Below are 55,154 nucleotides of genomic sequence, written 5' to 3'. Positions count from 1 at the left end.
CCTTGACGAGTTCCGTCTGACCGTGGGCAGTCCCGTGCTGCCGATGCTCGCGCACAGCGCCGCGTCGGTCGCGGAAGGCATCGACAAGCTGGGGGCGTGCGCCGTCGAGGAGAAGCTCGACGGCATCCGCGTCCAGGTGCACCGGAGCGGGGACGACGTCCGCGTCTACACCCGCACCCTGGACGACATCACCGACCGGCTCCCCGAACTGACCGCCGCGGCGCTCGACCTGAAGGGGACCCACTTCATCCTGGACGGCGAGGTCATCGCGCTGGGCGAGGACGGCAGACCGCGGCCGTTCCAGGAGATCGCGGGGCGCGTCGGCTCGCGCCTCGACGTGTCCGCCGCGGCGGCCGGGCTGCCGCTGTCCCCCGTCTTCTTCGACGTCCTGTCCGTGGCAGGACGGGATCTGCTGGACCTGCCGTTCACCGAGCGGCACGCGGAGCTCCAGGCCCTGGTGCCCGAGCCGATGCGGGTGCGGCGCGCGCTCGTGAGCGATCCGGGCGACGAACGGCTGCGCGGCGAGGCGCAGGAGTTCTTCGAGGCGACGCTCGGGCGCGGCCACGAAGGGGTCGTCCTGAAGGGGCTCGACGCCCCCTACAAGGCGGGCCGCCGGGGCGCCTCCTGGCTGAAGGTCAAACCCGTCCACACCCTGGACCTGGTCGTCCTGGCCGCCGAGTGGGGGCACGGACGCCGCACCGGGAAGCTCTCCAACCTGCACCTGGGGGCGCGGCGGCCCGACGGCACGTTCGCCATGCTGGGCAAGACCTTCAAGGGGATGACGGACGCCATGCTCGCCTGGCAGACCGAGCGCCTCCAGGAGCTCGCGGTCGAGACCAGCGGTTACGTGGTGACGGTGCGGCCCGAGCTCGTGGTGGAGATCGCCTACGACGGTCTGCAGAAGTCCACCCGCTACCCGGCGGGCGTCACGCTCCGCTTCGCCCGTGTGGTGCGCTACCGGGAGGACAAGTCCCCCGATGAGGCGGACACGGTGGACACGGTGCTGCGCGCGGGCGACCGCGGCCCGGCCTCCTGACGTGTGACCGCGCGTAACCCGTGATCTTGTGCCGCGTTAGTCCGCGCGGGGTCGCGCGGACGCCGTACGGAGGCGCCGCGCCGGCCCGCAAGGCATCAACCGACAGGGTCCGCCGCCTGGGCGCGGGCCCGTGAAGAAGGCTTGAGGGTCGCTCGCCATGCATGACATCACCCATCGGATCGCCGCGGGAATCGGCGCCGTCGCCGCCGCGCTCGGCTGTCTCATCGCCACGGGTCCTTCGGCGGTCGCCGACGGCAAGTGGTGCAATCACTCGGTCTGCATCGAGACCTACGACTCGGGCACCTATCTGGGCCGGGTCGAGGTGTCCGTCATCAACGGCAACCAGCCGAGCCGCATCCGCGCGCGCGTGTGGACCACCAACGGCTGGAGCGCCAACACGAAGGTGGAGGACGTCGCGAAGTTCCGGACCTACCGGGACCAGGCGTACCCCCAGCGGCACTTCCCCGCGGGGACCCGCCTCTGCGCGGAGGGCTTCCGCGATTCCGACAGCGTCGGGCTCCCCTGCGTCACGCTGACCGACTGACGGCTCTCTCCCCCTCCCCCGGCCCTGCCGAGCCCGCGACCCCGTCGTGAGCGAATGGGATTTTGCCAATCCTTGGCCCCGATAGGGTGACAGCCGGGGGAGATCGTCTATTCACGCAAGGGGAGAACCTGTGCCCGCATCACGACTCAGCCGTACGCCGCTTCCCGGCATCGGCATCCGGTACGACCTGACGACCCGAGAACAGCAGCGCCTCTCGGTGGTCGCACACCGGGACGGTGCGCGGACAGTGAGCGCCTACCGCTCCGACGACCCGGACGCCTGCGCGCTGTCGATGCGCCTGAGCTCGGGCGAGGCGGACGCGCTGATCGACGCCCTGATGCCGTCGCACCACAGCCCCAACCTGCTGCACACCACCGACCTCGGCCTGGTCGCCGAGCGCATCCTGCTGTCGGCCACCTCGCACTGGAACGGCCGCCTCCTCGGCGAGACCCGGATGCGGACCGACACCGGCGTCTCGATCGTCGCGGTGCTCCGGCGGGCCGACGCCATCCCCTCGCCGGCGCCGGACTTCCGCCTTGCCGGGGGCGACACCCTCATCGTGATCGGTACGCGCGAAGGCGTGGAGACGGCCGCGACGATACTCGGGCGGGAGTGAGCGCATGCACTCCGCTGTCTTTCTGATCGAGTTCGGCGCGATCATCCTCGCGCTCGGGCTGCTCGGCCGGTTCGCGGGCCGCTTCCGCTTCTCGCCGATCCCGCTGTATCTGCTGGCCGGACTCGCGTTCGGCGAGGGCGGGCTGCTGCCGCTCGGGGCGAGCGAGGAGTTCGTCGCCATCGGCGCCGAGATCGGCGTCATCCTGCTGTTGCTGATGCTCGGCCTGGAGTACACGGCCAACGACCTCGTCAGCAATCTCAAGACGCAGTACCCCGCCGGACTCGTCGACTGCACGCTCAACGCCCTGCCGGGCGCCGCCGCCGCGCTGCTCATGGGGTGGGGTCCGGTCGCCGCCGTCGTCCTCGCCGGCGTCACCTGGATCTCGTCGTCCGGCGTCATCGCCAAGGTCCTCGGCGACCTCGGCCGGCTCGGCAACCGCGAGACCCCGGTCATCCTCAGCATCCTCGTCCTCGAAGACCTGGCGATGGCCGTCTATCTGCCCATCATCACCGCCCTGTTGGCCGGTGTCGGCTGGGCCGCGGGCAGCCTCACGCTCGCCATCGCGCTCGGCGCCGCGGGGCTCGTCCTCTTCGTCGCGGTGCGGTACGGGCGGGTCATCTCGCGGTTCGTCTCCAGCGACGACCCCGAGAAGCTGCTCCTGGTGGTGCTCGGTCTGACCATCCTGGTCGCCGGCATCGCACAGCAGTTGCAGGTCTCCGCGGCCGTGGGCGCCTTCCTGGTCGGCATCGCGCTCTCCGGTGAGGTCGCCGAAGGGGCACACTCGCTGCTCGCGCCGCTGCGGGACCTGTTCGCCGCCGTATTCTTCGTCTTCTTCGGACTGCACACCGACCCGTCGAGCATTCCGCCGGTGCTGCTGCCCGCGCTCGCGCTCGCGGTCGTCACCGCTCTGACGAAGATCGCGACGGGGTACTGGGCGGCCCGCCGCGCGGGCATCTCGGTCAAGGGCCGCTGGCGGGCGGGTGGCGCGCTGGTGGCGCGCGGCGAGTTCTCCATCGTCATCGCGGGGCTCGCGGTCACGGCGGGCATCGAGCCGTCGCTCGGCCCGCTGGCGACGGCGTACGTCCTGATCCTGGTCATCGTCGGCCCACTGACGGCCCGTTTCGCCCAGCCCATCGCGAGTTACGCGAGCGGCGTGCTGTCGCGGCGCGGCGGGACCGTCGGCCCCGGTCCCCAGGCCGCGCCGCAGGTTCCGGCGTCCCCGGAGGCGGCCGAGACGCTGGACGTGCAGGACGCGACCGAGCGCTCGTAGGGTCGTCGGCGGCGGCAACTGCCCGTCGGGCGGCACGTGGAAGTGGTCCTGCAACCGTCCGCCGGGCGGCACGCGGAAGGTGGTCCCGCGTGCCGTCCGACGGGATCGCCCCGCCGGGGCCATACCGGGAATATCCCGGCAGTTCGGTGCACTTCGGGCATCTCTTGGACTCGCCACCCCCTGCCCCGTCGTCGCCTGGCACGATGCTCCCCATGACCTCCGGGCCCGCGTTCCGCCTCGCACGAGCCGCGATGTTCGCGGCCGTCTGCGTGGTGACGACGGCCTTCGGTCACGCGCTCATGTCCGATGCCCCGCTGCCCTGGTGGGCGGTGGCGTACGCGTTCGGCGCCACGGCCGCCGCGGCCTGGTGGCTGACGGGCCGTGAGCGCGGCGTCGCGGCCGTCACGGCCGCCACCGTCGCGGCCCAGCTGTCCCTGCACGAACTGTTCGGCCTCGCCCAGCGGTTGGGCGCCGCGCCGGGTGCCGGCGGCCTGTCGTCGGCATCCACGGCGCCCCGCTCCGGCGGCGACGGCCTGAACCACATGAACCACCCGATGCCGATGTCCGGGTCGATGTCAAGGTCGATGTCCGGGTCGTCCTCCGGCGCCGGCGCCTCCGCGGTCTCGCCGCACTCCGTCGGCATGCCGGACGAAGGCGTCTCCCACTGGGTCATGTCCGTCTTCGGGCACAGCGGCTTCGGCATGCTCCTCGCCCACGTCGTCGCCGCGCTGCTCTGCGCGCTGTGGCTGTGGCGCGGCGAGGCCGCCGTCTTCCGCACCGGACGCGCCCTGGCCGCCGCGGTGTTCGTGCCGCTGCGGTTCGTCCTCGCGGTCCTGGTCGCCGCGCTTCCCCCGTCGCCGCCCCCGGTCGGCGCGCTCGTTCCCGTACCGCGGCTGCGCGGGGTCCTTCTCCAGCACGTCGTCTCCCGCAGAGGTCCACCGGTCCTTCCGGTCAGTTCCTGACAACCGCCCGCACCCCTCGGTGCCGGGCGGATCTTCGGCGTCCGCGCTCCCGGGGGCACAGCCCGCGCCGGGTGTGCCGCGGCGCTCTCCGAACTCCCTTCACCGAAGGACCTTCTGCGATGACACCTGCCCTTTTGCGGACGCGGCCCGGTACCGACCAGAGCCGTGACGACCGCATCACCGAGTGGGCGCTCGCCGCCCGTGACGGCGACCCCGCGGCGTTCGAACAGTTCGTGCAGGCCACCCGCCGCGACGTCTGGCGCTTCGTGGCCCACCTCAGCGGCGATCTGCACGGCGCCGACGACCTGACCCAGGAGACGTATCTGCGGGCCCTCACCTCGCTGCACGGGTACGCGGCGCGCGCCGGGGCCCGCACCTGGCTGCTCGCCATCGCACGGCGCACCGTCGCCGACCGTTTCCGTTCGGCGGCGGCCCGGCCGCGCATCGCCGACACCAGTGACTGGCAGGCGGCCGCCGAACGCGCCCAGCCACGCGGGCTGCCCGGCTTCGAGGAGGGCGTGGCCCTGCTCGACCTCCTGGAGTCGCTCGACGCGCCGCGCCGTGAGGCGTTCGTCCTGACCCAGCTCGCCGGGCTGCCGTACGCGGACGCGGCCGACGCGGTCGGCTGCCCGATCGGCACCGTGCGCTCACGGGTCGCGCGCGCCCGCGAGCGGGTGAGCGAGCTGCTGCTCGCCGCGGACCGGGCCTCGTAGCGCCCAGGGCCGTACCGGGGCCTCTCCCGCAGAGGCCCCGGCCGGCCCCGCCGGCTCCCGGTCGCGTCACCCGATCAGGGCGTTTAGCGTGGGGCGGGGGCGTCTGGAGGCCACCATGGACCGTGAAGCCACGTCCACGCCGGGGACCGTGCCGGGGCCTGATCCCGCACGCGAGGCCGACGCGTCGGCCACCGTGCTCAGCACGGGCGGCGGGCGTCACGAACACCGCTGGCTGATCCTCGCAGTGATCGGCATCGCCCAGCTGATGGTCGTGCTCGATGCGACGATCGTGAACATCGCGCTGCCCTCGGCCCAGAAGGATCTGGGGTTCAGCGACGGCAACCGCCAGTGGATCGTCACCGCGTACGCCCTCGCCTTCGGCTCCCTGCTGCTCTTCGGCGGCCGCATCGCCGACCTGGTGGGGCGGAAGATCGTGTTCCTGGCCGGTCTCGCCGGATTCGCGGTGGCCTCCGCGATCGGCGGCGCGGCGAACAGCTTCTCGATGCTGGTGGCGGCCCGCGCGCTCCAGGGCCTGTTCGGCGCGCTGCTCGCGCCCGCCGCCCTGTCGCTGCTCACCACCACGTTCACGGATCCGCGGGAGCGCGCCAAGGCGTTCGGCATCTACGGCGCCATCGCGGGCGCGGGCGGCGCGGTGGGCCTGCTGCTCGGCGGCGTGCTGACCGAGTATCTGAACTGGCGCTGGTGCCTCTACGTGAACCTCGCCTTCGCCGTCGTCGCGATGCTCGGCGGCGCGCGCCTGCTGCACCCCGGCGCTCCCCCGGACCGGCCCAAGCTGGACGTGCCCGGCACGTTCCTCGTGTCGGCCGGACTCTTCTGCATCGTCTACGGCTTCTCCAACGCCGAGACGCACGCCTGGAGTTCCGTGCTGACGTGGGGCTTCCTGGTCGTCGGGGTGGTGCTGGTCGCGGCGTTCGGATGGTGGCAGGCACGCGCCCCGCATCCGCTGCTGCCGCTCCGGGTCGTCCTGGACCGGGACCGCGGGGCGTCGTTCCTCGCGATGTTCATCTCCGGCGCCGGCATGTTCGGGGTGTTCCTGTTCCTGACGTACTACCTCCAGCAGATCCTGGAGTACTCGCCGGTCAAGACGGGCCTTGCGTTCCTGCCGATGGTCGCGGTGATGGTGGTGGGCTCGGTGGTGACCACCAACTTCCTGGTGCCGAGGGTGGGCGCCAAACCGATCGTGCCGCTGGGCATGGGGCTCGCGGCCGCCGGCATGGCCTGGCTCACCGCCCTCGACGTGACGAGCAGCTATCCGGCGCACGTGCTGCCGCCCCTGCTGGTCGCGGGGCTCGGCCTGGGTTTCGTCTTCGCCCCGGCGATGAGCATGGCGACGGCCGGTGTCGCCGCCCACGACGCGGGCGTCGCGTCGGCGATGGTCAACACCTGCCAGCAGGTGGGCGGTTCGATCGGCACCGCGTTGCTCAACACCCTGGCCACCACGGCCGCCTCGAACTACCTCGTCGGCAAGAAGCCGACGCCGCAGGTACGGGCCGACGCGGCGATGCAGTCGTACTCGACCGCGTACTGGTGGTCGGCGCTCTTCTTCGCGGTCGGCCTGATCGTTACCTTCGTCCTGTACCGCCGAGGAGCGCCCGTGCACCGGGAGTCGGGTGACGGCGCGGTGCACATGTAGGACGGGCGGGTAGGGCTGGCGCGTAGGGCGGAGGAGGGCGATGGCTTCAGGTCCGGCGGGGCGTCAGGGGCAGCCGGGACGTCCGGGACAGCCAGGGCGCCCGGGGTCTCAAGGGCGGGTGCCCGCCGGCGCCGGGCCGGACTCCGGTGTCGCGCTCGCCTCGGCCCGCGGGCGCTGGGTCCTGGCGTGCGCGGTGCTCGCGTCGGGCATGGCGCTGCTCGACGGGACCGTGGTCAACGTCGCCCTGCCGACGCTGGGCAGGGACCTCCACACCTCCCTCTCCTCCCTGCAGTGGGTCGTCAACGCCTACATGCTCACGCTGTCGGCGCTGCTCCTGCTCGGCGGCGCGCTCGGCGACCGCGTCGGGCGGCGGCGCACCCTCGTCGTCGGGGTGGTGTGGTTCGCGGCGGCGTCCGCGCTGTGCGGTGTCGCGCAGGACGCCGGGATGCTGATCGCGGCCCGCGCGCTGCAGGGCATCGGCGGCGCGCTGCTCACCCCGGGGTCGCTGGCGCTCGTCCGCGCCTCGTACCGGCCCGAGGACCAGGCACGCGCGGTGGGCGCGTGGTCGGGCCTCGGCGGTGTGGCCGGTGCCGTCGGCCCCTTCCTCGGCGGCTGGCTGATCGACGGGCCGGGCTGGCGGTGGATCTTCCTGATCAATGTGCCGCTGGCCGCGCTGGTCCTGGTCGCGGTGCGGCACGTGCCCGAGAGCCGCGACGAGACGGCGGCCCAGCAGCGTTTCGACGTGCCCGGCGCGTGTCTCGCCGCGCTGTTCCTCGCGGGCATCAGCTTCTCGCTGATCGGCGCGTCCGGTGACACGTCGGCGTCCGGCGTGGTCCTGCCCGGGGTGCTCGGCCTCGCCGCGGGCGCCGCGTTCCTCGTGGTCGAGCACCGCAGGCGCCATCCGATGCTGCCCCTCGAACTGTTCCGCTCCCGCCTGTTCACCGCGGCCAATGTGATGACGCTCTGCCTGTACTCGGCCATCGGCGGGATCCTGTTCATGCTGCCGGTGCAGTTGCAGACGACGCTCGGGTACGACGCGCTGCAGGCGGGCACGGCGACGCTGCCCATCACGATCCTGATGCTGCTGCTCTCCGCGTCCGCCGGTGATCTGGCGCGCCGCCTGGGGCCCCGACTGCCGCTCGTCGCCGGGCCGTTGGTGGCGGCCGCCGGGGTGCTGCTGTTGCTGCGGGTCCGGCCGGGCGCGGCGTACGTCACGGAGGTGCTGCCCGCGGTGGTGGTGCTCGGCCTCGGCATGAGCCTGTTCGTCGCGCCGCTCACGGCGACCGTGCTCGCCTCGGTGGACGCGGGCCGCGCCGGGCTCGCCAGCGGGGTCAACAACACGGCCGCCCGTATCGCGCAGCTGCTCGTCGTCGCGGGTCTGCCGCTCGCGGTCGGCCTGTCCGGGACGGCGTACGCGGATCCTGGCGCGCTCGACTCGGCCTTCGGCAAGGCGGCGTGGGGGTGCGCGGGGCTGTTCGTCCTCGCGGCGGCGGCGGCCGCGCTTTTCGTACGGCCGCGTCCCGCGGACTGGCACGGCGACCACGGCAATGCGCCGCAGTGCAAGACGTGCCTGGGGGTCGAGTCCCCGCCGCTGGAGCCGGGGGGCCGAGCCGGGGAGTGAGGGCCTGCCGGTCAGCGGGGCTCAATCGTGACGGTCACCCGGCGCCGAACTGTCACGGTCACCGGGGCTGAACTGTGCCGGTCAGCGGGGCAACTCGCGTACGAACAGGGTCACCGACACGCTCGCCTCGAAGCCGTTGCGCCGCATCAGGGCGGCCGACGCCGTGTTGCGGGACTCGACATCGGTGACGACGGCGCTGGCGCCCGCCTCCGTGAGCGTCGCGCAGCAGGCCTTCACGAGGCGGCTCGCGATGCCTTGTCCCTGGTACTCGGGGGCGCTAGCGATCCACTCCAGGTTGCCCCAGTCGGGCCGCTGGTCGAAGCCCATCGAGCCGAGCACGAACCCGGCAAGCCGGTCGCCGTCGTCCAGCGCGACCCAGCAGGCGGAGGCCTCGTTGTCCATGTGGCGGGCGATCGCCGACAGCGACCAGGAGGTGTACGGCTTCACGGACGTGTCGTAGACCCGGCGGCCCAGGGCGAGGACGTCGGCCAGATGGGTGGCCGTCATCGGCTCGGGGGTGATCGACGCCGGGCGCTCCGGCGCGGCAGGGCTGGACATGGGGCCTCCCGGAAGGCGGGCGCGGCGCCGGGCCGCGACTGCGTGCACCTCACGGTATGAGGCGGCCGGGGTACGCGCATGCCGAGGAGCCTCGGGGCGTACGGACACCGGGCTCCGACACAGGCCGGGCTTGGGGCGCACACGCCGCAGTCGGCCCTGGGGCGGACACCTTGCAGCCCGCCCCGGGACGGACACGCCGCGGCCGATGAGCCCCGACACGCCACCGGTACCGGTCAACTCACGCGCCCCTGCGGTCTTTTGATCAGGTGGACGCCTGTCCGAGGCACACCGCCGGAGCCCTTATCGTGGACCGCATGTCCGTTCCTGAGCTCATCCGCATCGTCTCCCGCTCCTCCCCCATGGCGCTCGCCCAGGTGGAGCGCGTCCGCGCCGAACTCGCCGCGCTGCACCCCGGCATCCGCACCGAGGTCGTGCCGGTCACCACCTCGGGGGACCGCTGGATGGGCGACCTGGCGGCGCTCGGCGGCAAGGGAGCGTTCACCAAGGAGGTCGATGCCGCGCTGCTCGCCGGTGACGCGGACCTCGCGGTGCACTGCGTCAAGGACGTCCCCGCGGACCGGCCGCTGCCGGCGGGCACGACGTTCGCCGCGTTCCTCAAGCGGGACGACATCCGCGACGCGCTCATCCACCCCGGCGGCCTCACCCTGGACGAACTGCCCGCGGGGACCCGCATCGGCACGTCATCGGTGCGCCGCGTGGCTCAACTCGCCGTCTCGCACCCGGAGTTGGAGTGCGTGCCGATGCGCGGCAACGCGGGCCGCCGGCTGGAGAAGCTCGCCGCGGGCGACGCGGACGCGCTGCTGCTCGCCCAGTCGGGCCTCGACCGCATCGGCCGCCCCGAGCTGGCCAGCGAGATCCTGTCGGTGGAGACGATGTGCCCGCCGATCGGCGCGGGCATCCTCGCTTTGCAGTGCCGCGAGGACGACACGGCGACCATCGACGCCGTGTCGGACCTCGGCGACACGGATGCCTGGCGGGAGGCGACCGCCGAGCGCATGTTCCTGCACGTGCTGCAGGGCCACTGCAATTCGCCGATCGCCGGGTACGCGCGTTCGGAGCGCGGCGGCGACCTGTCGCTGCGAGCCTGCGTGTTCACGCCCGACGGCAAGACGGTGCTCAACGCGCACGAGTGGGCGGGCCGGCTCGACCCCGCGACGCTGGGGACGTCGGTGGCCGTGGCACTGCTGCGCCAGGGCGCCAGGGAGCTGATCGACGGCATCGCGCACTGACGCGACGGCCCGCGGGCGCGTGGTCCGCTCGGGCAGGGTCTTCGGGGACCTTGATAGGCAAGTCGTCACTTGCCTATGGTGGGGGTCGTGACGGATGATGTCTTCAAGGCGCTGGCCGACCCCACCCGGCGGCGCATCCTCGACGAGCTGGTGGAGCGGGACGGCCAGACACTGTTCGAGATTTGCGCACGGCTGGTGACCAAGCACGACGTGGGACTCTCCCGCCAGGCGATCAGTCAGCACCTGGCCGTACTGGAATCAGCGGGCCTGGTCCGCTCGCGGCGCCAGGGCCGGTACAAATTCCACGACCTGACCACCGAACCCCTTGAGCACATGGTGACCCGCTGGCTCAAGCCCGGACCCGACGCACCGGAGGACACCCCGTGAAGATCCATTTGACCAGCGTCTTCGTCGACGACCAGGAGAAGGCCCTGCGCTTCTACACGGGCGTGCTGGGCTTCGCGAAGAAGCACGACGTCCCGCTGGGCGCGGACCGGTGGCTGACCGTGGTCTCGGCGGACGAGCCCGACGGGACCGAGCTGCTCCTGGAGCCGGACGGCCACCCCGCGGTGAAGCCGTACAAGACGGCCCTGGTCGAGGACGGCATTCCGGCCGCCTCCTTCGGCGTGGACGACGTACAGGCCGAGTTCGACCGGCTGCGCGGCGCGGGGGTGCGGTTCACCCAGGAGCCGCTGGCGATGGGCCCGGTCACGACCGCGGTCCTGGACGACACCTGCGGCAATCTGATTCAGATCATGCACAGCGAGTAGAGCGGCGCGGGCAAGGCGCCGGAGAGCCGACTGGCCCGGCCACCCGCCGCTCCCCCGAGACGGCCACCTAAGGCCTTTGGTCCCGGGTCACGCGGCGGATGCCGGGGCACCCGTCCTCTGCGGAACGGTTACTCCGGTCGCCGGACTCATCTGGCGCCACCCCGGCGTGTGCTCATGCTGAAGAGGGGTACCGGAGCGTCCGGTCGGCTGCGCGCTGCGACTTCGCTTCGACGCGGCACCGCACCAAACGCACAGCACCAGAGGAAGGCAACGTCATGGCTGACAACACACTGAACGGCCACCGCGTCCTGGCGATCGTCACCAACTACGGAGTCGAGCAGGACGAGCTCGTGGTGCCGGTGCAGCACCTGCGCGAGCGCGGCGCACACGTCGACGTGGCCGCCGTGTCGTCGGACGAGATCCGGTCCCTCGTCGGGGACAAGGACCCGGGCAAGAGCGTCCAGCCGGACCTGACGCTCGCCGACGCGGACGCGTCCTCGTACGACCTGCTGCTCATCCCGGGCGGCACGGTCAACGCCGACACCCTGAGGCTCGAGGAGACCGCCGTCTCGATGGTCCGTTCCTTCGTGAAGTCCGGCCGCAAGGTCGCGGCGATCTGCCACGGCCCGTGGCTCCTGGTGGAGGCCGACGTCCTGGAGGGCAAGACCCTCACGTCGTACGCCTCGGTGGCCACCGACATCCGTAACGCCAAGGGCACCTGGGTCGACAAGTCGGTGATGCACTGCGGCGCCAACGACTGGGACCTCATCACCTCCCGCAACCCCGGCGACCTCGACGACTTCCTCGGCGAGATCGACAAGACGCTCACTGCGGCGGGCTGACGGGACCGACCGGGGGGCGGACCCGTATCGCGCCACGCTCACCAACCCGAAGAGTCCCGAAAAGTGGTGGCCGGAAGCCTTGAGAGGGTCTTCCGGCCACCATTTTTGCGCTCAGAGCTCGCAACAGGATCTTGAACCACAGGCCCCGACGCCCCGCGCGGCCCCTGAAAAGAATCCTCGAAAAAATTCTGTCGGCGATGTCGAGAACCCGCGGCTTGCTCCGTCCCAGCAGTGCAAGCGACGACGAGCGGCCACAATGGCCGCACGAGCACCGAGGAGAACACCATGGCCAAGTACCTGCTTCTCAAGCACTACCGCGGAGCCCCGGCGGCGGCCAACTGCGTCCCGATGGAGCAGTGGACGCCGGAGGAGATCTCGGCCCACGTGAAGTACATGCAGGACTTCGCGGCCCGCCTGGAGGGGACCGGCGAGTTCGTCGACGGCCAGGCCCTCGCCCCCGAGGGGACCTGGGTCCGGTACGACGGCGAGGGGCGCCCGCCGGTCACCGACGGACCCTTCGCCGAGACGAAGGATCTCATCGCCGGCTGGATGGTGATCGACGTCGATACGTACGAGCGCGCCGTCGAGCTGGCCGGGGAGCTGTCCGCCGCCCCCGGCGCGGGCGGCGAGCCGATCCACGAGTGGCTGGAGCTGCGCCCCTTCCTCGCCGAGCCGCCCACCATCACGGAGTGACGTCACCGGTGAACGAGGCACTGCTGCGCAGCCTCACCCCGAGCGTCCTCGGAATCCTCGTCCGCCGCGGAGCCGACTTCGCGGCGGCCGAGGACGCCGTACAGGACGCGCTCGTCGAGGCGGTCCGCGTCTGGCCGGCCGACCTGCCACGCGACCCGAAGGGCTGGCTGGTCACCGTGGCCTGGCGCCGGTTCCTCGACGTGACCCGGGCCGACGTGTCCCGGCGCCGGCGCGAGGACCGGATCGACGACGAGCCCGCCCCCGGCCCCGTACCCGCCACGGACGACACGCTCCAGCTGTACTTTCTCTGCGCCCACCCCTCGCTGACGCCGTCCTCCGCCGTCGCGCTCACCCTGCGCGCCGTCGGCGGGCTCACCACGCGCCAGATCGCCCAGGCCTACCTCGTGCCCGAGGCGACCATGGCGCAGCGCATCAGCCGGGCCAAGCGCACGGTCTCCGGCGTCCGTTTCGACCGCCCCGGCGACGTCGCCACCGTCCTGCGCACGCTCTACCTCGTCTTCAACGAGGGCTACTCCGGCGACGTCGACCTCGCCGCCGAGGCCATCCGGCTCACCCGGCAGCTCGCGGCCGCCATCGACCATCCCGAGGTGGCCGGGCTGCTCGCCCTCATGCTGCTCCACCACGCCCGGCGCGCCGCAAGGACCGCGCCCGACGGGAGCCTGGTGCCGCTCGCCGAGCAGGACCGCGGCCGGTGGGACACCGGGGCGATCGCCGAGGGCATCGGCATCCTGCAGACGGCCCTCTCCCGCGACCGGCTCGGCGAGTTCCAGGCCCAGGCCGCCATCGCGGCCCTGCACGCGGACGCGCCGACCGCGGAGGAGACGGACTGGGTGCAGATCGTCGAGTGGTACGACGAGCTGGCGGCCCTCACCGAAAGCCCCGTCGTCCGGCTGAACCGGGCGGTGGCGGTCGGCGAGGCGGACGGGCCCCGCGCGGGACTTGCCGCGCTCGCGGCGCTGGACGATTCGTTGCCGCGCCACACCGCCGTGGCGGCGTACCTCCACGAACGTGACGGCGACCTGGCGGTCGCGGCGCGGCTCTACGCGGACGCGGCCCGGAAGGCCACGAACCTCGCGGAGCGCGCACACCTGACGCGCCAGGCCGCACGGCTCAACGGGAGTCCGGAGCTCCTCAGAAGCCGCGACGCGGACCCTCCGTGACCCGAAATGGAGATCAGCACCTTTAGCAGGTCAGCCGGATTTCCTTGCTCTCATAGGTGGCAATCTGGTAATCCAGCGTGACCGACGTCTTGTAGTTGAAAGTGCCTTGCCCGGCGCACTTGAACATGACCAGCTTGGATGTGCTGCCCGTGAGGCGAACACTCCCCACCACCTGCCAGCCCCACGCACGATGCCGCTGGAGCGTGATCTCCCCCGCCAAGCAGTTGGCCTTCTTTCCCGCCTTGCCGAAAATCTCGTTGATTCCCTTGTAGGGCTTCGAGATGGAGTAGCAGCTACGGCCGGATTCGGATGCGGCGGCCGGAGTGGCGGCGGTCAGCGGTCCGGCCACACAGGCCAGGGCCATGATGACAGCGGCCTTGCGGCTCATCTTGGGTACCCTCATTCGAAACTCCCCCTTACGAAAACGTGGCGCTCGGCGACCACATTGCATCAGACGCCGAATTGCGGAGATCCGGCGGCGAGATTTGCTGTCCCGAAGAAGATGGCCAAGGCATCTTCCTGGCGGGGCAGACACTAACCAATGAGTTCCCGGTGTTGCAAGATCACACCGGCACCCTCATGTCCACCAGGAGAAAACGGAACCAACGGACCAGACTGCCGCGTTGGCTCCGGCGACCCGCGCGACGTTGGGGGTCATGCGGTGTAGGCGGTGATGTCGTCGACGGTGGTGTTGCCGCCGCAGATCACCAGGCCGAGGTGTGTGTCGTTGCCCGTCTTGGCCAGGACGCGGCGGGCGGCCGGCAGGAGGCAGCCGGCGGCGGGCTCGGCCCATACCTTGGCGTGTTCGGCCAGTTCCCGTACGCCGGCGTAGGCCTCCGCCTCCGGCACGACCAGGACCTCGTCGACCATGTCGCGCACCATCGTGTACGTCAGCGGGGAGACCGTGGGCGCGCCGAGCGTGCTGATCCGTGAGTTCACGTCCACCTGGAGCGGCCCGCCGTGGGCCAGGGCCTGTGACATGGCGTCGGCTCCGGTCGTCTCCACACCCCATACCCGTACACCGGGCCGTCGCGCCTTGAGTGCCGCCGCCACGCCCGCGATCAGGCCCCCGCCGCCGATGGAGACCAGGACGTCCGTCAACTTGCCCGCGTCTTCGGCCAGTTCCAGCCCCACGGTGCCCTGTCCGGCGATGACCACCGGGTCGGCGAAGGGGTGCAGCAGGGTGAGTCCGTCGGCTTCCAGACGTTCCATGAGCGCGAAGGCCTCGGCCATGGTGGCGGTCAGGCGGACGTCGGCGCCGGCGTCCCTGGCGATCTCCACGGAGCGTGCCGGGGCGGTGCGGGGCATGACGACGGTGGCGCGTACGCCGAGGGCGGCTGAGGTCTCGGCCACGGCGACGCCATGGTTGCCGCCGGAGACGGCGACGACGCCGGCCTCGCGTTGGGCGTCGGTCAGGGTGAGGAGCTTGGCGACGGCGCCGCGCGCCTTGAAGGAGCCGCTGCGCTGGAGCAGTTCGAGTTTGACCGTGACCGGTACGCCGAGCAGTGCGCTCAGGCCCGGGCTCGGCAGTGTGGGCGTGCGCACCACATGGCCCGCGATGTGTGCCGCGGTGGCCTCCAACTCCTCGACACCGATCATGGCGCTCCTCCGGGATGTGCGGGTGGGTCGGTCGCGTGGCGTGTTCGGTCGCACGATACGTGTCGGTGCTGGGTGGTGGGGCGGAGAGGGGTGTTGGAGGCACACGCTCACCTGTCGTTGCTCCTGTCGTCACTGCCGCCCGCATCCCCTCCGTACGGGGAGAGATGGGGCAGGGCGAGGCGGTAGGCGACGGCGACCGTCTCGGCTTCCACGAACCCGGGGATCTCCGCGCAGCGTCGGGCCGACGCCCGTGCCCCGTGGTCGAATGCGCGCTCCCCACCGCTCGGCGGTGCGTCGTGGCGGAGGCTCCACAGGTCCATCAACAGAGCGCCGAACACCGCGAGGGGGCCCTGGACCGGCCCCACTCGCCGCGTCCATCGCTCCGCGATGGCACCGCTGACGGACGGGATCCGTTCGATGCCCTGCCAAAGGGGGTCCGGCGCCGCGTAGAAGACGGTGCCGACGTGCGCGTGGAGGAGGGCCCCGCTGCAGAGGAGGCACGGTTCGAGCGTGGTGAAGAGCTGATGGTCCTCGTACCGCCGCTCGGCGGTGAGTTGACCGAGGACGTTGACCTCCGCATGCGCGATGGCGGCACCGGCGAGCTGCCCGGGCGGGGCGGTGGCGGGGGCCTCCTGGCTGCCTTTCGTCCAGCGATTGTCGGTGGTGGCGTCCCTGCCGGTACGGCGACCCAGTGGTTTGCGAGGGCGAAAAGTGGTCAGGTACACCGCAGTTGACACGGGAGGCACGTGATGGTTTTCAATCCGGGACAGAACGGGCAATGGGTCCGCACGCGTACGGACGCGGACACGAAGGCGTTCATCGAGGAGAAGCGCGCCGAACAGGAACGTGCACAGGAGACCGGCACCGGCACGGTGATCCTGACGGGCGTCGTCGTCCTGCTCCTGATCGCCGCGGTCCTCTACGGCTGGCTCGGCTGACCCACCTGCCGCCGCGGCCACCGCTTCACCGAGAATCGTCCCGAGTGCGGCCCGCAGAGCAAGCGGGCCGCGACGGACACGGTGGGAGGGTGGAGAACGATGGTCGCGTACGTCGTCATCCCGGGGATCGACGGGTCGGACGAACAGCACTGGCAGAGCTTGTGGGAGACCCACTGGGAGACGCCGACGGTCGGCGCATCGGCGATCCACACGTCCGCGGTCCGGATCGCCCCGGCCTCGTGGAGCGCGCCGGATCTGTCGGACTGGGTGTCGTCCGTCCAGAGTGCTTACGAGACGGCCGCGCGCCGCGACAGCCGCGTGGTCCTGGTGGCCCACAGCCTCGGGTGCTGGGCCGCCGCGCAGTGGCTGGAACGAGTACGGCCGGAGAAGGTGGCCGCATTCCTGGTCGCGCCCCCGGACCCCGCCGCGGCGGCGTTCCCCCGTGCGGCGGCCGCCACGTTCCTTGACCTGACCGCCCGCCCCCTGCCGTGCCCCGGCACGGTGGTGGCCAGCGGTGACGATCCCTACTGCGACCCGGCGACAGCTGCCTCGTTCGCGCGGGCGTGGGGTGTGCGCTACCACCTCGTCGGCGACCACGGCCACCTCAACTCGGGGAGCGGCCTGGGCGCGTGGCAGGAGGGTGCGGAGCTGCTCCACGCTCTTGTGGAGTCGTCGGGTCCGTAAGGGAAGGGCTGCTGTTCAGCCATCCGGTGCGAGGTCGGGGCGCAGCCGGTGCCAGACCGGGTGGCGGAGCAGGCCGGCCCGGGTCAGCGCGGTGTAGCGGACCTCGGCGACCAGCCGGGGCAGGACCCACCGGGCACCGGGCACCGCCGGCACGGGGGTGAAGGGACACTCGTCCATCGCGGCGATACCCAAGAGGTGGGCGAGGTCGGCGCGTTCCCGCTCGTTCCACCCCGTGCCCACACTCCCCCGGTACGCCAGGACGCCGTCCTCGTACTGCCCGGCCAACACCGCGCCCGGTAGTCCGGTCAGGCGCCCGTGGCCCGGCAGCCAGCCGCCGATGACGACGTCGAGGGTGCGGACGTTGCGGATCTTGACCCAGTTCGGTGACCGCCTGCCGGGTTCGTACACCGAATCGAGCCGTTTCAGCACGATCCCTTCGAGGCCGTGTTCGCGGGCGAACTCCAGGGTCTCGCGGCTGTGGCCGGCGACCGCGCCCGGCACCGACCAGGTCGGGCCCGCGTCGACGAGCTGCTCCAGGACCTCGCGCCGCCGAACGTAGGGCAGTCCGGTCAGGTCCTGGCCCGCCGAGAACAGCACGTCGAAGAGGATCAGGTGCACGGGGGCGCGGGCGGCGAGCCGGGCCGCCTTCGCCGGGGAACCCGCAAGCCCCATGCGCGGCTGGAGCCGCTCGAAGTCCGGGCGGCCCGCCTCGTCGAGGACGACGATCTCCCCGTCGAAGACCCTCGGCACACCGCCCAGCGTGTCGGCCAAGGCGTGGAGTTCGGGGTACGCGGCGGTGATGTCGTCGCCGGAGCGCGAGCGGATGAGCAGGGTGTGGTCGCCGGGCAGGTAGATCAGCGCGCGCTGCCCGTCGTACTTGGTCTCCGCACTCCACAAATGCTCACTCCGTGAGGGCGGCAGCGAACCCGGGGTGGCGAGCATGGGGACGAGTCGGGGCAGGGGGGCCATGCTTGTCAGCCCTCGCCCCGCGCGGGTGCGTTCATGCGTGACGGCGGCTCATCTCGCTCGGTCGGCCCTGCGGCCGAGGCGCCGGGCGGGTTTGCTGCTGCCGTGCGCGGGCCCGGGCGCGGCAGCACGCGGGGCGGGTCCGGGCCCGGGCGCGGCAGCACGCAGGGCCGGGCCCGGGCGCGCTGCCCGTCAGCTGACGATCTGGTCCCCGTCGGGTACGTCCTCGACCGTGACCGCGCCGGCCGACAACCCGAGCCCCTGCGACACCGCGCGGGCGAGTCCGTCGGGGTCCGGGCCCGCGGGGACCGGGACCTGCTCCCCCTCGCCGTAACTCTCGATCGCCTTCGTGAAGTAGCCGGGGTGCCATGCGCCGACGGCGCCCCGGACCTCGACCGCGGTCACGGGCCGGGTCCCGACGAGGCGCCGGAGCGCGGGCAGGATCTCGTCGGACCGCAGCTCGCCGGGCACCTGGAACAGACTGGCGTGCGCGCCGACGAGGCCGCCGTCGCGGAGCCGCACAGTGACCGTGAGGCAGCTGGTCACGCTCGGATACGTGATCACTCCCCCGGACGCCACCTCCTTGACCTGCCCCTCCGTGACCGTTGCCTTGTCGGGTGCCTGGGCTCCGACCGGAACACGAACCTCCGCTGCGAGGTGATGTCGGGGCCCGACGGCCTGAGCCGCAGAGCCGAGCCCGACCTGTAGACCTATGAGCGCCACCGACAGAACCGTGACGCACAGGGCAGTACCCCTCCGCCCAGCCTCGCGTACGGGTCGTCGTACGGCGTGGTGGTCCGACTGGGGGTGCTGACGGGACGGGTGGTGCGCGGGCACGGATTCTCCTGATGACGAGCCGCCGAGCCGAGCCGATCGGCGAGGCGGGGCAAGGCGAGGCGAAGCGAAGCGAACGAACTGAACTGTTCGCCCATGATCTCGCACGGGCCGTCGGCGGACTACGCCTGAAGTCGCCGCTGGCTCGACGTGATTCGTGCGGCGGACGCCATGTCCGCGACGGATCCGTCTCCGGCCGTGAGGCCGAGGCCCGCCAGCTCCGCCGCTCCGGTGGCCGCGTAGGCGCCGCCCGCGAGGATCAGCGTGCGGGCCGCCTGGTACGGGGAGCCCGCCGCGGTGAACGCCTTCGCCGTGGCGAGTACGCGCGGGACGTCTCCGTCGAGCAGTGCCTCCGCGCGGGTCACCTGGGCAGAGGCGACCGGGTTGCCGGCGACCACGGCCTGGGCGGAGGCGATCCTGGTGCGGGCCTCCGGGTGGCCGGCCAGGACCGCGGCCTCCGCCCGGAGGGCCACGTACCAGTGCAGCCAGATCCAGCACACCCACTTCCACACCTGGTCCGGCTCCGGAGCGACCCGTTCCAGCGCGGCCTGTGCGCCCCCGTGGTGCAGCAGGACCGTGGCGTCGAAGACGGCACCGTAACCGTGCCGGTGCTCCGGCACCGTGTCCGCCTGCTCGACGATCGCGAGCCAGGTGGCCCGGGCCTCGTGGTCACCGCGCAGCCCGTGCGTCATCGCCACCGACGCGGCCGCGGCGCCCAGCGAGAGCGACCGCTGGCGGCCGCTCTGCTCCCAGGCGTCGTGGAAGCGCACGCTGCGGCCGAGCACCTCGTCGGCGTGGCCCGCGAACGCGTCCGCCGCCAGGATCCAGCACGTGGCGTGGTGACCAGCCTCCGCCAACAGCGGGTGGTCGGCGAGCAGTCCGCCCCACCGCCGCGCCTCGGGCAGCCCGCCCACCCCGAGTGCGGTGCCCGCGGCCATGGCGAGGGCGTCCGTCAGCTCGTGCGTGCCGGCGGGTGTGGGCGGTACGGACGTCAGTACGTCGATACGGCGTCGGGCCGCCGCCGCGACGGCGAACGCGTCACCCGCCCAACTCCGCGCGCCGGACAGCGCGTCGAGGGCGGCGGACTGTGCCACCGGGTCGGCCGCGAGCCGGGCGAGCTCGATGGCCCGCTCGGCTCGCCGCACCGTTTCGTCCACGGTGTTCCGCGCGTCTCCCTGGACCGCGCCGAACGCGTCCACTTCCACGGCCGCCTCGGCCAGCGCGACGGCCGCCGCGGCGGTGGGGGCCGCACCGGACAACTCCCGCGCCTCGTCCAGCAGATGCGTCACCTCGGCCACGGAAGGAATCCGCGCGAACGAGGTGGAGAAGCGGTACGCGACCGTGGCCGCCGCCGCCAAATCGCGCCCCGCGCCGGGGTTGTCCCCCGCCCGGCGTGCGGCCTCCGCGGCGGCCCGGTGCAGACGGAACATGTCGTCGCCCAGCCTCCGGCAGCCGGCCACCCCGGCGGCGTGCCGCAGCGCGTCCGCGCAGGCCGCGGGGTCCTCGGCGAGCCCCGCCGCCTGCTCGTACCGCTGTTGCGCCTCGCCCAACAGGTTGCGTGTGAAGGCCAGTTCGGCCAGGGCGAGGGCGAGGCGGTGGGCGTCCTGACGCCGTTCCGGCCGGTCGGCGGCCCAGGCGAGGGCGGCCCGCAGATCCTCCGCCAGCGCGTCGAACCGGACGCGCCAGTCGGCTCGGGCGCGCGCGTCGGTTCGGGCCAGCGCGTCGGCTGGGGCCAGCGCGTCGACTGGGGCCAGCGCGTCGGTTCGGGCCAGCGCGTCGGTTCGTACGTGCCCGCCGGTACCGCCCGAAGCGGAGGCACCCGAAGCGGTGACGGCGCCCGAAGCGGTGACGTCGCTCGAAACGGCGGTTGCCGTAAAGGCCGTGGCTGTCGTGAGAGCCGTGGCGCCAGCGAGGCACCACCTCAAGTGCCGGGCACGGACCTCCGCGACCTCGCCGGCCTCGGCCAGCCGCTCCGCCCCGTACTGACGGATGGTCTCCAGGGCCTGGTAGCACGTGCCGGACTCGGACGGCGTCACGGCGAGCAGGCTCTGCTCGGCCAGCCTCCCCAACCCGTCGGCGATCGCGGCGGCCGCCGACGCGACGTACCCCGGCACCTCGGCCGCTGCCCCTGTCCCCGCCTCGGCCGTCACCCCGGCCACGACCTCAGCCGCGTCCTCCGCGGTGAACGGTGCCATGAACACCGACAGGCGCCGCAGCAGTACCCGGTCGTCCGGTTCGAGCAGGTCGTGGCTCCAGTCGAGGACCGCGCGCACCGACCGGTGCCTGCCGTCGGCTCGGGGGCCGCCCGCGAGGATCCTGAGCTGGTCGGAGAGGCCGGCCAGCAGCCCGTCGAGGCCGAGCGTGGACCACCGCGCGGCCGCCAGTTCGATGGCGAGCGCCATGCCGTCGAGCCTTTCGCACAGCGCCGCGACCCGAGCGCGGTCCTGCGGAACCGGTGCCCCTCCGACCGCCGCCGCCCGCTCCAGGAAGAGAGCGACCGCCTCCGAACCGCCACCGCCGACCCGGGAGAGCGGCGGGACCGGGAAGACCCACTCGAAAGGCACCATCAGGCGGGCCCGGCTGGTCGCGAGCACCCGTATCCCGGGGCAGGCCCCGAGCAGCCGCTCCAGGAACGGCGCCACCCCGTCGAGCACGTGCTCGCAGTTGTCGAGGACCAGCAGCGCCTGGCGGTCCCCCAGCGCGGCCACCACCGCGTCGTCGATGCCTCGGCCGGGCTGTTCGCCCACACCGACCGCCGCCGCGACCGCCGCCCCCACCCGGCCCGGGTCGGTGACCGGGACCAGGTCGACGAACCACACGCCGTCCGCGAAGGCGCCGGCAGTCTCCGCCGCGACCGCCAGCGCGAGCCGCGTCTTGCCCACTCCGCCCAGGCCGACCGCGGTCACCAGCCGGCGTTCCGTCACCGCCGCGGCCAACTCGGCGCGCTCCCGCACCCGGCCGACGAAAGCCGTCAGCGGTGCCGGGAGCGCGGGCGCGGGGCGAGGCCGTCCGGTGGACGGGGCGGGGCGTGCCTGCGCGGCCGCCCGGCGGGACAGCGCCCGCCGGTCCGGCATCTCCAACTTCCGCAGCAGCGACGAGACATGCGACTCGACCGTCCGTACGGAGATGAAGAGCCGTGCGGCGATCTCCGCGTTGCTGAGGTGTTCCCCGAGGAGGGCGAGCACTTCGGCTTCCCGGGACGAGATCACTGGAGTGGACATCGGCTCATTATCCGTACAGGGCTCCGAATAGGTACCGATCTCCTACGTAGTCCCTCGGCAGTCCCTCCGTGGTCCTTTCCGTGGTGAGCACGGAGGCGCCCCCTGCCCCTGCCGGGGGAGGCTTCAACCACAAGGAACGAGCCCGCCAACGGCCGCCAAAACACCAGGAGTTACCGTGCCCAGCCCCCTCAGCCCCTCCTCCGACACCTCGGACATGCCGGACACCCCGGACCTCAGGACCTTGCTGCTCCCCGTGTCCGACCTCGCCCAGGCGAAGGCCGTCTACACCGCGCTGCTCGGTACCGCCCCGCAAATCGACGACCCCTACTACGTCGGCTTCGACACCGTCGGCCGGCACGACGGCCAGCACGTCGGTCTCCTGCCGGGCGGTGGGCCGCAGGGACTGACCTCGCCGTTGGCGTACTGGCACGTGCGGGACATCGAGGCCAAGGTCGCCGAGCTGACGGCCGCGGGCGCCACCGTGAAGGACGCTCCGGGCGACGTCGGCGGCGGCCGCCTGGTGGCCACCCTCATCGACCCCGACGGCAACCTGCTCGGCCTCCTGGAGGACCGGTGAGCGCGGCCCCCCGCTCCCCGGCCCAACGCCGTCGCGACACCGAGCAACGGCTGACCCACGACGTCGACGTCTGGGTGGCCACCGCCTCGGCTGACGGCGTGCCGTATCTGGTGCCGCTGTCCTTCGACTGGGACGGCGAGACGCTCCTCATGGCCACCCCCGCGGACAGCCCCACCGGCCGGAACCTGGCCGCGACCCGGACCGCCCGGCTCGCCCTCGGCGGCACCCGCGACGTCACCGTGATCGAGGGCGGCGTCGCATCCTTCGCCGTCGACGAGCTCCCGCGCCCCGTCACCGACCGCTTCGTCGCCCGCACGCACTTCGACCCGCGCGCCTTGACCACGTCGTACCGCTGGTTCCGCGTCACCCCCGTCCTCATCCAGGCCTGGCGAGAGGCGAACGAGCTGCGGGGCCGCGACCTGATGCGCGACGGCCGCTGGCTGTTCTGACACCACGACTTGGTCTGACACCACAACCCCCATCCCTAAGGAGCAACCCCGACATGACCAGCACCGGCATGACCAGCACCGACAGCGTCAAGCACGAAGGATTCACGGCCGAGGAGCGGGCCGCGATGAAGGACCACGCCCAGGAGCTCAAGAAGGCGGCCCGTCGCACCTCGGCCGCGGAGAAGGCGGCGGAGGCCGTACGGGACGTCCTCACAAAGATCGCCGCCATGCCGGAGCCGGACCGCGTCATGGCCGAGCGCGTCCACGCCGTCATCACGGCCAACGCCCCGGCCCTCGCGCCGAGGCTCTGGTACGGGATGCCCGCCTATGCCCTCGACGGCAAGGTCGTCTGCTTCTTCCAGAGCGCGGAGAAGTTCAAGGCGCGTTACGCGACCCTCGGCTTCAGCGATCTGGCGAAGCTGGACGACGGCCCCATGTGGGCGGCCGGTTACGCCCTCGCCGAGGTGACACCGGAGGTGGAGACGCGGATCGCCGAGCTCGTGCGCCGTGCGGCGGGCTGAGGCGTACGACCGGCCCCGGAGCGCTCCGGCCCCCGCTGGGGGCAGTGGGCCGGAGCGCGGCCCGTGGTCATGGACGCCGCCGCGCGGAGCAGACCGCACCGGCCACCCGCCGCGTCCAGAAGCATCCCGCCGCATCCAGAAGCTGAGGGTCACGAATTCTTCACGTTCTCCTCACTTTACCCAAGGGTGAAATCGAGCCACCCGCGCGGGAGGAATACCGCTACCAGGAGAAGACCGTCACCAGGACGCCGCAGCGTGCCGCCGCCCCCTGGGGGAAAACCCCCAGGACAGACGGAGGAAAGCTGCGTTCCGGGCGGCCCCCCGCCGACCTAGCGTGAGGCGTGAGGTGCAGTGAGCACGTCCGGGACACGGCAGGGAGTTGTGATGATCGAGGCCCAGAGTCTCACCAAGCGGTACGGGCCGAACGTTGCCGTCGACGCGGTGAGTTTCGGCGTACTGCCGGGAGCCGTGACCGGTTTCCTCGGCCCGAACGGGTCGGGAAAGTCGACCACCATGCGCATGATCATGGGCCTGGACCGGCCGGACGCCGGGCACGCCCACATCCACGGGGTGCCGTACGGCGAGCTGCGCTGGCCGGCACGCGAGGTCGGGGCGCTCCTGGAGGCTCGCACCTTCCACCCCGGGCGCACCGCGGTCCAGCATCTGACGATGCTCGCCGCCGCCGGCGGGGTGCCGCGCTCCCGCGTCGACGAGGTCCTCGGTCTCGTCGGCCTGGGCGATGTCGCGGGGCGCCGGGCGGGCACGTACTCGCTGGGGATGGCGCAGCGGCTCGGCATCGCCGGCGCGCTGCTCGGCGATCCGGAGGTGCTGCTCTTCGACGAGCCGGTCAACGGGCTCGACCCCGAAGGGGTGCGCTGGATCAGGGAGTTGATGAAGTCCCTGGCGGCCGAGGGCCGTACCGTCCTGCTCTCCAGCCATCTGATCGGCGAAATGGCGCTCACCGCCGACCACTTGCTGGTCATCGGGCAGGGCAGGCTGCTCGCCGACACCTCTGTACGCGAACTGACCTCCCGCGGGCAGTCCTTGGAGGAGTCCTTCTTCGCCCTGACCGCCGCGTCCGTGAGTCACTGCGCGAACGTCCCCCCGAGCTTCCCCGCGAGCTTCCCCGCGAAAGAGGTCTCCCGATGAGTACGGCCATGTCGTCCCCCACTTGGCGGCGCGACGCACGGATCCCGGGCGGGCACTACCGCTTCCGGCACGCCGCCCGCATGGAGTGGATCAAGCTCCGGAGTCTGCGGTCCACCCTTTGGTCGCTCCTGCTCGTGGTCGTCGCCATGGTCGCCGTCGGTGTGGTGACGATGGCCAACACCAAGGCGCCCAGCGCGGACAAGGCCGCCGCCTTCGACGCCACGAACAACGTCCTCGCCGGGGTGGCCGTCGGACAGCTCGTGATCGGCGTCCTCGGCGTCCTGGTCGTCACCGGCGAGTACGCCTCGGGCACGATCCGCGCCACGCTCGCCGCGATCCCCGACCGGCGTCTGGTCCTCGGGGCCAAGTCGGCGGTGTACGGCGGGATTTCGCTGGCCGTCGGCGAAGTGGTCAGCTTCGTGACGTTCCTCGCGGGCCGCGCCGCGCTCGGCTCCGGGGTGCCCCGACCCTCGCTCGGGGACGCGGAAGTACTGCGCGCGGTGCTGATGTCCGGCGCGTATCTGGCGATGATCGGGCTCATCGGCATCGGTGTCGGCGCCATCACCCGGCACACCGCGGGCGCCGTGGCCGTGCTCGTGGGGGTCACGTTCGTGCTGCCCGCGGTGATCGGCGGGGTCTCCGGGACGACGGTCGCGAAGTTCTTCCCGACCATCATCGCCGCCAACTCCCTCGCCGTCGCCAAGCCGGTGTCGGGGGTCTTCGCACCGTGGACGGGCTTCGCCCTGCTCTGCCTGTACACCGTCGCGGCACTCGTGGCGGGCGAGCGGCTGCTGGCCCGCAGGGATGCGTGAGGAACCCTGACAGGGACGCGTGAGAAACCCTGACACGGACGCGTGAAGGACACTGACACCATGCACGTGCAAGAGACCGACCGGCCGGACGGAAGCCCGGGACACCACCGGGGCCGCCGCCCGGGCGGCCGCTCGACGGACCACTCGGTCGCCCACCTGCACCGGGCCGCGACGGAGGTCGCCCGCGCCCCCTTCACCCGGCGAGCCTGGGCCGAGGCGGCGTACTGCCTGATCGGGTTCCCGCTCGGCCTCGCGGGCGGGGTCGTCCTCGCCGTGGTGCTGGCCCTCGGGGCCGGGCTCACCGTCTCCCTCGTGCTCGCCGTGGTGGGCGCCCTGTTCCTCGTCGCCGGGCTCCGGCTCGCCCGCGCGCTCGGCGGCGCCCACCGCGGGCTCGCCGCCGCGCTGCTCGGCGAGCGGGCCCCCACGCCACCGCCCGCGCCGTCGGGCAGCGGCTTCGTGGGCCGGCTCGACGCGCCGCTGCGGGACGGCGGCGGCTGGCGGGCGGCCGCCTACGTCCTCACGAAGCTGCCGGTGGGCGCCCTGGGCGCGTACGCCGTCCTGTGGTGGGTCACCGGCCTGGTCAACCTCACCGCGCCGCTGCGGTGGGGGGTCTTCGGCCAGCGGCCCACCGCCGGTGACCCGGAGGGCATGCCGGTGCTCACGCCGGTCCCCTTCGGCGGCCTCGACGCCGACACCTTCGCCGGGACGTGGCTCGCCGTCCTGATCGGCGTCGCCACCCTGGCGTGCGCGCCGTGGGTGACGCGCCTCGTCGTCGAGGGCGACCGCCGGCTCATCAGGGCGCTGCTCGGGCCCGAACGGCTGGCCGACCGCGTACGCGACCTGGAGGAGACCCGCGCCCTCGCCGTCGACGACTCGGTCGCCCTGCTGCGCCGGGTCGAGCGCGATCTGCACGACGGCGCCCAGGTCCGTCTGGTCGCCGTCGCCATGGGCCTGGACATGATCAGGGAGCGCCTCGACGCCGAGGCCGACGGGAAGCCGCTGGACACCGGCCGCCTACGGCAACTCGTCGCCGGCGCGCACCAGAACGCCACCGAGGCGCTCACCGAACTCCGCGACCTGGCGCGCGGCATCCACCCGCCCGCCCTCGACGAGGGCCTTCCCGACGCCCTCGCCACGCTCGCCGGCCGCAGCACGGTGCCGGTCGAGCTCTCGGCGGACGTGCCGCACCGCCCGACGCCGGCGATCGAGACCATCGCGTACTTCTGCGCCGCGGAACTGCTCACCAACGTCATCAAGCACAGCGGGGCGCGGCAAGCCACGATCGGCGTGACCCAGCGGGACGGGCTGCTGCTGCTCCGGGTCACGGACGACGGGCGCGGCGGGGCCGCCCTCGGGGCGGGCAGCGGTCTGACCGGGCTCGCGCAGCGCGTCCGTACGGTCGACGGGCGCCTCGACATCCGCAGCCCCGAGGGCGGCCCGACGGCGATCACCGTCGAGCTGCCGCTGCGCGCGTGAGAGGGTGCCGACATGCGTGTCGTGATCGCTGAGGACGCCGCCGTACTGCGGGAGTTGCTGGCCCAGATGCTCACCGAGCGGGGCCACGAGATCTGTGCCGCCGTCGGCGACGCGGACGCCCTGCGCGAGGCGGTCGCCGCGCACCGGCCGGACGTCACGGTGGTCGACATCCGGATGCCGCCGACCCACACCGACGAGGGCCTGCGCGCGGCCATCGACCTCCGCGCCGCGCACCCCGGCACCGGTGTGCTGCTCTTCTCCCAGTACGTCGAGACGAAGTACGCCACCCGGCTGCTCGCGGCCGGCTCCGCGGGCGTCGGGTATCTGCTCAAGGACCGGGTGGCGAACATCGCGGAGTTCACGGACGCACTCGAGCGGGTGGCGGCGGGCGGTACCGCGCTCGATCCGGAGGTGGTCACGCAGCTCGCAGGTGCGGGTCACCGCGCGGCCGAACGGGAGCCGCTCACCGAGCGCGAACGCGAGGTGCTCTCGCTCATGGCCGAGGGCCGGTCGAACGCGGCCATCGCCCGGGCGCTCTTCGTCTCGCCGGGAACGGTCGAGAAGCACGTCGCCGCCGTCTTCGGCAAGCTCGGTCTGCCCGCCTCGCACGACCACAACCGCCGTGTCCTCGCGGTCATCCGCCATCTGCGGTCCTGAGCGGCGGACGCGAACAAAGGCTCCGGTCAGCCGTACATCGCCACGCGGAAGAGAGCCGCGAGCGCGGCGTCGATGGGGTGGGGCTGCGGCCTGCCCGAGGAATCGAGCCTGCTCCACCGCTGCAGATTCACCGCGACCGCCATCTGCCGCCTGCCGTCGGCGCGGGTCATGGCCAGCGCTCCACCGCCCCAGACCGTGCCGCCATGGCCCCAGAAGACGCCCTCCCCGGGGCCCTCCATCGGGTGCAGGCCGAGGCCGTAGTCGATCGTCTTCCCCTCCTGGGAGACGACCCGGGTGGTGCGTTGCATCTGCTCCAGCGACGACGGCCCGACGATCTCTCCGGCGAGCAGCATGGCGTAGAAGCGGTTGAGGTCGGCGACGGTCGATATCAGCGCGGCCGACGGGCCCACGAACGACATGTCGTAGACGCTGTAGTCGCGCGGCGGGTCGATCATGCCGAACCATGACTCGTAGAGGCGCGAGTGCGGCCCGTCGACGTACGCCCCGGCGGGGAGTTCGGTGTCCCGGAGGCCGGCGCGCTCGATGACGTGCCGGGTGATGCACTGCTCGGCCGAGGCGCCGGTCACCTGTTCCAACAGCTGGCCCAGGAGCAGGTAGTTGGTGTTGGAGTACACCCCCGGAGCGCCGCCCGGGACGCCGACGGCCGGCGCGGTGACGCCCATCTCGATCAGCTCGACGGGGTCGAACCGGGTGTGCCGGTGGTCGTCCAGGCTCTGCGGCCGGGTGCCCGCGGGGTCGGGGAACGTCTTCAGGGAGGGGTACGCGTACGGGAGGTACTCGGCGAGGCCGCTCGTGTGGTTGATGAGCATCCGGACCGTGATCGCGGCACCGCGTTCGCCGGGGACAAGCTGCGGGAGGTACCGACCGATCGGCGCGTCGAGCCCGATCAGACCGCTCTCGACCTGCTGCAGAACCGCCGCGGCGGTGAACGTTTTGGTGATGCTGCCGACCCGGTGCCGAAGGTCGGCGGTGACCGGGCGGCCGGTGCCGAGATCGGCGACTCCGACGGCGCCTCGCCAGACCTCGTCGTCGGCCCGCACCTCGGCGAACAGGCCCGGCATTCCGGCGCGGTGGACGTCTTCCATGGCGGCGTCGAGCGCCGCGCAATCCAGTGAGTTCCTCACGACAGGTGTCCTTTCGCAGTGCTCGGGCCGGGCTCCGTATCGGCCGCCCGAGCGGGTTGACAGGGCACGCGCGGCGCGTCGGCCCGCCTGTTGCCGGGTCGCTCGGCACGCTCATGTCCCATTATGCACGCGGTGCGTGCAACGCCAAGTGCATGCCGCGCGCACAGCGCGTGCATGGGTTAGACTGAGCGCGACGAGAGGGGCGAAATGGCAGGTCGAAGGCGCTGGACGACCGAGGAAATCCTGGACGCGGCGGTGGAGTTGCTGCGCACGAGCGACACGGAGTCGTTCAGCGTGCGCAAGCTCGCCGCGACCCTGGGGACCGACTCCTCCAGCCTCTACCGGCACTTCCGCAGCAAGACGGAGCTGCTGCGCGCGGTCGCCGACCGCACCCTCCTGACGTCGATGGACGGCTACCGCGCGGAGGGTGACTGGAAGCAGCGCATCACCGCCGTGGCCCTGCGCGTGCGGGAGGCCTTCGGGCAGCAGCCCCAGCTCGCCGCGGTGTGGGGGCGGTACGCCTCGGGCGGTGCCGGGTCCCGACTGGTCGTGGAGGAGATTCTGCAGGCCCTGCGCACGTCGGGGCTGCCCGACGAGGAGGTCCCGGTCCGCTACCACCGGCTCGCGGTCCTCCTCGCCGCGCTGGTCGCCGCGGAGGCCGGAGTCGGCGCCCTCGGCGCGGAGGAGTACGAACAGGGCATGGAACTGTTCCGCGTCACGGTGCTCGGCGCCGACCCCGAACGCTTCCCCGCCCTGGCACACTTCGCCCGGGACGTCCGCCCGCTCGGCGCGGATCGCCGCGCCGCGTTCGACGAGATCCTGGCGGCCCAGCTGGCCCACATCGAGGCCGCGATCCGTACGGGCTAGGGGCTCTGCTGCATCGGCCACGTACCCGTAGGACAAAGGCATATGTCAGAAGCACCACCGCATCGTGTGTTGCCAAATCCCTTACGGGCCATCCCCCGCTGTGCGAAAGTCGTTAGCGGTCCACCACCCGTCAAGTCGGTCGCACCGCACCTTCACCGGAGCACCTCATGCCGTCCCATGTCTTCGCGGACCACGCAGCCGCCCAGCCGCCCGAGCGCGGCACGGTCGACGCGCTGATCTCGCAGACGCGCCGGCTGCGCGGCGAGGTCGACGCCGTGCGGCGCGACGCCGTGGCCGAGGCCGGCCGCGGGGACCTCGAGGGACGCTGGCAGCGGGCCCTGTGCGACCTGGCGGTGCATCAGCTCAACGACCTCGACGATCATCTGGCGCAGCTGCGGGACGGCCCGCCGCGGGCGGGTGGGGAGCCCGCGGTCCCGGCCGCCGCGGAGGACGCCGATCCGCACCACGGATCGCTCCTGAGCCGGGTGGGCAGCGCCGAGTGGAACCTCCTGACCGACGAGGCCAGTTGGTCCGGCGAGCTCTACCACATCCTCGGCCACGACCCGGCCGCTCCCCCGCTCTCCCTGGACGAACTCCCCTCCCTGGTGCACGCCGAGGACCAGCCGCGGCTCACCACGATGGTCACGGACTGCCTCATCGACGGAAAGCCCATCGACGGCGAGTTCCGGATCAAGCGCTCCGACGGCCGGCTGCGCCAGGTGCACATGATGGGTGAGCCGGTGCTCGCCCCGGACGGCTCCACCGCCTCCATGTGGGCGGTGGTCCGGGACGTCAGCGAGTTACGCCGCAGCCAGCGCGTGCTGCGCGAGAGCCGCGACTCCCTGCAACGCCGGCACGACGTCGCACAGACCGAGCACCGCCTCGCGGTCGAGCTGCAGGAGGCGGTCCTGCCGCCCTGGCGCGACTCCCTGCGGTTCCCGCACGGCGGCCCCGGACGGCTCGATCTCGCCGCGCACTACCTCCCCTCCTCGACCAGCTCCCTCATCGGAGGCGACTGGTACGACGCGATGGAACTCCCCGACGGCACCGCCCTGTTGAGCGTCGGCGACCTCACCGGGCATGGCGTCTCGGTCACCTCGGACATGGCGATGCTGCTCGGCGCGTTGCGCGGCATGGCGGTCGCCGGTGCCGCGCCGGGCCAACTCATGGGCTGGCTGAACCAGTTGCTGGACGCGACGGTCCAGCCCGCCCTCGGCAGCGCCGTCTGCTGTCGCTACGACCCCGCCACCCACCTCCTCACCTGGGCGCAGGCCGGCCACCCCACCCCACTGCTGTTCCGCGACGGGACAGGACGTGCCCTGACACCCCCGCAGGGCGTCCTTCTCGGCGCCACCTCGGGGGCGACGTACGAGCAGACCGAAGAGCAACTACGGCCAGGCGACCTGTTGTTGCTGCACACCGACGGCCTGGTGCCACGGCACGACAGGGTCACCGCGACGGGGCTGCTGCTCTCCCTCGCGTCCCGCCTCACCGAGGCGCGTACCGCACAGGACTGTGTGCGCACCATCGTCGAGGAGTTCGACGTCGCTCCGCGCGAGGACGACGCGTGCCTGCTGGTCGTACGGATCTGAGCCGTCTCCGTACCCGCTACGCCCTCGCCGTCCTCCCCGCCCCCCTGGCCGCCCTCGGCAGCGCGAGCTTGATCTCCTCCCGCAGGTCCTGGATCTTCGGATAGCCGCCGTACTGCGCCGTCAGCCGGTACATCTCCCGCAGTCGGTCCCAGGTGCGCTGCGAGGAGTTGGCGCGCATCGACACCAGGGCCAACCGCGCGTACCGATCGGCCTGTTCGGGGTCGTCGGCGATGAAGCAGGCCGAGGCGAGGGAGATGTAGTCGAAGATCTGCGACCGGTCACGGTTCTTCGCCCGGAGCTCGATCGCCTCCTTGGCGTGCCGCTGGGCGACGCCCGCCGCGGACGCCTCGTGGTCGGCGAGGGTGCGGTACGCCAGGGCCTGCATGCCGTGCAGATCCGCCTCGTCGAACATCTGCATCCAACTCGGCGGTGGCACATCCCCCTTGTCGGACACGAAGAGGTCCTCGGCGATGCCGAGCGTGCGCCGCATCGCCTGACCGCGCCCCATGGACGCCTGCGCCCAGGCCTCGATGGTGTACAGCATCGCCTGCGTGCGGGGCAGCGCCTCCTCGCCGGCGCCGGACCTGGCGAGCTTCATCAGGTCCAGGGCGTCGTCCGGCTTGCCGAGGTGCACCATCTGGCGCGCGGCGCGGGACAGCGCCTCCCCGGCACGCGGACGGTCGCCGCCCTCGCGGGCCGCGTGCGCCGCGATGACGAAGTACTTCTGCGCCGTGGGCTCAAGCCCGACGTCGTGCGACATCCAGCCGGCGAGCACGGCGAGGTTGGCGGCGACGCCCCACAGGCGCCGCTGCAGATGGTCGGGGTGCCGGTAGGCGAGCATGCCGCCCACTTCGTTGAGCTGGCCCACCACGGCCTTGCGCTGCAGCCCGCCGCCGCGGGCCGCGTCCCACGCGCGGAACACTTCGACCGAGCGCTCCAGTTCCTCGATCTCCTGGGACCCGATGGGGGCGGCCTCGTAACGGTCGAACCCGGCGGGGTCGGCGTGCAGGGGATCGTCGATGTGGGGGGCGTCGGCCGCGAAGGCCGGGTCGGTGTGCAGCCAGTCGTGCATGGCGCTGCTGAGTGCGGAGCCTGCGGCAAGCGCAGCGCCCGCGCCCACCAAGCCGCGTCGGTTGAGCATGAGGTCCATTCCCGTGAATTCGGTGAGGACCGCGGCCGTCCGCTCGGGCGCCCACGGCACGCCGTCGGGGTGCTCCACACTCCCGTCGCCACGCCGTTTCCCTGCGCGCCCGTGCCGGACCATGCCTAGATCCTCAGTGGTCACGACACGGCCGAGACGCTCGGTGAAGAGAACAGCCAGCACCCGCGGCACCGGATCGCGCGGGATCTCTCCCATGTCGATCCACCGCCGCACCCGCGAGGTGTCCGTGGCCAGCTGGGGGTGGCCCATGGCCGCCGCCTGCCGGTTCACCAGTCTCGCGAGCTCACCCTTGGACCAGCCGGCCAGGCCGAACAGGTCCGAAAGGCGGGTGTTGGGTTGTCCGTTCACGTCAAGCCCCCAGGTTCTCGGCTGAGTTGACAGTAACCCTCTGTCAGTTGCTGAGCGACTATTCGCCAGGGTTCGCCAGGGTGCGCCAGATGGTGTGCCAGGGGACGACGGGTGTCAGGTAGGAATGCGCCACCCCGACCCGACCGCCGTACGGCACTCCCCAGGGTGCACCCGAAGCGGCCGGGCCGGGAGGCGCACGCAACTCACAGGCACACGAAGGGATCTGTATCGCCCATGTACGCAGCATCGTCCTCCGTGTCCGCCCCGCCCCGGCCGCTGCGCCCGCGCCCCCCGGTCCACCGGAGCCGCGAGATCCCCCCCTCGTCGGGGAGCGGCCCCTACCTGGAACCGGTGCGCGCCGTCGGCGCACCGCTGGGCGTGGGCCGCACGCCCCGCATGCCGGGTACCGGCACGCAACCGCTCAGCGGGAGACTCGACTTGTCAGGCCCCCAGGGGGCGCAACTGCGCACCGCGATCGCCTCGGTGCACCGCATCTGCCCGGAGTTCAACCCCGTGCAGGTACTCCGCCGCAGCGGGCGCACGGTGTTGCTCGTCGGCACGGCGGGGCGCGGTACCGCCGTCGCCAAGTGTCTGCTCGACCACTCACCGGTGTGGGCCGAGCGGATCAGGCACGAGATAGCGGCCTACCGCTCGTTCGTCAGGCACCGCCCGCCGGTCCGGGCTCCGCGGCTCATCGCCGCCGACCCCGACGACTGCACGCTGGTGATCGAGCGGATGCCCGGGCGGGTGGCGGCGCTGCTGCGCCACCCGATCGAGTCACCGCCCCGTGCCGACATCCGAGCGGCGCTCGGTTCGGTCTGCCGCCTCAACCAGTGGCGCCCGCCGGCCGAGATGTTCGGCAGGCCGCTGGACTACGGCAAGCGGATCTCCCGCTTCCATGAGCTGGGCCTGCTGACCGACCGCGACATGGGTGACCTGCAGAAGCTGCTGCACGGCATCGCGCACTCGGTCGGGCACCAGGGCCAGGGCCCCCAGTCCATGTGGCAGTTCTGCCACGGCGACGCCCTGCTGTCGAACATCCTGCTCTCCCCGACCGGCCCCGTCCTGGTCGACTGGGAGCACGCCGGCTGGTACCTGCCGGGGTACGACCTGGCGACGCTGTGGGCGGTCCTCGGTGACGCCCCGATGGCCCGGCGCGAGATCAGCCAGCTGGCGCAGGCCACGGGCACCGCGGCGCGCGACGCGTTCCTGGTGAACCTGATGCTGGTGCTGACCCGCGAGATCCGTACGTACGAAACCGCCGTGCAGCGTTCGATGCACGACGCGACCCCGACGGCATCGGCCCAGGCCCACCCCGGTGCCGCGCCGTCCGGCGAGGAACAACGGCTGCTTCTGAGGCGGCTGCACGACGACTGCCAGCTGGCCCGCCGGGCCGTGCGAGCGGCGGTCGGCACTCGCTGACGGGGACGAGGTCCGCAGGGCGCTTTGGACAGGGGCGCACTGCGGACCTTCGTATGCCCCCGGCGACTTCCCGGCGACTATGACGCGGACGCGTGTACGCATGCGCAGCGGGGTACGCCGACCCGGGCCGGCTGTCGCGCCGCTTCAGGTACGGGAGTTGAGCGCCCCCGCGATCAGTGTCGTCACCGACTCCAGGTGGTCCGGCGGGGGCGGGGTGTCCGCGGTGAGGACGAGCGAGGCGTGCGGCGGCACGGGGATGTGCAGGCGGGTGGGGGCAGGCGGTACGGCCGTGAGGTACAGGTCGGCTCGCGCGCAGTCGAGGATCGCGGGGACGCGGTCGGCGACGATCCGGACGACGTCGGCCGCCGTGGCGGCCGCTCTGAGCGTCACGACGAGGGCATGCATCTGGTCGAGTCCGGCGCGGGCGGCGTCCAGCGCCGCGGTGAGCGCGATGCGGTCCTCCGTGGCGCGGAAGCGGAGCGTGCGCTCCCGGTCCAGGGCGGCGACCCGCTCCTTCAGGGTGAGGAACCGGTCGCCGGGGTCGATGCGGACGGCGCGCAGGTGGACGGTGGGGGTGGCGAGCCACTGCGCCCGGGCGCCGAAGCAACGGCACCGCACCCGCGACCCGTCGTACCCGTGCAGGGTGAGGCCGGCGGGCGTGGGGTGGCCGGTGCGCAGCCATTGGCGGACGAACGAGGCGACGTCGTCGGCGGTCTCGGAGACCATGGCGCTCAGGGACAGACCGTCCTCGACGCCCGGCAGCAGCCGCACGGCCGCCGGATTCGCGGCCAGCACCCGGGTGTCGGCGGCGACGAGCAGCACCGGTTCGGTGAGCAGTCCGGTGATCTTGCGGAACAGGGCCAGCGTCTCGTCATGGATCACAGGATGTCGCCGTAGTACTCGCGTCCGGTGCTCTGGTCCGCCTCGCACGGCGGCCGCAGATGCACGACGACGCGGCAGCCCACGTCCCAGCGGGCGATGGTCTTGTCCAGCTCCACGCGCGCGTAGCCGAGGTTCTCCGAGGCGATGGTCCCGAAGAGGTTCGACGTCATCATGCACATCGAGGGCCGGCCGACGACCTTCTCGCCGAACGGGCAGACGCGGTTGCCCAGGACGATCCGCTGTTCGTTCTCCTCGATGACGAAGAAGTCGCCGCCCAGGCGCCTCTTGAGGTCGACCATGACCTTGGCCACCTGCCCGAGGTCGAGCCGGTCGGCCGAAAGCGCCTTGGCGTACTGGCGGTTGATGTCGGCGCCGAGGGTCTGGCTGACGAGGCTGACGTATCCGGCCGCTTCCTCCAGGCCGACCACGTCCTCCAGCACTCTCGCCAGTTCACGGATCAGGCTCCGCATGAACACATCGCGGTCGAGGGCGATGTCTGCTTCCGATGGTTCCACTGGGGCCCCCTCGCGGTGCGACCGATCGACGTACGGGCCTCACCTGTGGTCACTCCATGATTGCGTGCGGTCACAGGTGTTGTCGACCGATTCGGTCATGGTGGTGCCGCTTCACCCCTCTTGAGGCGGGCGCGCGTCTTCGGCCACGGCAGGCATCGGATCTCCGCCCGGGTGCCACCGGTCGAGGAACGCGGCCTGCCGTCCGACGTCGACGAGTTCGATGCGGGCACCGATGCTGTCCATCTGGTGGTAGGCGAAGGGGCGGCCGTACGGGCAACCGGTGAAGTCGGTGGGCATGCCCTCGTGCTCCAGACGCCTCGAACCCTGCCGGACGTCCTCGGACCAGAAGCCGATGTGATCGAAGCGTGCTCCTTGCGATGCGTCCCAGGGGCTGCCCGCGGGACCCTCGATGAGTTCGATGAACGGCGGGCCACCCGCGCTGAAGACGATGCGGTAGTCCCATGCGCCGAGGCGGTCCGAGTGCGGGGCGCTCCACTCGACGCCGGCGGAGCGCCGGAAGTCCTGCATGGCCCGCTCGAGGTCGGGAACGACGAAGCACACGTGGTAGAAGGCGGTCATCCACCCATGATCGGGCACAGGCTCGCGTGTCACACCGGTCTTTCGTCCGGGTCAGGCCCGGCCCGCCCGGAGGCCCGCCCCGTCGTCCGCCCCGTCGCCCACCGCGCGGTCCGCCACCGTGGCCTGGGCCAGGAGGGTCAGGGCCGCCTGCGACGGCGAGCCTGCCTCGGCGACGGCCAGGACCACGTGCTGGTCCTCGGACTCGGGCAGCCCGAGGCTCTGGTGGGTGACGGTGAGCGTGCCGACCAGCGGGTGACGCATCTCGTGCCGTGCCAGATGGCAGGGGCGCACCCCGTGGCCGGACCACATGGCGGCGAACTCGGGGCTCTTCACGGCGAGTTCGCCGATGAGGGCGGAGAGCAGTGCGTCGTCGGGGTGCCGGCCCGCGACCATGCGCAGGTTCTCGACCATCGCCGCGGCCTTCACCCGCCAGTCGATGTACAGCTCACGTGTGTGCGGATCGAGGAAGAGCATGCGGGCGAGGTTGGGACGCTCGGCCGCCCGCCGCGGGCCCGCGGGGTCGACGTGCGACGCGAACAGGGCGTGGCCGAGGCCGTTCCAGGCGAGCACGTCGGCGCGGCGGCCGGTGACCAGGGCGGGCACGCCGTCGAGGCTGTGCAGCAGGTCCAGGGTGGCGGCTCCCACGTGCTCGGGCCGAGGACGGCGGGCCGGCGTGCGGCGCCGTCCCGCGTCGGCGAGGTCGTGGAGGTGCGTGCGCTCCGCCCCGTCCAGGCGCAGGGCCGAGGCGACGGCGTCCAGGATCTGGGGGGAGGCGCCGGTCGAGTGCCCTTGTTCCAACCGCGTGTAGTACGAGGGGCTGACCCCGGCGAGCAGTGCGATCTCCTCCCTGCGCAGGCCGCTGACGCGCCGCCGGTCGCCGTAGTCCTTCAGGCCGACGTCCGAGGGGCGCAGCTGTGAGCGTCGCGCGTGCAGGAAGTCGCCGAGTCGGCCTCGCTCTCTCATGCCCCCAGTCTGCCGCCGGACCGTGCCCGACAGCCTGCCCCTGTCCGGGATAGGCAGCGGCGGGTCTGGTTGCCCCGCGCGGGCCCGGCGACCGTGGTGATCCAACGCCGACGCCCGACCGTACGGCGGCGGCACCACGACGCCATGGAGCACCGATGGAACAAGAACTCCCCGCAGAACAAGGACTTCCCGAGAAGCAAGACCTTCGCGTGAGGCAAGGCCTCCCCGTGGAGACGATCGAACTCGGCGCGGTAACCGTCACGCGGATCAAGGAGTACTACGGGCCCGTCGGCATGACCCCCGACGCGTTCCTGCCGACCGGCCCGCCCGGCGCCTGGGAGAACACCGCCTGGCACACACCCGACTTCCTCGACCCGCGCACGAACGTCGTCAACTCGGCGGTGCAGAGCTGGCTGCTGCGCAGCGAGGGCAGGACCATCCTCGTCGACACCGGCGCCGGCAACCACAAGGAGCGCCCCTACTCGCCGGTGTGGAGCCACCTGAACAGCGATTTCCTGGGCGAGTTGGCGCGCGCAGGCGTCGCTCCGGAGGACGTCGACGTGGTGGTCAACACGCATCTGCACGTCGACCACGTCGGCTGGAACACCCGCCTGGACGGCAGGGACTGGGTCCCGACCTTCCCCAACGCCACGTACCTGATGCCGGGGGCCGACTTCGTCTTCTGGAATCCGGAGAACGGTCACCGGACCCTGCTCGGGCGCGGCAACCAGAACGTCTTCGAGGACAGCGTCGCCCCCGTCCACCGGGCCGGCCTGGTCAGGCTCTGGGAGGGGCGGCACCGGATCGACGCCAACCTGGTCCTGGAGGCGGCCCCCGGCCACACCCCCGGTTCCAGTGTCCTCACCCTCGACAGCGGCACGGACCGCGCGGTGTTCGTCGGGGATCTGCTCCACAGCCCGGCGCAGATCATCGCTCCGGACCACAACAGCTGCTTCTGCGAGGACCCCGTCGAGGCCCGCGCCACGCGCCGCCGGGTGCTCGGCTGGGCCGCCGACCACAACGCCCTCGTCGTACCCGCGCATCTGGGCGGCCACGGCGCGGCCGAGGTCGAGCGCTCGGGCGGCACCTTCGCCATCAAGGGATGGGCCCCCTTCACCCCGTACACCCCACACACCCCGTACACCCGAGAGGAGGCCGGCGCATGAGCGACGCCCGGTGGCGCGAAGGCGCGGAGACACGGATCGTGCGCACCGCCCAGGGAGCGGTGGTCGGCGCACGTGGGGAGGGTTACGAGGTGTTCCGCGGGATCCCGTACGCCGCTCCCCCGGCCGGCGCCGCCCGCTTCGCCGCGCCCCGGCCGCACACGCCCTGGGCCGGCGTGCGGGACGCGACGGTGCCGGGCCCCACCGCGCCCCAGGCCGGCCGCGATCTCGGGGCCATCGACATGTCGCCCTACTTCGGGCCTGGTTGGGTCCGCGGGGAGGGCTTCCGGGGGCCGGGTTCAAGGGGGCAGGGCTTCCGGGAGGGGGACGCGGAGGACTACCTCACCCTCGACGTGTGGGCGCCCGAGCCCGCCGGTGCGGGCCTGCCGGTCATGGTCTTCGTCCACGGCGGTGGGTTCGTGGCGGGCTCGACCCGGGCGAGCCTGTACGACGGCGCGGGTTTCGCCCGCGACGGAGTCGTCCTGGTGACGGTGAACTACCGCCTGGGCATCGCCGGGTTCCTCGATCTCCCCGGCGCGCCCCGCAACCGCGGGCTCCTGGACGTGCTCGCCGCCCTGCGTTGGGTGCGGGAGAACGTCGCGGCCTTCGGAGGCGATCCGGGGCGGGTCACGTTGTTCGGGCAGTCGGCCGGGGCCACGCTGACGGCGGCAGCGGTCGCCGCGCCGGAGAGCCGGGGTCTGGTGCGGCGCGCCATCGTCCAGAGCGGCAGCGGCCTGGGTGCGTTCACGCCGCAGCAGGCCGGGCGGGTGCGGGAGGCGGTCTCGGCCGCGCTGGGGGTCGCGCCGCACGCCGACGCGTTCGCTCCCGTCTCCGACGAGCGGCTGGTCGAAGCCGCCGCCGGGCTCGGCGGGATCGATCTGCGGACCGCCGACGCCTTCGACCCCCTCGTTCGGCTCAGTCCCTTCAGCGTGGTCGCCGACCGGCAGCCCGCCGACGCCGTCGCCGCCGGGGCCGGGGCCGACGTGGACCTCCTCGTCGGCACCAACGCGGAAGAAGGCAACCTCTACCTGGTGCCCTCGGGCGCCCACGCCACGTCCACGAACGCGGACGTCCGGGCCGTCGCCGAGGCATCGCACCCGGCGCCGGATGTCCTCCTGGAGGCGTACCGCGCGGCGTACCCGGGGGCGGCGCCGGGGCGGCTGCGGTCGGCCGTCCTGGGGGACGCGCTGTTCGGCGCGGGCAGCTGGGCCCTGGCCGACGCGCACGCCGACGGGTCCGCCGGTGGCACGTACAGCTATCTGTTCGCGTGGCGCTCGCGCGCCTTGGGCGGGGAGCTCGGCGCCGCCCACACGACGGAGCTCCCCTTCGTGTTCGGCGCCGATCCCGCTCCCCTGCGCGGTCCCGGCGCGCTGCACGGCCCCGGGGACCCGCCGGCCGGTCTGGCCGCACACATGCGGGCCGCCTGGATCCGCTTCGCCCGCACCGGCGACCCCGGCTGGGCCGCGTACGACACCCGGAGCCGGTCGACGATGGTCATCGACCGCGCGTGGGAGGTGTGCGAGGACCCCCGCGAACCGCTGCGGCTGGCCTGGGCGCGGTGATCGCCCGGCTCCATCCCGTAGGGGCTACCCCTCTGAACAAAGATGCGCCCGCCATCTGCTGAAATTAAGGGGAAGGAGGCCGTTCGCAGGGGGCCCGCCCGGAGGACGCCCTCAGCTTGTCCGTCTGAAAGGATGTGCCCCATGGATGTACGGAGCAGGAACCACGTAACGGTGACCGGCCGACCCGCCGGGCCGGTGCTGATGCTGGCGCACGGGTTCGGGTGCGACCAGAACATGTGGCGGCTGGTCCTTCCGGTGCTGGAGCGCGATTTCACCGTCGTCCTCTTCGACCACGTGGGCGCGGGGCGCTCGGACCTTTCGGCCTGGAGCAAGGAGCGGTACTCGTCCCTCGACGGCTATGTCGACGACGTCCTGGACATCTGCCGCGAGCTGGCGCTCGGGCCTGTCACCTTCGTCGGGCACTCGGTGAGCGCGACGGTGGGCGTGCTCGCCGCGGCGCGGGAGCCGGACGCGTTCGCCGGTCTCGTACTGCTCGCCCCGTCGCCCTGCTTCATCGACGACCCGAGTACGGGCTACCGCGGCGGGTTCAGTGCCGAGGACATCGAGGAGCTGCTTGAGTCGCTGGAGGCGAACTACCTGGGGTGGTCGGGTGCCATGGCGCCGGTCATCATGGGCAACCCGGACCGGCCCGAGCTGGGCGAGGAGCTGACGAACAGCTTCTGCCGCACCGACCCGGAGATCGCCCGCGTCTTCGCCCGGGTGACGTTCCTGTCCGACAACCGCGAGGACCTCGCGCGCGTGGGCGTGCCCACCTTGGTCGCCCAGTGCTCCCACGACGCGATCGCCCCGCCCGAGGTGGGCGCGTTCGTGCACCAGCAGATCGCGGGCAGTGAGTTCGTGACGCTGAAGGCGACGGGGCACTGCCCGCAGCTGGCCGCCCCCGAGGAGACCGCCTCAGCCATCGCCGCGTTCGCGGGTGCCCTCAGATGATGTGCAAGACCGACAACGGCGAGCACGGCAACGGCCGGGGCTGCGGGGACGGGGACCACGAACCCGGCCTCGGCTCCGGCTCGGCCGAGGAGCGCGCGCAGTTCTCCGCACTGCTCGAGGACAGTGCGGAGGACCTGTACGAGCACGCCCCGTGCGGGTATCTCTCCACGCTCCTCGACGGCCGGATCGCCAAGGTCAACGCCACCCTGCTGGACTGGCTCGGCTACGAGCGCGGCGACCTGGTGGGCAGCAGGCACTTCTCGGACCTGCTGACCGTCGGCGGCCGGCTCTACCACGAGACGCACTTCGCCCCGCTGCTGCGCATGCAGGGGGAGATCAGCGGCATCGCCCTGGAGCTCAAGGCCGCCGACGGCACCCGCCTGCCGGTCCTCGTCACCTCGGTGGTGAAGACCGGCAGCGACGGTCAGCCGCTGCTGATCCGCACCACCCTCTTCGACGCCCGTGACCGTCGCGCGTACGAGAAGGAGCTGCTGCGCGCCCGCCAGGAGGCCGAGCGGGAGCGGGAGCGTCTGCAACGGCTCAACGCCACCCTGCAGCAGACGCTGCTGCCGCCGACGCTGGCGAGCGTGCCCGGTCTGAACGTGGCCGCGCACTACCACATCGCGTCCACCGACGAGGTCGGCGGCGACTTCTACGACCTCTTCCCGCTGGGCTCGGGCGCTTGGGGGCTCTTCCTCGGCGACGTCTGCGGCAAGGGCGCCGCCGCCGCGGCCATCACCTCCCTCGCCCGCTACACCCTGCGTGCCGCCGCCGTCTACGACCCGGATCCCGTGGCGGTCCTGAAGAACCTCAACACCGTGCTCAACCACGAGTACAACGGCACCGACCCCCGGTTCTGCACCGTCATCTTCGGCCTGATGACGCCCGAGGGCGACGACGGCGGTTTCCGGGTGACGCTGGCCGGCGGCGGCCACCCCTCTTCGGTGCTGATGCGGGCCGACGGCACCGCCGACTACGTACCGACGCCCGGCGGCCAGCTGATCGGCGTGCTGCCCAACGCGCACATCGCCACCACGACGATCCGCCTGGAACCCGGCGACACCCTGCTGCTGCACACCGACGGGCTCACCGAGGCCCACACCGCGAGCACCGGCGCCAACGACCGCTACGGCGACGAGGCCCTGCTCAACTTCGCACGCGAGCTGGCGCCCACCACGGCCGCGGACACCATCGCCGCGATCCGCGAGCTGCTCGACACGTTCGGCACCGGCGTGGACGACGACACCGCCGTTCTGGCCATCAACGTCCCCCGACCCACCAGTGAAGAGCAGCAGTGACCCAACTCCTGACGATCCGTACGCTCGTCGGTCCGGCCGGAGCGGTCATAGAGCTGACCGGGGAACTGGACCATCGCACCGCCCCCGAGGTCCATGTCGCGCTTCGCGGACTCGAACTGCGGCCCGGCCAGCAACTCGTCCTCGACCTCGGCCGGCTCACCTTCTGCGACTCCACGGGGATCACGGTCTTCCTCGCCGCCCGCAACTACGCGCTCGCCACGAGCGCGGCCATAGTCCTGGCGGCGGTCCCCGCGCGGGTCACCCGCGTGTTCCGCATCGCGGGGCTGGACGAGGTCTTCCCCACCCACCCGACCGTCGAGGCGGCGGAGGCCGCGTGGCGGCCGGCCCCGAGCTGACGCGCGGGTGTCGCGGAGGCCGGTCAGGCGGTGAGCGCGGCGGCGAGCTGGGTGCGGGAGCGGATGCCGAGCTTGCGGTAGACGCGGCTCAGGACCGTCTCCACGGTCTTGACCGAGATGAACATCTGCTGCGCCGCCTCCTGGTTGGTCGCACCCGTCCGCACGAGTTCGGCGAGCCGCAGCTCGTGCTCGGTCAGGAGCTGCCCCGGCGCGCGGCCTGTCAGATGGGACAGGTGGTCCTCGGCGAGCACGCTCCACGGGTGTGCCTCGGCGTCCGCGAAGAGCGACCGGGCCGTCTCCCACGCGGCGCGGGCCCCGGCGGCCCGGCGACGGCGCCGCTCGACCCGGCCGCGCAGCAGATGGGTGCGGCCCTCCTCTACCGGCAGGCCGAGCCGGGCGAAGACCTCCGCCGCATCCGTCAGGAGCTCGGCGGCCTCGTCGCCGGTGCCGCCGAGGTGGTGGCGGAGTGCGCGGGCCCGGGTGAGCGCGGCGCGCAACGCGGCGTGCGCGGGATGCGGTCCGACGCGCTCCTGCATGGTTTCCAGCAGTCCCTGTGCCTCCCGCGTGCGCCCGCTGAGGGCGAACGCCTCGACCGCGTCGCCCTGCCAGCGGAGTACGGTCGGGTCGGCGGCCCCGGACCGGGACTCCAGCTCGGCGACCTCCGCGAGCGCCGCGGCAGCGCTCTCGACGCGTCCGGTGTGCAGGAGCGTCGCCCCGAGCACCCACAGGCCGCGCGCCGTGTGCAGCGCGTCCTCCTCTTCCCGGGACGCGCGTACGGCGTGCGCGGCGAAGTGCAGCGCGCGATCGTGCCGTCCGCCGCAGGCCTGGGCCAGGGCGGCGGTGTACCAGGCGGGGCCGGGTGACAGGCCGGCGGCCGCGGTGAGGTCGACGGCACGGTCCGCCCAGCGCAGGGCGTCACCGCAGGCACCGCGGCCCGCGTCCACCTCGGCGAGACTCCGCCAGAGGTCGACCAGGTCCTCCGGCTCCCCCGACTCCTCGGCGACGGGCAGGAGTTGGAGCAGCAGGGCACGGGCTTCGGCAGGCCGGGCGTCGAACACGGCGTGGCGGGCGGCGAGGTACTGCGGGCTGTTCCGCACCCCGAGCCGCGCCGGCGGTACGGCCAGGGACAGCGCCCGATCCAGTACGGTCGCGGCGGCGTCGACGCGGCCGAGTACGCGCCGCATCCGGGCGGTCATCGTCAACGCGGCCGCTTCCAATGGTGAGTTGCGTGCGCGTACGGCGAGGGCGGCGGCGGCTTCGGCGTGGTGCAGGGCGCCGGCGTGGTCCTCGCCGGAGATGTTCGCCTGCACGGCGGCACGGAGTTCGACGGCGGCGAGCAGTTCCGGGTCGTCCGCGGCGATCCTGCGGGCGGTGGCGAGCAGGGGGCGGGCGCCGGCCGTGTCCTGACCTGTCGCGTCGACGACGGCCAGCAGGGCGTGCACCCGCTGGGCGCGGGTGCCGTGCTCCGCCATGATCCGGTCCGCCGCACGCCGGGTGAGGGCGGCGGACCCGGCGGCCGCCGCCTGTTCCGCGGCCGCGGCGAACCGCTCCAGGCGCAGCCGGGGCCGGTCGGCCGGGGTGAGGCGGGCGGCAAGGAGCAACAGCTGTGCGGCGCGTGGACGTTCACCCGCGGCGCGCGCCAGGGTCGCGGCATACGCGGTCTCCTCGGCGACGACCGGGTCCGGTGTCTCCTGGGCCAGGGCGGCGTGCAGAGCCCGAGCGACGGGGCCGTGCGAGCAGGCCGCGAGTGCGCGGTGGATGGCGGTACGACGGTCGCGGGACACGGTGGCGGCCGCGGCGTCGGCCAGGGCGGTGGCGGCGAATCGGTACGGGGCTCCGTGGGCCTGGGCCTGGCCCTGACCTTGGCCCCGGTCCCGGTCCTGGTCGGCGAGGAGCAGCCCGGCGTCGAACGCGTGGGAGAGGTGGTCTTCGGCCCGACGTCGACCGCTGTGGCGCAACAGGTCCACGTCGCAGGTGCCGGCCAGAGCGGCGACCTGAAGGGTTTCGACGACGTCCGACGGGACGGAGGCGAGCCACGCGGCGGCGAGCTCGCGCACCTGGCGGGGCGGAGCGGGCGAGAGGCCGACCGTCATGCCGGACGGTACGGCGGGGGCAGCCGTCGCGCCGGGCGTCGGCGCACGAGCGGAACCGTGTCGGACCCATGCGTCGAGCAGCGCCCGGTGACCCCCGCAGTGCCGGTGGACGGCCGCCGCCCACCGTACGGGCAACCCGATACGCGCGCAGGTCGCGGCCGTCTCGGTCAGGTCCGCGGGCGGTACGGGGAACACCGCCGGATGCCCGCCGAGCAGTGCGGCCGCGACGGGCGGGCGCCCGCTGGTGCGTTCGGCGACCAGTGCCCCCAGCTGCGCCGGGGGAACCGTGCGGAGCGCGTAGCCGATGAGATCCGCGCTGTCGGGGTCCAGCCACTGCGCGCCGTCGATCACGAGGAGCAGCGGTGGCCCTTCGCTGAACATCCGTGTCAGGGCCAGCCGCAGCGCAAGTCGGTGTGCGGGAGAGGGTGCCTCGATGTGTCGCAGGAGCTGAGCGGCGGCGGTCGTCGGGGGGCGGCGGCTCCCGGAGTTTCCACCGGGCGGGGCGACCTCCAGCTCCGGGTCACCGGCACCGGCACTGGCACTGGCACTGGCACTGGCACGGTCCTGCGGGCTCGGTGGCGTCCCACCCTCGCACCCGTTCGCCTCGGCCGCGCTGAGCAGTTGGACCAGCGCGCCGTAGCGGACGTCGGCGTCGCCTTCCTGGGCGGTCACCCACAGGCAACGACGCGGCGTTACCCCCTCCTGGACGGGTGACCGCTCGGCCAGCGCCTCCAGCAGCGTGCTCTTGCCCGCACCCCAGGGGCCGGTGACCGCCAGCCGACCGTGGCGCCGCAGCAGGGATGCGGCGCCACGGACCACTGCGGCCCAGCCGTCCCCCGCCCCGCACTCCTCGAACTCACCGTCCACGCTCGTCCGTCCTCGCACACCGGGCACCGTAGGCGGCCGCCTCCTCGGCCACAACGCCCGTGCGTGACCCACGTAAGGAGCGAGGGATCTCCCTGACCTCCCCCTGCCCCGTGTAAGGGCCCGGCGCATACGTCTCACGCCCCAGCCCCCGGCATCCCCCACATACAACGGGGGCCTTCCCGGATACCGCCCAGCTCCCGACCCCAGGACGCTGTGGCCCATTCAGCGACGGCACGCCATCGCCCACATCACCTCACCAGCGCCCAGTCACCGACATACGAAGCCGAGCCGCCGCTGACGCCCCGCAACCGACACGCTCCCAACCCGAAAGGCCCCCCATGCGCACCCCATCCCGCATGCGCGTCCCATCCCGCCGCCCTCGGCCCCTACTGGCCGGCCTCGTGGCCGTCGCGGCTCTCGCCGGGCTCGGCGCCCTGCCCGGGCCGGTCGCCCACGCCGACAGCACTCCACCCTCACCCCTGCCCGCAGGACTCCGCGCCGCCTTGGCGCGCGATCTGGGGCTGGACTCCGCAGGCGTACGGGAACGCCTGGCCGACGAGAGCCGCGCCCAGCGTGCGGCGGTCGCCGTCCGCGCCACGGTCGGCGACCGCGCCACCGCGCTCTGGTTCGACTCGAACGACGGCCGCCTGCACGTCTCCGTCACCACGGACCGAGCCGCCGCAGCCGTACGCGCCGCCGGAGCCGTACCACACCAAACACGCGCCACCCGCGCCGAGTTGGAGGCAACGGCGCGGACGGTCGGCGCCTGGAGCCGAGGGGTCCCCGGGGTTCGCTCATGGGGCCCGGACGCACGCTCCGGGCGGGTCGAGGTGGTCCTCGACCCCGGCGCGTCGACCAAGGCCACGAAAGATCTACGGACCAGAATCGCCTCCCTCGGCGCTCTCGTACGCGTGGTCGAGTCACGCGACGTTCCACGCCAGCAGGGCGGCGACGTGGTGGGCGGCGAGAAGTGGATACCCGGCAGCGAGTCCCCCTGTTCCATCGGCTTTCCGGTGACGCGGACGAGCGGCGGCGGCAAGGCGTTCCTCACGGCCGGACACTGCACCAACGACGCCGACCAGCCCGCGTACGGCAAGGACGGCACGCGCGTGGGCACCTCGAACAGGAACGGTTCGGGGTCGGTCAACGCCCGCGAGGGCGACATGGGCATCGTGGACGTCGACCAGCCGGGGTGGTCCCTGGCGCCCAAGGTCGCGGGCTGGGGCAAGGGGGACGTCCCCGTGACGGGCTCGGCCGACGCGGTGGTGGGGACGGCCATATGCCACTCCGGCCAGACGACCGGGTACCAGTGCGGCGAGGTGACCAAGGTCGATCAGAGCGTCGACTACGGGAACGTGGTGATCGACGGACTCTCCTACACCAGCGCGTGTTCGGCGGGCGGTGACTCGGGCGGCAGTTACGTCACCGCGGCCGGAGGGAAAGCCGTGGGCCTGCACTCGGGCGGCGGCAGCGCGACCTGCGGCAGCGGAGGCGGCGAGAAGTTCACCATCTTCCAGCCGGTGAACGAGGCGCTCACCAAGTTCGGGGCTCGGCTTGCCACTTCGGACCCGCAGCCCGGCGAGGTGACGGTGGCGGCCGTGTCCGCGCAGACCGGCTCCACCGGCAGTCCGGTGGAGCTGCGGAACAGCGCGGAGGGCGGTACGGCTCCCTACACGTGGACCGCCACCGGACTGCCGCCGGGGCTGTCCGTGGCCGCGTCCACCGGCACGGTCACGGGCACGCCGACGACCGCAGGGACGTACCAGGTGACGCTGACCGCGACGGACTCGGCCGGCAAGAAGGGGTCCACGTCCTTCGCGTGGAAGGTGACGGAGCCGGGTACGGGGGCGCCGCAGCTCACCTCGCCGGGCAGCCAGAACGCTCACGTGGGGCGCCCGTTGAGCCTGCCGCTGAAGGTGACCGGCGGCACGGCCCCGCACACCTTCACCGCCACGAACCTCCCGGCCGGGCTGGCCGTTCACCCCACGACGGGCGTGCTGTCGGGCACCCCGACGACCTGGGGTCTCCGCAACTCGACCTTGACGGTCACGGATGCGGCGGGCAGGAAGTCGTCCGTCACCGTGACGTTCACGGTCTGGTCCTGACCCGGGTCCCACCCCCGTGAGCCGCCGCCCTTCTTCCGTTCCTCTTGTCCTCTTGCCTTCCGCTACTCCCCCGCCACCTGGGGCGTGTCGTCGGGCGGAGTCGCGTAGACGTACTGGTGCACCACCACCCCACCCTCGTCCGGCAGCGGCTCAGGATCGGTGGGGCTGGTGGCGTTCAGGTGGTCGGCGATGGCGTGGGCCACGGCGTTCACGGTGGTCGCGTCGGCGGAGTGGACGGTGATCCGGGCGAGGCCGGGATGGGTGAGATGTGCGCCTTGAGAAGTCATGCCGCAACAGACAACCCGCCCTATGAAGACGGTTCGGGCAAAGCGTCAGCTTCATCCGGATAAGGGACCTTCGAGGCGGCAAGCTGCCCGCCCGCGCAAAACGATTTCCCCTTGGCGCGCAACGACGCCGCCCCACCCACCGACCCCCGCTTCGGGGCCGAATGGGTGGGGCGGCGTCCGGTCGGGAACCGAGAGGGGTTCAGCTGGAGGCGGGCAACGCCTGCGGTTCGACCTCGCAGTGGTCCACCGACTCCACCAGGCCTTCTCCCCCCAGCTTCACTCGAGCCGTCACCTTGCCGTTGCCGGGAACCTTCACCTTCTGGGTCTGCCCGCGGAGAGTGATGCCGGCCGCGTCGACGAACGTGACGGAGACATAGAAGCGGCTCGTCCTGTTGTTGCTGTTCGTGACCCTGACGGTCGCGTAGGGAGCCGCCGGACTCGCACACTTCACCAGCTCGACCTTCGCGTCGCGCAGCGCGTGGCCTCCGGGCGAGCTGGAGGCGGTGGAGTCGTGGTTCGGCCGGCGGTTGTACGCTCCACCGCTCGATCGGCCGCCGCTGCTTCCACTGCCGCCGCTGGTGCTGCTGCCACTGGTGCTGCTGCCGTACGAATCGTCGTCGTCATCGTCGTAATCCGAGCCCGATGACACCGATCCCGAGGAACCGGAGCTGCTCGACGAGGAACTGTCGTGGTCCTGGCTCGAACTGCTGCACCCGCCTCCGCCTCCGCCACCACTTCCGTGACGGCTGCTTCCCCCGTGGCCTCGCCCTGTGGTGAATCCCGTCAGCGCGAGCGCCGACAACGTGAGTACCGCTACAACTCTGAGTGTGCGCCCCCGATTTGTCATTCGGCCATCTTACTTATGGCCACTGACAGAATTCGGCCGGGGTGCCTCCATACTCATTAACCTGTTTATCGTGCAACGACATTCTGAACTTTATGCAAGCGAATGCGAAGTGCACCGCTAACCACACCTCAAAGATGGAATCGGCGGGTAAGCGGCACGCGACAGCCCCGTTGTCAGTGGTGGCTGAGACGCTGGACCGTATGGACAGCGACGATGAGCAGCTGCTGCGCGGCCGTGTGTACGGCCAGGACCACGAGCACCCGGGCCCGCGGCCGGGACAGCGCTACGCCGAACTTGTCGGCGGGCCGCTGGACGGGCTGCTGCTCGACATCACCGGGTGGACGCCGGAGGAGATAGAAACGGGTGTCGCCCTCCCGACGGAGCTGGGGCGCTTCGGAGCCGGTGGCCGGGCCACGTACGGGCCGCGCCCGCGCGATCCGGGCCGTTTCGACTGGTCCGGCGACAGCCCGTAGGGCCGGCCGCACCACTCCACCGAACAGGTGGATCTCGCGGATCCCCCGACCCTCCATTGGTCCACGCCACTGACGCGACGCAGGCGGTGGGGCCGCCTCTGGCGAAAACCCGCCCCCAACCCGCCGAACCCCGCGCTGACATGGGAAATCCCTTGCCCTGGGCATGATTGACGGATCGTCGGAGAGCCGGTACCACTGACCCACGCCCGGCCCCGCACGCCCCGTCACGCTTCACCGGCCCAGGAGTCCCAGGAGGCTGCATTGCGAGCATCCGGCACCGCCCCCACCCCGTCCGCGCGCAGACGTACCGTCAGGACGGCAGGCGCCCTCGCGGCCGCCGGCCTGCTGGTGCCGCTGCTCGGCGCGGCTCCGTCCTCGGGCGCGTCCCGACCGACCTCGGCGGACGGGCTGCAGGAGGCCTTCGCGGCCGCCGCCACCGAGTACCACGTGCCGCAGAGCGTGCTGCTCGGCGTCTCGTATCTGCAGTCGCGCTGGGACGGGCACGGCGGCGCGGCCAGCGTCACCGGCGGCTACGGCCCCATGCATCTCACCGACGCCCGCACCGCCCTGGCCTCGGCCCCGCACCACAGCGAGGGCACGGAGGACCCGCGCGGCGACACCTCGCGCCCCGCCGCGCCGCCCACCACCGAGGTGCCCGCGGAGTCCGAACTCCCCGCGCGGCTCAAGACGTTGCCGCGCGCGGCGAAACTCACCGGCAAGTCCGCGCAGCGGCTCCGCACCGATCCCGCCGCGAACGTCGAGGGCGGCGCGGCGCTGCTCGCGGCGGCCCAGCGGGGGCTCGGCAAGCCGCTGAGCGGTGACCCCGCCGACTGGTACGGCGCGATCGCCCGCTTCTCCGGGGCGGACGACGAGGCCACAGCGGCCACGTACGCCAACGACGTGTTCGCGGTGATGCGGGACGGCGAGCGGCGCACCACGGACTCCGGTCAGCGGGTGGCGCTCGCACCGGTGCGGGGGCTCAGCCCCGATGCGGCGCAGGTGAAACGGGTGGGGCTGCGCAAGGCGCCGGCCGGGCAGACCGAGTGCCCGAAGACTGTGTCGTGCGAGTGGATCCCGGCGCCGTACGAGGAGTTCAAGGATCCCCAGGGCAACCCGGACTACGGCAACCACGACCTGGCGGACCGGCCGAAGAGCCAGAGCATCGACTCGATCGTCATCCACGACACCGAGGGCAGGTGGGAGGGCGTCCTGAACCTGGTGCAGGACCCGACCTACGTGTCGTGGCACTACACCCTGCGCTCCACCGACGGCCACATCGCCCAGCACGTGAAGGCGAAGGACGTCGCCTGGCACGCGGGCAACTGGTACGTGAACTCCAAGTCGATCGGCCTGGAGCACGAGGGCTTCCTCACCGCGCCCGACACCTGGTACACGGAGGCGATGTACCGCACGTCCTCGCGCCTGGTGAAGTACCTCGCCAAGAAGTACGACATCCCGCTGGACCGCCAGCACATCCTCGGCCACGACAACGTCCAGGGCACCGTGACGTCGTCGATCCCGGGGATGCACACCGACCCGGGCCCGTACTGGGACTGGCAGCACTACTTCACGCTGCTGGGCAAGCCGTTCAAGGCCGCGAAGGGCAAGGGCGGCGGCCTCGTCACCATCGCCCCCGACTACACCAAGAACCGTCCGGAGTACACGGGTTGCGTCAAGCCCGGCGAGACGTGCGCGCCGCACGGTTCGGCCGCGGTGCGCGTGCACACCGAACCGCGCGACGACGCGCCGCTGATCAAGGACATCGGCAGGCGCCCCGGCGGCCAGGACTCCACGATCGACGTGAATGACACGGGCGCACGGCTCTCCACCGGCCAGCAGTACGCGGTGGCGGACCGCCAGGGCGACTGGACGGCCGTCTGGTACCTCGGCCAGAAGGCCTGGTTCAAGAACCCGAAGAAGCAGCCCACCGCGGTCGACGCACGCGGCTCCGTGGTGACGCCGAAGGACGGTGCGGCCGAGGTCCCCGTGTACGGACGCGCGTACCCGGAGAAGGAGGCGTACCCGGCGGGCGTGCCCGTGCAGGCGGTCTCCCCGCTGCCGTACAAGATCCTCGCGGGCCAGAAGTACGTGATCGGCGACAAGGTGCCGGGCGAGTACTTCTACGCCCCGACGTTCGACACCGCGCCGCACAAGGTGGTGCGCGGCAAGGACGTGTACTACGTGATCCAGTACGGCCACCGGGTCGGGTATGTGCGGGCCGCCGACGTGGAGGTGGTGCGGCAGGCCTCGTAGCGCCGTCGGTTGTCTACCCCGTCAGGTGAGCGTCGGGTCCGGGTCTGCGCGGAGGCAGGCCCGGACCCGACGCGCGACCGGGCCCCTCGTACGATCTGGTGTGATCCCGAGACGCCGGGCAGGGCGGGGTGGAGAACTTCGGAGGTGCCCAGGTGGGGGATCAGGTGCGTTCACGTGTCTCGGCGTACGCCGTTGCCGCCGAGCGGGACGAACTGCTGCTGACGCAACTCTCCGACGCTTCCTCGGTGTTCGAGCCCGGACTGTGGCATCTGCCCGGCGGCGGCATCGACCCGGGCGAGCAGCCCGAGGAGGCGCTAGCTCGAGAGCTGTACGAGGAGACCGGTCTGGAACTCCGCGGCGCGCGGCTGGTGGATGCCCGGACGTACTCGGCGTGCAGGTTCGGCGTGAGCCAGCACCTGGTGGGGCTCTTCTACGTCGTCGAGCTCGCCCCGGGGACCGTCCGGGTGGCCAAGACCGACGACTCCACGTCCGCCGTGGCCTGGACGCCGCTGGCGGGCCTGGACGAGTCGACGCTCTCTCCGGCCGCGGTCGACGGCCTGGGGATGATCGGGCTCAGGACCGGTCCCTGACGGGAAGAGCGCGTGCCACCGGGGCACGCGTCCTTCGCGAAGAGGTCGAACGGAGCGGTACCGGGGTGGTTCAGAGAAGCCCGCCCAGGAGTCCGCCGAGGAGGCCTTCGAGGAGGCCACCCAGCAGGCCCCCGCCGCCCTTGCCGCCCTGGGTGGTCGCGGCGGGGTCGTCGGCGATCGCGGTGCCGGCGCCGATGATCACGACGGTCACGGCGGTCATGCCCGCGGCGAGAAGTCGACGAGTACGCATGAACCTCAACTCCAATCGATACGTGGAGTCTCCAGTGCAGCGGCGCGCCCGCTCGGCCGCATCCCGCGCGTGGCATACGAGGGACCCTCGGCGGCCGGACCTCACGCGCTCAGGCAGGCGCCCACTCCCCGGTTGCCGCCGCTGCTGAACGCGTTGATGCGCTGGTCGGCGTCGCCGTGGTCCTGCGAGTCGGTCCAGGGGGTGTCGTCGGCCAGGGCCGTGAGCGCCTGGGCCAGCTCCTCCTCGTCGCCCGGCTCGAACTTCAGGTCCTCGGAGCCGAAGAGCGTCGCCCCCGCCAGACAGTCGGCCTGGAGCTCCGCCACGACGGCCGACAAACCCTGCACGCGGCGCTGCACGGCATGGCCCCACTCATGGGCGATCACCAAGTAGACCCAGGCGTCGCCCTGTTCGTACCCGGTGCTCAGCAACTCGGCGTCCCAGGCGATGAAGTCCTCGGCCGGGCAGTAGAAGGCGTTGAAGGCGACGGCTGGTTCGCCCGCGCAGGCGGGGGCGTCGGCGGAGCGGGGGGTGTAGGCGCCGCGTACGGTCGGCGAGGCGTAGGCGCCGGTGAAGTGGTCGTTCCAGTGGGCCTGCCAGAACCTGTCGACCACGCCGACGGCGTCCCGTGCCTCCGCCTGCCAGCCCCCGCCCGGCGTCCGGCCGCCGTCAGACGGGCCGGCGCGGTCACGGTCCTGTGGCGGCGCGCTGTTGCCGTCCTTGGGCGCGGTCCGAGCCGGGCCACCGCCCGCACACCCTCCCGCGGCGAGTGCGGTGCAGAGGAGCAGAACCGGCAGCCAGGCGCGGTGGCGCCTGGTTCGCCGGTTGCGCCGGGTGGTCCGCGGGTTCAAGGTCATCGGGTCTCCGCTCCGCGCTGCTCCGATGGTGGCGCCGGTCCGCCGCGCCGTCGAGACCACCGCACGGCCGCGCCGGGCAGCACAGGCTGCCCGGCGCGGACCGGATCACTCACCCCATGAGGGGTCAGTGGTGGTTGTGGTGGTGGCCGCCGCGACCCCAGGACTTCGCGTCCACGGTGCGGTTGTGGTCGTTGCGCAGGAGCGCCTTGTCGGCGTGGTTGTCCCACACGTAGTGGCGACGGTCCTGGTAGAGGTCGGCGCGGGTGTCGTGGCCGACTCCGGTGTGGACCTTGACCGAGGACCGGCCGGCGAGCCAGACGTTGCGGAAGCGGTAGGTCTGGCCGTCGCGGTTGCGCAGCGTCCAGCCCTTCAGGTTCACCGAGTGCCGGGTGGTGTTGGTGATCTTGACCCATTCGGCGTTCCGCGACCGGTTGGAGTTGTCGTCACGGCCGGGGCTGTCGGCCTGGACGGCGCTGATCGCGACCTGCGGCTGCCGGTGGTGGCCGTGATCGGCGGCGGCGGCCGGCAGGGCCACGGTCGAGATGACGGCGCCGACGGTCACGGCCGTGGCGGCGAGGCGGCGGGCGGTCGAAGAAGCAGACATGGTGCTGTCCCCTCAAGAGCAGTGCTCCACCAGCCGATACCGAAGCTGGTGGGTGCGCGGTACGAGTTCCCGGTCCGGTGTGGGCCGAGGAACCAAACTGTGAAGCTTCGGTGACGCCTCCGGCAGGCCGACCGGGATCAGTTACGAATCACGGACATTTCCGTAACCATTGCCTGAACGTCTCAGCACCTTACAAAAGTCGTGACCCTGACATTCACTGAGCGCTACACCCACCCGTTGAACCATCAATGGCAAGCGCTTGTGCGCTCCGGCGCGCGGCCGGTGACACCACCCGGCGCATCACCCGAACGGACCCGTCCGGCTTGGTAACAACCGTTCTGCACATTTCTTCGCATGCACGCTCCCGTTTCGTACGCGACACCGAAAGAGAAGGTCAGTCGAAGACATACCGTCGGCCCGCCTGCACCTTCACGACCTTCTCGCCGTAGCCCTCACTCCCGCCCTTGCCCTTGCCTTCGCTCTTGCCCGCGTCGAACAGCGTGCTGCGCAGGACCAGTTCGCGCGTGCGTGATGCCTTCAGGACGACGCGGGTGGCGCGGCCCGACGCCCAGTCGATGTCGACGGTCGCGCCGCCGCGTACCCGCAGGCCGCGGACCGAACCCTTCGGCCAGGCCGTCGGCAGCGCGGGCAGGATCTCGATCACGTCGTGCTGGCTCTGCACCAGCATTTCGACGATGCCCGACGTCGCGCCGAAGTTCCCGTCGATCTGGAAGGGCGGGTGGGTGTCCCAGAGGTTGGGCAGCGTCGAGGACTTGAGCTGTTCGCCGAGCATATTGTGCGCGTGGTCGCCGTCGTGCAGCCGCGCCCAGAAGTTGATCTTCCAGGCCTTGGACCAGCCGGTGCCGCCGTCGCCGCGCGCCATGAGGGAGACCTTCGCCGCGTCCGCCCATGCGCTGCCGGGCTCGATCTGCCGTCCGGGGTGCAGGGCGTAGAGGTGCGAGACGTGCCGGTGGTCGTCCGTACGGCCGTCCAGATCCGTCTTCCACTCCTGGAGCTGGCCCCAGGAGCCGATGCGCAGGCCCGGATCGAGGCCGTCCAGGGTCTTCTCCAGTTCGGCGCGGAAGGCCGGTGAGTCGCCGAGCACGCGGGCCGCTTCGAGGGTGTTGGTGAGCAGGTCGTGCACGATCTGCTGGGCCATCGCGCCGCCCGCGGTGAAGTCGCCGTGCTCGGGCGAGTAGCTGGGCGTGACGATCAGGGTGCCGTCGCGCGGGTCGACGCGCAGGTTGTCGAGCCAGAACTCGGCGGCCTCCTTCATCGCCGGGTACGCGGTGGCGCGCAGGTAGTCCGTGGAGCCGCCGAAGCGGTAGTGCTCGTAGAGCTGGGCGGTGAGCCAGGCGGCGGCCTCGGGGAACCAGAAGGCCGTCGACCAGTCGTGCACCCCGGTGAAGCCGTAGGGGTTGGTCTCGTTGTGCACGACCCAGCCGCGGCTGCCGAACATCTCCTTGGCCGTACGCCGGCCCGGCGCGCGCAGCGCCTCGACGAATCGGTCGTAGGGCACGGTCGTCTCGGGGA

The 55,154-nt window shown here is 72.3% G+C and carries 54 protein-coding genes and 1 pseudogene (2 of these 55 only partly in view); 35 read left to right on the top strand and 20 right to left on the bottom strand.

The window, feature by feature from the left end; all coding sequences use genetic code 11:
* The 8 genes from ACFYO9_RS29895 to ACFYO9_RS29860 form a co-directional block, all read left to right on the top strand.
* Positions 1–1,036, top strand: the 3' portion of a protein-coding gene (locus tag ACFYO9_RS29895) for an ATP-dependent DNA ligase (protein ID WP_358776403.1). 515 nt of this gene lie to the left of the window's left edge; 1,036 of the gene's 1,551 nt are visible here — the last part of the coding sequence; the start codon falls outside the window, past its left edge; its stop codon occupies positions 1,034–1,036.
* A gap of 157 nt (positions 1,037–1,193) precedes the next feature.
* Positions 1,194–1,580: a hypothetical protein gene (locus ACFYO9_RS29890; protein WP_355815636.1), complete on the top strand. Its 387-nt coding sequence runs from the start codon at positions 1,194–1,196 to the stop codon at positions 1,578–1,580.
* Positions 1,581–1,710: 130 nt separating this feature from the next.
* Positions 1,711–2,196, top strand: coding sequence for a TrkA C-terminal domain-containing protein (locus ACFYO9_RS29885; protein ID WP_355815639.1), 486 nt, complete (start codon positions 1,711–1,713; stop codon positions 2,194–2,196).
* Between the two features lie 4 nt (positions 2,197–2,200).
* A complete protein-coding gene (locus tag ACFYO9_RS29880; protein ID WP_358776401.1) occupies positions 2,201–3,466 on the top strand; it encodes a cation:proton antiporter in 1,266 nt (421 codons plus the stop codon).
* Positions 3,467–3,678: 212 nt separating this feature from the next.
* Positions 3,679–4,428, top strand: a complete 750-nt coding sequence (locus ACFYO9_RS29875; protein ID WP_358776399.1) for a hypothetical protein — start codon at positions 3,679–3,681, stop codon at positions 4,426–4,428.
* Between the two features lie 119 nt (positions 4,429–4,547).
* Positions 4,548–5,141, top strand: coding sequence for a sigma-70 family RNA polymerase sigma factor (locus ACFYO9_RS29870; protein ID WP_358708146.1), 594 nt, complete (start codon positions 4,548–4,550; stop codon positions 5,139–5,141).
* Positions 5,142–5,256: 115 nt separating this feature from the next.
* Positions 5,257–6,795 (top strand): MFS transporter, encoded by a 1,539-nt coding sequence (locus tag ACFYO9_RS29865; RefSeq protein ID WP_358776397.1) that lies wholly within the window; start codon positions 5,257–5,259, stop codon positions 6,793–6,795.
* Positions 6,796–6,913: 118 nt separating this feature from the next.
* Positions 6,914–8,416 carry a DHA2 family efflux MFS transporter permease subunit gene (locus tag ACFYO9_RS29860; protein WP_358776395.1) on the top strand — a complete coding sequence of 501 codons (1,503 nt, stop codon included), beginning with the start codon at positions 6,914–6,916 and terminating at the stop codon, positions 8,414–8,416.
* A gap of 81 nt (positions 8,417–8,497) precedes the next feature.
* On the opposite strand, the gene ACFYO9_RS29855 is transcribed toward ACFYO9_RS29860, so the two are convergent.
* On the bottom strand, positions 8,498–8,974 hold the full coding sequence (locus tag ACFYO9_RS29855) for a GNAT family N-acetyltransferase (protein ID WP_355815656.1): 477 nt from the start codon (positions 8,972–8,974) through the stop codon (positions 8,498–8,500).
* Between the two features lie 314 nt (positions 8,975–9,288).
* Here ACFYO9_RS29855 and hemC point away from each other — a divergent pair, with 314 nt between their 5' ends.
* From hemC to ACFYO9_RS29825, 6 genes are all read left to right on the top strand, one after another.
* Positions 9,289–10,224, top strand: a complete 936-nt coding sequence (hemC, locus tag ACFYO9_RS29850) for a hydroxymethylbilane synthase (protein ID WP_358776393.1) — start codon at positions 9,289–9,291, stop codon at positions 10,222–10,224.
* 87 nt (positions 10,225–10,311) lie between these two features.
* On the top strand, positions 10,312–10,611 hold the full coding sequence (locus tag ACFYO9_RS29845) for a metalloregulator ArsR/SmtB family transcription factor (protein ID WP_355815662.1): 300 nt from the start codon (positions 10,312–10,314) through the stop codon (positions 10,609–10,611).
* Entirely contained in the window at positions 10,608–10,994 is a 387-nt protein-coding gene (locus ACFYO9_RS29840) for a VOC family protein (protein WP_358776391.1), read from the top strand. Before ACFYO9_RS29845 ends, ACFYO9_RS29840 begins: the two co-directional genes overlap by 4 nt.
* A gap of 275 nt (positions 10,995–11,269) precedes the next feature.
* Positions 11,270–11,836, top strand: coding sequence for a type 1 glutamine amidotransferase domain-containing protein (locus ACFYO9_RS29835; RefSeq protein WP_358776389.1), 567 nt, complete (start codon positions 11,270–11,272; stop codon positions 11,834–11,836).
* A 285-nt stretch (positions 11,837–12,121) separates the two neighbouring features.
* Positions 12,122–12,529, top strand: coding sequence for a YciI family protein (locus ACFYO9_RS29830; RefSeq protein WP_355815670.1), 408 nt, complete (start codon positions 12,122–12,124; stop codon positions 12,527–12,529).
* An 8-nt stretch (positions 12,530–12,537) separates the two neighbouring features.
* A complete protein-coding gene (locus tag ACFYO9_RS29825; RefSeq protein ID WP_358776573.1) occupies positions 12,538–13,710 on the top strand; it encodes a DUF6596 domain-containing protein in 1,173 nt (390 codons plus the stop codon).
* Positions 13,711–13,732: 22 nt separating this feature from the next.
* Here the strand turns inward: ACFYO9_RS29825 and ACFYO9_RS29820 are convergent, their stop codons facing one another.
* From ACFYO9_RS29820 to ACFYO9_RS29810, 3 genes are all read right to left on the bottom strand, one after another.
* Complete coding sequence (locus tag ACFYO9_RS29820; protein ID WP_358776387.1) at positions 13,733–14,098, bottom strand: hypothetical protein; 366 nt, start codon at positions 14,096–14,098, stop codon at positions 13,733–13,735.
* A 266-nt stretch (positions 14,099–14,364) separates the two neighbouring features.
* A complete protein-coding gene (locus ACFYO9_RS29815; protein ID WP_358776386.1) occupies positions 14,365–15,309 on the bottom strand; it encodes a threonine/serine dehydratase in 945 nt (314 codons plus the stop codon).
* A 107-nt stretch (positions 15,310–15,416) separates the two neighbouring features.
* A complete protein-coding gene (locus ACFYO9_RS29810) occupies positions 15,417–16,046 on the bottom strand; it encodes a deaminase (RefSeq protein ID WP_358776384.1) in 630 nt (209 codons plus the stop codon).
* Between the two features lie 12 nt (positions 16,047–16,058).
* On the opposite strand from ACFYO9_RS29810, the gene ACFYO9_RS29805 reads away from it, so the two are divergent.
* Together ACFYO9_RS29805 and ACFYO9_RS29800 are read left to right on the top strand one after the other, a co-directional pair.
* A complete protein-coding gene (locus ACFYO9_RS29805; RefSeq protein WP_358776382.1) occupies positions 16,059–16,247 on the top strand; it encodes a hypothetical protein in 189 nt (62 codons plus the stop codon).
* Between the two features lie 99 nt (positions 16,248–16,346).
* Positions 16,347–16,931 carry an alpha/beta hydrolase gene (locus ACFYO9_RS29800; protein WP_358776380.1) on the top strand — a complete coding sequence of 195 codons (585 nt, stop codon included), beginning with the start codon at positions 16,347–16,349 and terminating at the stop codon, positions 16,929–16,931.
* A 15-nt stretch (positions 16,932–16,946) separates the two neighbouring features.
* Here the strand turns inward: ACFYO9_RS29800 and ligD are convergent, their stop codons facing one another.
* The 3 genes from ligD to ACFYO9_RS29785 all read right to left on the bottom strand — a co-directional run bounded on the left by ligD (position 16,947) and on the right by ACFYO9_RS29785 (position 21,952).
* Positions 16,947–17,900 (bottom strand): non-homologous end-joining DNA ligase, encoded by a 954-nt coding sequence (gene ligD / locus ACFYO9_RS29795; protein ID WP_358776378.1) that lies wholly within the window; start codon positions 17,898–17,900, stop codon positions 16,947–16,949.
* Positions 17,901–18,089: 189 nt separating this feature from the next.
* Positions 18,090–18,443 (bottom strand): hypothetical protein, encoded by a 354-nt coding sequence (locus tag ACFYO9_RS29790; RefSeq protein ID WP_358776376.1) that lies wholly within the window; start codon positions 18,441–18,443, stop codon positions 18,090–18,092.
* Between the two features lie 410 nt (positions 18,444–18,853).
* Entirely contained in the window at positions 18,854–21,952 is a 3,099-nt protein-coding gene (locus ACFYO9_RS29785) for a LuxR C-terminal-related transcriptional regulator (protein ID WP_358776374.1), read from the bottom strand.
* 214 nt (positions 21,953–22,166) lie between these two features.
* Between ACFYO9_RS29785 and ACFYO9_RS29780 the strand changes: the two genes are divergently transcribed.
* The 7 genes and pseudogenes from ACFYO9_RS29780 to ACFYO9_RS29750 all read left to right on the top strand — a co-directional run bounded on the left by ACFYO9_RS29780 (position 22,167) and on the right by ACFYO9_RS29750 (position 27,593).
* Positions 22,167–22,529, top strand: a complete 363-nt coding sequence (locus ACFYO9_RS29780) for a VOC family protein (RefSeq protein WP_358776572.1) — start codon at positions 22,167–22,169, stop codon at positions 22,527–22,529.
* A complete protein-coding gene (locus tag ACFYO9_RS29775) occupies positions 22,526–22,978 on the top strand; it encodes a pyridoxamine 5'-phosphate oxidase family protein (protein ID WP_358776373.1) in 453 nt (150 codons plus the stop codon). The genes ACFYO9_RS29780 and ACFYO9_RS29775 overlap by 4 nt, the downstream gene beginning before the upstream one ends.
* 68 nt (positions 22,979–23,046) lie before the next feature.
* On the top strand, positions 23,047–23,499 hold the full coding sequence (locus tag ACFYO9_RS29770) for a DUF1801 domain-containing protein (RefSeq protein WP_358776571.1): 453 nt from the start codon (positions 23,047–23,049) through the stop codon (positions 23,497–23,499).
* Between the two features lie 384 nt (positions 23,500–23,883).
* Positions 23,884–24,531: pseudogene (locus ACFYO9_RS29765) on the top strand (ABC transporter ATP-binding protein); the annotation flags it as partial.
* A gap of 125 nt (positions 24,532–24,656) precedes the next feature.
* Positions 24,657–25,460 (top strand): ABC transporter permease, encoded by an 804-nt coding sequence (locus tag ACFYO9_RS29760; protein WP_358776371.1) that lies wholly within the window; start codon positions 24,657–24,659, stop codon positions 25,458–25,460.
* A 60-nt stretch (positions 25,461–25,520) separates the two neighbouring features.
* Entirely contained in the window at positions 25,521–26,936 is a 1,416-nt protein-coding gene (locus tag ACFYO9_RS29755; protein ID WP_358776369.1) for a sensor domain-containing protein, read from the top strand.
* 12 nt (positions 26,937–26,948) lie between these two features.
* A complete protein-coding gene (locus ACFYO9_RS29750; RefSeq protein WP_358776367.1) occupies positions 26,949–27,593 on the top strand; it encodes a response regulator transcription factor in 645 nt (214 codons plus the stop codon).
* Between the two features lie 26 nt (positions 27,594–27,619).
* Here ACFYO9_RS29750 and ACFYO9_RS29745 read toward each other — a convergent pair whose 3' ends face one another.
* Positions 27,620–28,699, bottom strand: coding sequence for a serine hydrolase domain-containing protein (locus ACFYO9_RS29745; RefSeq protein ID WP_388666721.1), 1,080 nt, complete (start codon positions 28,697–28,699; stop codon positions 27,620–27,622).
* Positions 28,700–28,945: 246 nt separating this feature from the next.
* Between ACFYO9_RS29745 and ACFYO9_RS29740 the strand changes: the two genes are divergently transcribed.
* Both ACFYO9_RS29740 and ACFYO9_RS29735 read left to right on the top strand, forming a co-directional pair.
* Positions 28,946–29,605 (top strand): helix-turn-helix domain-containing protein, encoded by a 660-nt coding sequence (locus ACFYO9_RS29740; protein ID WP_358776363.1) that lies wholly within the window; start codon positions 28,946–28,948, stop codon positions 29,603–29,605.
* A gap of 167 nt (positions 29,606–29,772) precedes the next feature.
* Complete coding sequence (locus ACFYO9_RS29735; RefSeq protein ID WP_355815718.1) at positions 29,773–31,197, top strand: SpoIIE family protein phosphatase; 1,425 nt, start codon at positions 29,773–29,775, stop codon at positions 31,195–31,197.
* 16 nt (positions 31,198–31,213) lie between these two features.
* Here ACFYO9_RS29735 and ACFYO9_RS29730 read toward each other — a convergent pair whose 3' ends face one another.
* Positions 31,214–32,707 carry a hypothetical protein gene (locus ACFYO9_RS29730; RefSeq protein ID WP_355815721.1) on the bottom strand — a complete coding sequence of 498 codons (1,494 nt, stop codon included), beginning with the start codon at positions 32,705–32,707 and terminating at the stop codon, positions 31,214–31,216.
* 234 nt (positions 32,708–32,941) lie between these two features.
* On the opposite strand from ACFYO9_RS29730, the gene ACFYO9_RS29725 reads away from it, so the two are divergent.
* Positions 32,942–34,129, top strand: coding sequence for an aminoglycoside phosphotransferase family protein (locus ACFYO9_RS29725; protein WP_358776360.1), 1,188 nt, complete (start codon positions 32,942–32,944; stop codon positions 34,127–34,129).
* Between the two features lie 144 nt (positions 34,130–34,273).
* On the opposite strand, the gene ACFYO9_RS29720 is transcribed toward ACFYO9_RS29725, so the two are convergent.
* The 4 genes from ACFYO9_RS29720 to ACFYO9_RS29705 form a co-directional block, all read right to left on the bottom strand.
* Entirely contained in the window at positions 34,274–35,011 is a 738-nt protein-coding gene (locus ACFYO9_RS29720; protein WP_358776358.1) for a hypothetical protein, read from the bottom strand.
* Positions 35,008–35,526: a methanogen output domain 1-containing protein gene (locus ACFYO9_RS29715; protein ID WP_355815730.1), complete on the bottom strand. Its 519-nt coding sequence runs from the start codon at positions 35,524–35,526 to the stop codon at positions 35,008–35,010. Before ACFYO9_RS29715 ends, ACFYO9_RS29720 begins: the two co-directional genes overlap by 4 nt.
* A gap of 111 nt (positions 35,527–35,637) precedes the next feature.
* Positions 35,638–36,105, bottom strand: a complete 468-nt coding sequence (locus ACFYO9_RS29710) for a VOC family protein (protein ID WP_358708186.1) — start codon at positions 36,103–36,105, stop codon at positions 35,638–35,640.
* Between the two features lie 51 nt (positions 36,106–36,156).
* On the bottom strand, positions 36,157–37,068 hold the full coding sequence (locus tag ACFYO9_RS29705) for a helix-turn-helix transcriptional regulator (protein ID WP_358776356.1): 912 nt from the start codon (positions 37,066–37,068) through the stop codon (positions 36,157–36,159).
* A gap of 227 nt (positions 37,069–37,295) precedes the next feature.
* On the opposite strand from ACFYO9_RS29705, the gene ACFYO9_RS29700 reads away from it, so the two are divergent.
* The 5 genes from ACFYO9_RS29700 (at position 37,296) to ACFYO9_RS29680 (ending at position 42,398) form a co-directional block, all read left to right on the top strand.
* Positions 37,296–38,234, top strand: coding sequence for an MBL fold metallo-hydrolase (locus tag ACFYO9_RS29700; protein WP_358776355.1), 939 nt, complete (start codon positions 37,296–37,298; stop codon positions 38,232–38,234).
* On the top strand, positions 38,231–39,793 hold the full coding sequence (locus tag ACFYO9_RS29695; RefSeq protein ID WP_358776353.1) for a carboxylesterase family protein: 1,563 nt from the start codon (positions 38,231–38,233) through the stop codon (positions 39,791–39,793). The genes ACFYO9_RS29700 and ACFYO9_RS29695 overlap by 4 nt, the downstream gene beginning before the upstream one ends.
* Positions 39,794–39,934: 141 nt before the next feature.
* Positions 39,935–40,744: an alpha/beta hydrolase gene (locus ACFYO9_RS29690; protein ID WP_358776351.1), complete on the top strand. Its 810-nt coding sequence runs from the start codon at positions 39,935–39,937 to the stop codon at positions 40,742–40,744.
* Complete coding sequence (locus ACFYO9_RS29685; RefSeq protein ID WP_355815818.1) at positions 40,744–42,042, top strand: SpoIIE family protein phosphatase; 1,299 nt, start codon at positions 40,744–40,746, stop codon at positions 42,040–42,042. The genes ACFYO9_RS29690 and ACFYO9_RS29685 overlap by 1 nt, the downstream gene beginning before the upstream one ends.
* Positions 42,039–42,398: an STAS domain-containing protein gene (locus tag ACFYO9_RS29680; RefSeq protein WP_358776349.1), complete on the top strand. Its 360-nt coding sequence runs from the start codon at positions 42,039–42,041 to the stop codon at positions 42,396–42,398. Before ACFYO9_RS29685 ends, ACFYO9_RS29680 begins: the two co-directional genes overlap by 4 nt.
* A gap of 23 nt (positions 42,399–42,421) precedes the next feature.
* Here ACFYO9_RS29680 and ACFYO9_RS29675 read toward each other — a convergent pair whose 3' ends face one another.
* Entirely contained in the window at positions 42,422–45,376 is a 2,955-nt protein-coding gene (locus ACFYO9_RS29675) for a LuxR family transcriptional regulator (protein WP_358776347.1), read from the bottom strand.
* Between the two features lie 338 nt (positions 45,377–45,714).
* Here ACFYO9_RS29675 and ACFYO9_RS29670 point away from each other — a divergent pair, with 338 nt between their 5' ends.
* Positions 45,715–47,463 carry a putative Ig domain-containing protein gene (locus ACFYO9_RS29670; RefSeq protein WP_358776345.1) on the top strand — a complete coding sequence of 583 codons (1,749 nt, stop codon included), beginning with the start codon at positions 45,715–45,717 and terminating at the stop codon, positions 47,461–47,463.
* A 62-nt stretch (positions 47,464–47,525) separates the two neighbouring features.
* Here the strand turns inward: ACFYO9_RS29670 and ACFYO9_RS29665 are convergent, their stop codons facing one another.
* Positions 47,526–47,750 (bottom strand): DUF6207 family protein, encoded by a 225-nt coding sequence (locus ACFYO9_RS29665; protein ID WP_355815755.1) that lies wholly within the window; start codon positions 47,748–47,750, stop codon positions 47,526–47,528.
* A 199-nt stretch (positions 47,751–47,949) separates the two neighbouring features.
* Positions 47,950–48,399 (bottom strand): hypothetical protein, encoded by a 450-nt coding sequence (locus tag ACFYO9_RS29660; protein ID WP_358776343.1) that lies wholly within the window; start codon positions 48,397–48,399, stop codon positions 47,950–47,952.
* Positions 48,400–48,797: 398 nt separating this feature from the next.
* Between ACFYO9_RS29660 and ACFYO9_RS29655 the strand changes: the two genes are divergently transcribed.
* The 3 genes from ACFYO9_RS29655 to ACFYO9_RS29645 all read left to right on the top strand — a co-directional run bounded on the left by ACFYO9_RS29655 (position 48,798) and on the right by ACFYO9_RS29645 (position 51,913).
* Positions 48,798–49,070 carry a hypothetical protein gene (locus ACFYO9_RS29655; RefSeq protein WP_355815761.1) on the top strand — a complete coding sequence of 91 codons (273 nt, stop codon included), beginning with the start codon at positions 48,798–48,800 and terminating at the stop codon, positions 49,068–49,070.
* Positions 49,071–49,331: 261 nt separating this feature from the next.
* Positions 49,332–51,323 (top strand): peptidoglycan recognition family protein, encoded by a 1,992-nt coding sequence (locus ACFYO9_RS29650; protein WP_358776341.1) that lies wholly within the window; start codon positions 49,332–49,334, stop codon positions 51,321–51,323.
* Positions 51,324–51,487: 164 nt separating this feature from the next.
* Positions 51,488–51,913: an NUDIX domain-containing protein gene (locus tag ACFYO9_RS29645; protein WP_358776340.1), complete on the top strand. Its 426-nt coding sequence runs from the start codon at positions 51,488–51,490 to the stop codon at positions 51,911–51,913.
* Positions 51,914–51,983: 70 nt separating this feature from the next.
* Here ACFYO9_RS29645 and ACFYO9_RS29640 read toward each other — a convergent pair whose 3' ends face one another.
* The 4 genes from ACFYO9_RS29640 to ACFYO9_RS29625 form a co-directional block, all read right to left on the bottom strand.
* Positions 51,984–52,163, bottom strand: coding sequence for a hypothetical protein (locus ACFYO9_RS29640; RefSeq protein WP_355815770.1), 180 nt, complete (start codon positions 52,161–52,163; stop codon positions 51,984–51,986).
* 101 nt (positions 52,164–52,264) lie between these two features.
* Positions 52,265–53,017: a hypothetical protein gene (locus ACFYO9_RS29635; RefSeq protein WP_388666698.1), complete on the bottom strand. Its 753-nt coding sequence runs from the start codon at positions 53,015–53,017 to the stop codon at positions 52,265–52,267.
* Positions 53,018–53,141: 124 nt separating this feature from the next.
* The gene (locus ACFYO9_RS29630; RefSeq protein ID WP_358778049.1) at positions 53,142–53,621 is read right to left on the bottom strand and encodes a lamin tail domain-containing protein; all 480 of its coding nucleotides are present in this window, start codon (positions 53,619–53,621) and stop codon (positions 53,142–53,144) included.
* 394 nt (positions 53,622–54,015) lie between these two features.
* On the bottom strand, positions 54,016–55,154 hold the 3' end of the coding sequence (locus ACFYO9_RS29625) for a glycoside hydrolase family 95 protein (protein ID WP_358778132.1). It continues 1,273 nt past the right edge of the window; the window shows 1,139 of its 2,412 coding nt (coding positions 1,274–2,412); the start codon falls outside the window, past its right edge; the stop codon is at positions 54,016–54,018.

Origin of the sequence: Streptomyces sp. NPDC005863 (genome assembly GCF_042871345.1) — a bacterium.
GTDB lineage: Bacteria > Actinomycetota > Actinomycetes > Streptomycetales > Streptomycetaceae > Streptomyces.
This window is presented reverse-complemented; position numbering and strand designations above follow the sequence as displayed.

What these genes read in the sequence shown, in the direction of transcription:
- ACFYO9_RS29710 (WP_358708186.1), bottom strand. Translation starts at nt 36,105, where the DNA reads ATGACCGCCTTCTACCACGTGTGCTTCGTCGTTCCCGACCTCGAGCGG.
- ACFYO9_RS29685 (WP_355815818.1), top strand. Translation starts at nt 40,744, where the DNA reads ATGTGCAAGACCGACAACGGCGAGCACGGCAACGGCCGGGGCTGCGGG.
- ACFYO9_RS29705 (WP_358776356.1), bottom strand. Translation starts at nt 37,068, where the DNA reads ATGAGAGAGCGAGGCCGACTCGGCGACTTCCTGCACGCGCGACGCTCA.
- ACFYO9_RS29740 (WP_358776363.1), top strand. Translation starts at nt 28,946, where the DNA reads ATGGCAGGTCGAAGGCGCTGGACGACCGAGGAAATCCTGGACGCGGCG.
- ACFYO9_RS29690 (WP_358776351.1), top strand. Translation starts at nt 39,935, where the DNA reads ATGGATGTACGGAGCAGGAACCACGTAACGGTGACCGGCCGACCCGCC.
- ACFYO9_RS29755 (WP_358776369.1), top strand. Translation starts at nt 25,521, where the DNA reads ATGCACGTGCAAGAGACCGACCGGCCGGACGGAAGCCCGGGACACCAC.
- ACFYO9_RS29655 (WP_355815761.1), top strand. Translation starts at nt 48,798, where the DNA reads ATGGACAGCGACGATGAGCAGCTGCTGCGCGGCCGTGTGTACGGCCAG.
- ACFYO9_RS29735 (WP_355815718.1), top strand. Translation starts at nt 29,773, where the DNA reads ATGCCGTCCCATGTCTTCGCGGACCACGCAGCCGCCCAGCCGCCCGAG.
- ACFYO9_RS29640 (WP_355815770.1), bottom strand. Translation starts at nt 52,163, where the DNA reads ATGCGTACTCGTCGACTTCTCGCCGCGGGCATGACCGCCGTGACCGTC.
- ACFYO9_RS29630 (WP_358778049.1), bottom strand. Translation starts at nt 53,621, where the DNA reads ATGTCTGCTTCTTCGACCGCCCGCCGCCTCGCCGCCACGGCCGTGACC.
- ACFYO9_RS29855 (WP_355815656.1), bottom strand. Translation starts at nt 8,974, where the DNA reads ATGTCCAGCCCTGCCGCGCCGGAGCGCCCGGCGTCGATCACCCCCGAG.
- hemC (WP_358776393.1), top strand. Translation starts at nt 9,289, where the DNA reads ATGTCCGTTCCTGAGCTCATCCGCATCGTCTCCCGCTCCTCCCCCATG.
- ACFYO9_RS29770 (WP_358776571.1), top strand. Translation starts at nt 23,047, where the DNA reads ATGACCAGCACCGACAGCGTCAAGCACGAAGGATTCACGGCCGAGGAG.
- ACFYO9_RS29665 (WP_355815755.1), bottom strand. Translation starts at nt 47,750, where the DNA reads ATGACTTCTCAAGGCGCACATCTCACCCATCCCGGCCTCGCCCGGATC.
- ACFYO9_RS29820 (WP_358776387.1), bottom strand. Translation starts at nt 14,098, where the DNA reads ATGAGCCGCAAGGCCGCTGTCATCATGGCCCTGGCCTGTGTGGCCGGA.
- ligD (WP_358776378.1), bottom strand. Translation starts at nt 17,900, where the DNA reads ATGGCCCCCCTGCCCCGACTCGTCCCCATGCTCGCCACCCCGGGTTCG.
- ACFYO9_RS29800 (WP_358776380.1), top strand. Translation starts at nt 16,347, where the DNA reads ATGGTCGCGTACGTCGTCATCCCGGGGATCGACGGGTCGGACGAACAG.
- ACFYO9_RS29635 (WP_388666698.1), bottom strand. Translation starts at nt 53,017, where the DNA reads ATGACCTTGAACCCGCGGACCACCCGGCGCAACCGGCGAACCAGGCGC.
- ACFYO9_RS29890 (WP_355815636.1), top strand. Translation starts at nt 1,194, where the DNA reads ATGCATGACATCACCCATCGGATCGCCGCGGGAATCGGCGCCGTCGCC.
- ACFYO9_RS29785 (WP_358776374.1), bottom strand. Translation starts at nt 21,952, where the DNA reads ATGTCCACTCCAGTGATCTCGTCCCGGGAAGCCGAAGTGCTCGCCCTC.
- ACFYO9_RS29695 (WP_358776353.1), top strand. Translation starts at nt 38,231, where the DNA reads ATGAGCGACGCCCGGTGGCGCGAAGGCGCGGAGACACGGATCGTGCGC.
- ACFYO9_RS29880 (WP_358776401.1), top strand. Translation starts at nt 2,201, where the DNA reads ATGCACTCCGCTGTCTTTCTGATCGAGTTCGGCGCGATCATCCTCGCG.
- ACFYO9_RS29750 (WP_358776367.1), top strand. Translation starts at nt 26,949, where the DNA reads ATGCGTGTCGTGATCGCTGAGGACGCCGCCGTACTGCGGGAGTTGCTG.
- ACFYO9_RS29670 (WP_358776345.1), top strand. Translation starts at nt 45,715, where the DNA reads ATGCGCGTCCCATCCCGCCGCCCTCGGCCCCTACTGGCCGGCCTCGTG.
- ACFYO9_RS29870 (WP_358708146.1), top strand. Translation starts at nt 4,548, where the DNA reads ATGACACCTGCCCTTTTGCGGACGCGGCCCGGTACCGACCAGAGCCGT.
- ACFYO9_RS29805 (WP_358776382.1), top strand. Translation starts at nt 16,059, where the DNA reads ATGGTTTTCAATCCGGGACAGAACGGGCAATGGGTCCGCACGCGTACG.
- ACFYO9_RS29780 (WP_358776572.1), top strand. Translation starts at nt 22,167, where the DNA reads ATGCCGGACACCCCGGACCTCAGGACCTTGCTGCTCCCCGTGTCCGAC.
- ACFYO9_RS29865 (WP_358776397.1), top strand. Translation starts at nt 5,257, where the DNA reads ATGGACCGTGAAGCCACGTCCACGCCGGGGACCGTGCCGGGGCCTGAT.
- ACFYO9_RS29875 (WP_358776399.1), top strand. Translation starts at nt 3,679, where the DNA reads ATGACCTCCGGGCCCGCGTTCCGCCTCGCACGAGCCGCGATGTTCGCG.
- ACFYO9_RS29725 (WP_358776360.1), top strand. Translation starts at nt 32,942, where the DNA reads ATGTACGCAGCATCGTCCTCCGTGTCCGCCCCGCCCCGGCCGCTGCGC.
- ACFYO9_RS29760 (WP_358776371.1), top strand. Translation starts at nt 24,657, where the DNA reads ATGTCGTCCCCCACTTGGCGGCGCGACGCACGGATCCCGGGCGGGCAC.
- ACFYO9_RS29745 (WP_388666721.1), bottom strand. Translation starts at nt 28,699, where the DNA reads ATGGAAGACGTCCACCGCGCCGGAATGCCGGGCCTGTTCGCCGAGGTG.
- ACFYO9_RS29830 (WP_355815670.1), top strand. Translation starts at nt 12,122, where the DNA reads ATGGCCAAGTACCTGCTTCTCAAGCACTACCGCGGAGCCCCGGCGGCG.
- ACFYO9_RS29815 (WP_358776386.1), bottom strand. Translation starts at nt 15,309, where the DNA reads ATGATCGGTGTCGAGGAGTTGGAGGCCACCGCGGCACACATCGCGGGC.
- ACFYO9_RS29835 (WP_358776389.1), top strand. Translation starts at nt 11,270, where the DNA reads ATGGCTGACAACACACTGAACGGCCACCGCGTCCTGGCGATCGTCACC.